Below are 56379 nucleotides of genomic sequence, written 5' to 3'. Positions count from 1 at the left end.
GAAGCCGGAAGCCGGGAAGGCCGCGGGAAAACCGAAGGTCAGCAGCGAGGGGAGATCGCGATGGGCACGTTCGAGGTGCCGCTGGACGACGAACGCACCCAACTCGACGCGTTCGTCGAGGAGTACCGGAGCGCTGTCGAGGCAACCCTTGACGGTCTCACCGAGGAGCAGGCGCGCCGTCGGCTCGTCCCCTCGGCGACGACCTTGCTCGGGCTGCTCAAGCACGTCACCTGGATGCAGCGCATCTGGTTCGAGGAGTGCGTCGGCGGTACGCCCCGGCGGGAGCTCGGCCTGGTGCAGACCCCGGACGAGTCCTTCCGGCTCGTCGACGACGACACCGTGGCCTCTGTCACGGCAGCCCATCGGGAGGCCTGTGCGGCGGCCCGCGCGGTGGTCGCCGAGCTGCCGCTGGACGCCGTCGTGACCGGCCACCGGACCGGTCCGCGCACGCTGCGCTGGGTCTATCTGCAGGTCCTGCGCGAGCTGGCCCACCACTGCGGGCACGCCGACATCCTGCGTGAGCAGGTACGCGCCGGGTGAGCCCTGACACCAGGCCCGCAAGGTGGTCGGCACGCTTCCCTGTCTGTTCAGTCGCCGCCGTGCAAACGAACTGGACTTGCGCTTCCCCGGTCAATACGCGTCGGACTCGAAAACGGTGCACCGGCATCGCCTCGCCGGGCCTACGGTCCCTTCCCGAACCGACACCCAAAGGGGAGGCGCCGCTATGGCGAGTGTGGAAGTGTCACTGAAGGAAATGATGACCGGGACCGAGGGGGCGCTGGGAGCGGCCGTCGTCGACTACACGAGCGGCATGGCTCTGGGGACGCTGGGGGGTGGCAAGGACCTCGATCTGACCATCGCCGCGGCGGGGAACACGGACGTGATCCGCGCCAAGGTGCGCACGATGAGTGAGCTGGGGCTGAAGAGCCGGATCGAGGACATCCTGATCACGCTGGAGAGCCAGTACCACCTCATCCGCCTCATCACCGGCCGCAGTGGCAACGGGCTGTTCCTGTACCTGGTTCTCGACAAGGAGCGCTCGAACCTGGCCATGGCCCGTCACCAGCTCAGGCGGGTCGAGGAACAACTCGAGGTCTAGACGTGCCACAGGGCCCGGGACTTCGTGCGCCCATGATGTGAAGACTTCTTCAAGTGACCACATCAGCATGATCCCAATTCGTGCCTGCACAGGGCCGTGAACGGCGAGGATCGGCCGTACAAGGTCGACGCGGCGGTGCCGCACGGCACCGCCGCACTGCCCGGCGACCCCACTCCACGTCATCCGACCGGCAGAGAGCGAATGGTCATGAAAGTCCCCCTCTATCAGGCCAAAGCGGAGTTCTTCCGTATGCTCGGGCATCCCGTCCGGATCAGGGTCCTGGAACTGCTCCAGCACGGGCCCGTTCCGGTACGGGACTTGCTCGCCGACATCGAGATCGAGCCGTCCAGCCTCTCGCAGCAGTTGGCCGTCCTGCGCCGGTCCGGCATCGTGGTGTCCATCCGGGAGGGTTCCACCGTCCGCTACGCATTGGCCGGCGGCGACGTCGCCGACCTGCTGCGCGCGGCCCGCCGCATCCTCACCGAACTCCTCGACGGGCAGAACGTCCTCCTCGCCGAACTCCGGGAGGCCGAGGCCTCCACCGAGCCCGTCCCCGCGCACGATCGCGGCTGACCGAGGGTGCGCGCGACGCCGACGGACGACGGATCACGCCGTACTCACCCCACCGTCGGACTCGGCGACACCGTGCTGTTCGCCGGCGGCGTGAGGACGACCTGCGGCAGGCCCGGGGCCGCGGGCGGTGGGGTCAGGTCCTGGGCGGCGAGGTCGGGCGAGGTGGTCTGCTGGACGAGAACCTGGCCGAAGTCGACAAGACCGGTCTTCTCGACCGCTGTGATGTGGTCGAGCACGGTGTCGTTGGCCTGGTCGGCCAGCGCGCGGACCAGCGAGTTCCTGGTGGTGGTGCGGACACCGGCGATCGTGGTGAGGAACTGGCCGTTCGTCGCGCGCACGGTGGTGGCCAGGTCCGTGTCGAACTGCTTGCCGCTCTCCGCCTTCAGCCGGTCCGCGAACCCCTGCTGCTGAGGTGACGGCTGGTCGGGCAGCGCGATGCCCAACTGCCCGGCTGCGGTGCGACAGGCGGCGTCCAACGCGGCGACCCCGTCGACCAGATGCTGCCCAGCGCTGCGCACCGCCGCCGTCGACCCCTTCCGCAACGCCTTTTCGCCGACGGGGTACTCCCACAGCCCCGCCGAGCGCACCTTGACCACGAAGTCCCGGTCGGCTTCCGTCAGCGGGCCGGTCGCCGGGTGGGCGATGATCCGTGCGGGTGCGCTGCTGACCTTCTGCACTCCCAGGAGGGAGGGGTAGAGGAGAGAGCCGAGGGTGATGCTGATCGCACCGCCAAGAAAGAGAGTTCCCGCCGCCTTCTGTGAAACGAGCACCGCGTCTCCTGATCCGGTTCATCGGATCCCGCACGCAGGGACCTACGGATGTGAAAGGTCCGCAGAACCTTTTGGGCTCGTCATGAATGGGCAAAGCAATCGGTGGTCGACGGCGACATGACGTGCCGTCAGTTCACTGCCCCTCCGTCAGCGGCGCGAAGTAGGGCCGTTCGGCCCTGTCCGCGCCGCGGACAGGGCCGAACGGCCCTATCGGGGCCGGGTGCCTGGTGGCCGACCATGTACCGGCGGCCGGGAAGGGCCAGGTCCAATCCCGCACACTTCTGGTCCTTCCCGGCCCGGTACGTCAGAGACTGTGGGTGAGGCGGTCGGTCAGGAGGCGGGTGAAGCGGGCGGGGTCGGGCAGGTCGCCGCCTTCGGCGAGCAGCGCGCTGCCGTAGATGAGTTCCGCGGTCTGGACGAGTGCCGGGTCGTCGGCGTTCGCGGCATGCGCCTGGCGCAGGTTGGCGATGAGCGGGTGCGTGGGATTGAGTTCCAGGATCCTCTTGAACGGGGGCAGTTCCTGGCCCATCGCCCGGTACATCTTCTCCAGGGTCGGTGTGATGTCGTGGGTGTCGCCGACGATGCACGCGGCCGAGGTGGTCAGCCGGGTGGAGAGACGGACCTGCTTGACGTGTTCGGACAGGGTCGTTTCGAGCCACGGCAGCAGGTCGGCGAAGTCCTTCTCGCGCTGCGCCTTGTCGGCCTGGGCCTGCGCATCGCCGTCGTCCGTCGGGTCGAGGTCGACCTGGCCCTTGGCGATGGACTGGAACCGGTGACCGTCGAAGGCGGGCACCTGGGCGGCCCAGATCTCGTCCACCGGGTCGGTGAGGATGAGGACTTCGTATCCCTTGGCGGTGAAGGCCTCCATGTGGGGGGAGTTCTCCACCACGGCGCGGTTCTCGCCCGTCAGATAGTAGATCGCCTCCTGGCCGTCCTTCATCCGGGCGACGTACTCGCGCAGGGTGGTGGTCTTCTCCGGGTCGTTGGTGGAAGCCGCCGAGACCAGCTCCAGCAGGGCGTCGGTGTTGTCGCGGTCCTCGATCAGCCCTTCCTTCAGCACCCTGCCGAACTGGCCCCAGAACGCCTCGTAGCCCTCGGAGTTGCTCGTCTGCATGTCCTTGACGGCACGCAGCACCTTCTTGACCAGGTGCCGGCGCACACCCTGGATCTGACGGTCGTGCTGCAGGATCTCGCGGGAGATGTTCAGCGAGAGGTCGTGGGCGTCGACGACCCCCTTGACGAAACGCAGGTAGTTCGGCATCAGCGCGTCGCAGTCGTCCATGATGAACACGCGCTTCACGTAGAGCTGCACGCCCGGTTTGGCGCCGGGGGAGTACAGGTCGAGCGGCGCCTGGGCGGGGAGGAACAGCAGTGCCTCGTACTCGAACGTGCCCTCGGCGCGCATGTGGATGGTCTCGGCCGGCGCCTGCCAGTCGTGGCTGATCTGCTGGTAGAACTCGCTGTACTCGTCCTTCGACACCTCGTTGCGGGGCCGTGCCCACAGTGCCTTCATCGAGTTCAGCGTCTCCGGCTCGCCCGCCGTGTCCTCGCCGTCCCCGGCAGCCTGCTCCCTCTCCATGCGGATGGGCCAGCGGATGAAGTCCGAGTACTGCTTGACGATCTGGCGGATCTTCCAGCCTGCCAGGTAGTCGGCGAGGCCGTCCTCACTGTCGGACGGCCGCAGATGCAGGGTGACCGAGGTCCCGACGGGCAGACCCTCGACCGCCCGCACCGTGTAGGTACCCTCTCCCTGCGACTCCCACAGGGTGCCTTCGTCGGTGCCGGCACGGCGGGTGCGCAGGGTCACTCGGTCGGCCACCATGAACGCCGAGTAGAAGCCGACGCCGAACTGGCCGATCAGGCTCTGCGCCGCGGCCGCGTCCTTGGATTCCTTGATCTTCTCCAGCAGCCCGGCCGTACCGGACTTGGCGACCGTGCCGATCAGCTCCACGACCTCGTCGCGGGTCATGCCGATGCCGTTGTCGCGCACGGTCAGCGTGCGCTGTTCCTGGTCGGCCTCCAGGGCGATGTGCAGGTCGGAGGTGTCGACGTCGAGCGTGGAGTCCGTGAGCGATTCCAGTCGGAGCTTGTCGAGTGCGTCAGAGGCGTTCGAAATCAGTTCACGCAGGAAGATGTCCTTGTTCGAGTAGATCGAATGAATCACCAGCTGTAGCAACTGGCGGGTCTCCGCCTGGAATTCGAGCGTCTCGGTACCGCTGCTCACTGGGGGTTTCTCCTTTGGGGAATCCGACGAGGGACAGGGGGTGGTGGTGCGATCCGGTCGCGCCGTCGCTCAGCTCTCCCGGCTACGGCCGCTACGGCGACGGCGGCCGCTGTCCGCGCGCAACTGCTCGGCGCGAGCACCGATCCGCCCGATCCGGTCGGCGATGCCCGGGTGATCGGCCTCAAGGTGCGGACGGACTTTCCCGAGCGGTTCGAGGAGCCGGGCCGGGTCGTCCTCGCCGAGAGCGTCCAGCAGGTGCTCGACGGCCGGGGCGGCGCCGCTGCCGAGATCGTCCATGGCGGTGATCTGTCCGGCGAGGCGGCGCAGATCGGTGGCGTGCCGGCGGGCCCAGGTGACGACGGCACGGTCGGCGGCGCGTTGGTCGCGCGTCGCCCGCACCCGCTCCTCCTTGGTGCTCCCGGTGACCGTGCCGTCCGAGGTGTCCGGGCGCAGCCGCAGATAACGGCGCTCGGCCGCCTGCCGGCTCGCCACCCCGAGGGGCTCCGCCAGATCGGCCCAGGTGGCCCCGGCGCCGCGCGCGGTCTCGATCAGACCGCTCTCCCAGGTCGCGAGCTCTTCGCGCAGGTGGCGCAGCAAGATCAGAGCCGCGAGTGCTTGCCCTGGGTCGTTCTGGCCGGTGTCGTCCGGTGGCGTGTGGCGGGCGGTGCGGACGGCGGCGTCCATCATGCCCAATGCTGCCGACGCGGCGAGAAATGACGCAGGGCCGACGGCCGCGGAGCGCGCACGGTCATCTTCGTGCACAGCCTGAACCCCTTCACTCGTGCTGAGGATGTCATCGTAACGACGACATCTCCGACCCGGCAACCGGACCCTGCGGCCGTACTCGTCACCGGACCGACGACGCCCCGCCCCGGGATCAGGCCTCGAGACGACGTGCGAGGCGGAGCAGATCCGACCCCGGACACGAGGCCTGCGGTCAGCCGGACGGACCGCGGCGTGTGCGCAGCGCCTGGGCCAGGCAGACCGTGGTGGTGGCGATGGCGAGGGAGGCGGGCAGACGTGCCCATGAGGTGCCTGCGACCGGCGCCTGGGCGGTGAGCAGTACCACCGCGGTCGCGGCGGCGGACGCCAGCGCGGGTGTCGCCTTCGGGTGGTCGGGCGGGGCGGTGACACCGGCTGTCCACGGGTCCGTCACGAGCAGGTAGGCAGGCAGCAGGGCGGCGATGCAGACGACCAGCCAGACCGGGGGACCGCTGACCGCGGCGACCGCGATCGCCGCCGCCGGCAACAGGGTGGTCCTGCGGCGGGCCGCCAGGGTCCGCCAGCGCGCGGAGGCCAGGACGGGGCGGGCGTCGACCATCGGAGCGGCCCACCACGCCGCCGTCGCCGCCCCGAGGACCAGCACCTTGACCAGTACTGATGCGTGCAGGGCGGCCGGCGGGTCGCAGGCGGCGACGGCAAGGGCCGTTCCGAGCAGGCGGTCGGTGACACGGGAGGTGAGACGTGCGAAGAGCAGGGCGGCTCGGCTGTCGGCCGGACCCGGGCCCGGCCGGGCCGCCCGGGCGGAGGGCGTGGTCATCGGGTCCCCCCGTGGATACGGGTGCGCAGCAGCGGCGCGAGGGCGAGGTCGAGAGTCTCGCCCGGCCGGTGGGCGACGACCGCGATGCCGCGTTCCATGAGGGCGAAGCGCATGGCGTCGCGGTCCGCCCGCCACAGCCGCAGCGCGAGTTCACCTTCGGTGTCGCCGGGTTCCAGGACCGGCTCGCCGGTGGGGATCTCGACCACGACCATCGGGTTGGCCCGTCCGCGCACCTGGTGCAGGATGTCGAGAATCCGCTGGTCGGTCAGCGGCGTGATGACGTACACCAGCGCTCCTTCGGGCAACGCGGGCGGTGGCAGCGGGCTCAGTCCCTCCGTGCGGTACGCGCGGTCCTTGCGGACCTCCAGCACACTGTCGACGATGCGGTAGAAGTACCCCTGGCCGCTGCCCGGTTGCAGCCAGCGGGTCACGCCACCGACCGACACGACGCCGACCCGGTCGTGGGTGCCCAGGTAGGCACGGACCAGGCCGGCAGCGGTTCGGAAGGTCTCGTCGAGCGAGGACGCGCCGGTGACCGGGTCGACCACGTCGGTGAGCACGTCCAGCAGCACCACGGTGTCGGCGGTGCGCTCCGCGGCGAACTGGTGGACCTGAAGGGTGCCGCGGCGGGTGGTGGCCGGCCAGTGGATCCGCCGCTGCCGTTCGCCGCGCACATACGGGTGTACGCCGGTGACCTCGACGCCCTCGCCGCGCTGCACGGCGGTGTGCTCCCCGAGCCGTTGCGGCAGCCGGACCGGTACGGGCGTGAGACCGGCGTGTCCGGGCAGGGGGAAGACGGCGATCTCACCGAGTTCGACCCGTACGGTACGCCGGGCCAGCCCGCCGCGGTCGTAGACGTCGACGTCGACCGTGCCGAGCGTCCAGCGACCCCAACGCTGCGCGGTCAGAAGCAGATCCACGCGGTACGGGCCGACCGCCAGGTGGTCGAGCCGAACCCCGTGGCCGAGGGTGACGCCGGGGTCCAGGCGGCCGGTCTCACCGTCGTAGGACACCCTGATCCGCACTGCCACCTGCTCGCCTTCGAAGCACCGCCGCGGCTCCACCTCCGGCTCGGCCGTCACCGCCTGCGGGTGCGGCCCGCTCGGCGGGGCGAGAGCGAGCAGTACCAGCGGCGCGGCGGCCAGCGCGACCACCCACGCGCGCCCGGTGACCAGCGCGGCGGCCAGCGCGACTGCGGCCAACGTGCCGAGTCGCAGGGCGCGTTCACCGGCGCGCGGGCCGGGCGGGGGCGGTGGCGGGGGGTCGGCGGTCACATCGTGACGGCCGACCAGGGCCCGTCGGACCGCGGCGGCCGCTCGTCGGGCCGGCACGTGCTCGGTCATGACGCGACGACCGGTGTGCGCGGCAAGGTCTCCGGTGCGGTCACGGACTGCACGATCTCACGCAGCACGTCGTCGCCGTCGATCTGCCGGACCCACAGCTCCGGCTTGAGGGTGACGCGATGCGCGAGGGCCGGCACCGCCACCGACTTGACGTCCTCCGGTGTCACGTAGTCCCGCAGGTCCAGGACGGCACGGGCACGGGCGAGCTGTACCAGGGCCAGACCGCCGCGCGGAGAGGCGCCGACCTGGACGTGCGGGTGGGCGCGGGTGGCGCGGACCAGCGACACGACGTACTCCAGCAGGTCGTCGGCCACCTCGACGCGTTCGACGGCGGCCCGCATGGCCAGCACCTCGCCCGGACCGCTGAGCGTGCGCAGCACGGCCTCGGATGCCGCCCGGTCGACACGCGCGCGCAGCATGCCCGTCTCCTCGGGCGCCGTCAGATAGCCCATGCGGACCCGCAGCAGGAACCGGTCGAGCTGGGCCTCGGGCAGGGTGTACGTGCCCTCGTACTCGATGGGATTGGCGGTGGCGACGACCACGAACGGCTCCGGCAGCGACCGGGTGCTTCCGTCGATGGAGACCTGGGACTCGGCCATCGCCTCCAGCAGCGCGGCCTGGGTCTTGGGCGGGGTGCGGTTGATCTCGTCGGCGAGCAGCAGGTGGGTGAAGACCGGGCCGGGGCGGAAGACCATGTCGGCGGTGCGCTGGTCGTAGAACGGAGCTCCGGTGACGTCGGAGGGCAGCAGGTCCGGGGTGAACTGGATGCGGCGGAAGTCCAGACCGAGCGTGGTGGCGAAGGAGCGGGCCAGCAGCGTCTTGCCGAGTCCCGGCAGGTCCTCGATGAGGACATGGCCCCCGGCGAGGATGCCGAGCATCACCAGCGCCAGCGGTTCGGCCTTGCCGACCACGGCCCTGCCGATCTCGTCGAGCACGGCCGCCGCCCTCTCACCCGCCTGCCGGGGCGTCAGGGCGTCGTGGTCCGGGATGGGCTGCGGGCTGGTCACGGTCGATTCCTCACCAGACGGGGTCGGGATGCGCGGGCTGCGGGGACGACCGCAGCGGCGCCGGTCACAGGTCTTCCAGACGGTCGAGCAGCAAGCGCAGGACGGGCTCGGGGAGGGTGGGCCCGGGAGCGGTCGCCGCGGGATCGATCCACGGCCACAGCTCGGGTCCGACCAGCGCCCGGGCCCGCTGGGGGTTGCGGTACATCGCCACGCCGTGCCGTTCGGCCAGCCGGGCGGCGAACAGCCGCTGCAACTGCGGACGCATGACCGTGGGGAAGTGCGCCTCGCCGTCGGCCGCGAGGGTCTTGGACACGACGTGCCGCCACCCGCCGAGCGCCGGGGTCCGGCTCGCCAGCAGGCGCACCGGCCTGCGGTAGCCGCTGTCCTCGGCGCCGCCGCCCGCGGCATACCGCCCCAGGGCCAGCGCGACCGCGGTGACGAGGGCGAGGCCGGTGGCGGCCGCGGCGGCACCGTCGGCCAGCGCGAGCAGCACGACGGCCGCGACCGCGGCGGTGCAGAGGAAGACCAGCGAGTGGCGTACGGAACCGGGTGCCGCCGGTACGGAGTTGACGAGGGCCCGGATCCGGGTGAACGCCTTCACGAGGCACCCGCCACGGCTCCCGACCCGGAGGCCCGCGAGCGCAGCCCGTCGGCGATCTCGGCGAGCGCCGCCGCGGCCCGGTCGCGGTGGCCGCCGTCCATCGGGTGTGTGGAGTAACGGGCCTCACGGAACAGCGCGGTGAGCGCTGCGGCGGCCGCCCTGCTGGGCAGGCCCCCGGCGACGGCCCGCTCCAGCAGGTCCTGCGGGCTGTCCGAGGCGCGCCGCGTCACGCCGGAGTCGGCGAGCGACTCCTCCATGGCGGCATAGCAGGCGATGACGGCCGCACGGGCGTCGGTTCCGTCCAGCAGGGCACGGCGCCCGGAGTCCACGGCCTGGGCCAGGCGTTCCCGCTCGTCGTCGAGCGTCGCGTACGTCTCCTGGACCTCGGGCGCCGGCGGGCGGGTCAGATGCCGCCACAGGTGCAGCCCGGCGATCAGGACGACCGCGACGAGCAGGGCGATGCCGAGGCCCAGCAGGATGCGCGTCAGTCCGAAGTGGATGCTGTGCCCTGCGTGCCCGGACGGCAGTCCGGTGGGCGCGCTGGGCGACGGTTCCTGCCGCGAGCTCGGCAGCGGTGACGGCTCGGGGGCGCCGCCGCGGCCGCTGCCCGAGGAGCCGAACCGGTGCAGGACCAGGACGAGCAGTGGGACGACCAGCGACGCGGCCATCAGGACGCGGCTCACGCCGTCGGCGAGCCGCTGTTCCACCGGGTTCAGGTCCCGGGCGGCGCCGACCTGGTCCCGGTACTTCGCACGCAGCGCCAGGCCGCCCAGGAACGACAGCAGGGCGAGGCCGATCACGAGGACGGGGTTGCCGCCGAGCGGCCCGCGGCCCTTGGCCAGCACTTCCGGGCCGGGGCGCAGCAGCAGTGCTCCGAGGGCCGCTCCGCCCACCACCAGCACTGCCGACGCCGCCTGTGCGGCACCGATCGTGCTGTGCCGTCGTGGCCCGCCCGCCGTACGCTCCCGCCCCACCGACCCGCCCTCCCTCGTGATCGCAGCTTCGCACACGGTTCGACGGTGTGTCAGCAGGGGGAGGTGGCGTCCGCTGCTCCTGGGCCTGCTCGGCCCGGCGGCGTACGACCTCCTCCAGCGGATCGCGGCGTGATTGATTCGATCGTTACTGCGCTTGATTCGATCGCGATGATCCGGCATCGTGCGTGTATCTGCTGTACCGGTGTGTGGTTCCCGTAGGGAGAGGTGCTTCATGGACGAGATCGACCGGGCCATCCTGCGGGAGCTGCAGGTCGACGGTCGTATTCCCTACGCCGACCTGGGACCCAAGGTGGGGCTGTCCCCTTCGGCCGCGAGGCTCCGGCTGCAACGGTTGATCGACACCAAGACGGTCCAGGTCGTCGGAGTGACCGACCCCATGACCCAGGGCCGGCAGGCGATGGCGCTCCTCGGCCTGCGCGTCGACGGCGACCCCCGGGCGGTGGCCGACGAGCTGGCCGGGCACGACGAAGTCGTGTACACGGTCCTGACCGCCGGGAGCTTCGATCTCTTCACCGAGGTCGTCTGCAAGGGGCCGCGCGACCTCTTGGACTTCATCAACGACGTCGTCAAGACCGTCGAGGGTGTCGCAGCCGTGGAGAACTTCCCCTACTTCTCGATCCACACCCACCGCTTCCTGTGGAACGCCGACTGAGGCACCCGAGCGCCCTGTTCCGCCCGCCCCGTCGACCGCCCGCCCCACCCCACGCTCCACGCCAAGCCGAGGACCCCGCATGCCGCACGCCGAACACCGCACGACCGACTTCTTCGCCGAAGGCGCCCTGCCCGCACCCCGGACGACGCCCGCCGAGGCCGAGCGCATAGCCGCCCGGTACCTCGGCATCACCGCGGCCGCGGAGGAACTGGGCAGCCAGCAGGATGCCAACTTCCTGCTGCGCGCCGAGGACGGGACGGTCCCGGCGATCCTGAAGATCGCCAACCCGGCCTTCGGCGCTGTGGAGATCGAGGCCCAGGACATGGCGGCCGACCTGATCGCCGCGGCCCATCCGGAACTGCGCGTCGCGACCGTCCTGCGCCGTGAGGACGGCTCCCCGCGCTGTGCGGTGGTGGACACCGGCAACGGCCCGGCGGTCGCCCGGCTGCTGCGCTACCTGCCCGGTGGTCCGCTGTCGGGACGCCGGCACCTGTCCCCGGGCACGGTGGCGGCCATGGGCACGATCGCCGGGAAGGCCGGCACCGTCCTGCGCGACTTCCGGCACCCGGGCCTGGAGCGCGTCCTCCAGTGGGACCTGCGGTACGCCGACCGGGTCGTCGCCAGGCTCGCCGGGCACGTCGGCGAACCCGACCGGCGCGCCGCCGTGCTGACCGCGACCGCCCAGGCCTGGGCCCGAGTGCAGGCGCTCGCGTCCGAGCTGCCGTTGCAGGCGGTGCACCTGGACCTCACCGACGACAACATGATCCGCCGCCCCGACAGCCGCCCGCCCGTGCCCGACGGCATCATCGACTTCGGTGACCTGACCACGAGCTGGGCGGTCGGCGAACTCGCCGTGTCACTCTCCTCGATGCTCCACCACGACGGCATCGAGCCCCATGCCGTGCTGCCCGCCGTCCGCGCCTTCCACGCGGTCCGGCCGCTCTCCCCGCAGGAGGCGGAGGCGCTGTGGCCGCTGGTCGTCCTGCGCGCCGCCGCCCTGGTCGTCAGCGGACGCCACCAGACCGCTGTCGACGGGGACAACGCGTACGCCGAGGCGGCGATCGAGCGCGAGTGGCGCATATTCGAACAGGCCACGCTCCCGCCCCTGTCGGTGATGACCCACCTCGTCAAGGACGCGGTCGGCCTCGGCGGCGTGCGGGCCGCGGCCGAGGCACCCGCGCACTGCCTGCTGCGCGGTCTCGCGGCCGCGGACATCACCACCCTCGACCTGTCCACCGGCGCCGACTCCATGGACCACGGGGCCTGGCTCGAAGCCGGCGTCGAGGACCGGCTGGCGGCCCGCGCGCTCGCGGACGGCGCGGTCGCCGTCACCACCCGGTACGCCGAGGCACGGCTCACCCGGACGCCGGCCCTCTCGGCCGTCTCCCGAGCCACGGTGCCCACCGGCATCGACCTGTGGCTCGGCCGGGACGCCGTGGTGCAGGCCCCCCTCGCGGGGCAGGTCCTCGCCGCCGGGCCCGGCCGGGTGGAGCTCACCCATGGCTCGCACGTGCTGACGCTGTCCCTTCCCCGAGCGGTCCGGCCCGCTGTCGCCCCCGGCGCGGTGGTCGAGGCGGGGGAGGAGGTCGCCCGTGTCCCCTCCGGATCCTCGCTCCACGTCGCGCTGCGCACGGCCGACAGCCCCGCCGTCCCCGACCTGGTCCGCCCCGAGTACGCGGCCGGCTGGCTCCCGCTCACCGCAGATCCCGCCCCGCTCCTCGGGCTCCCGGCCACCAGCCGTACGCAGGACGGGGACCTGCTCGACCGGCGCGAGGCCGTGTTCGCGACCGTGCAGGGGCACTACTACGCCGACCCGCCCCGCATCGAGCGGGGCTGGCGGCACCATCTCCTGTCCACCGAGGGCCGTGCGTACCTCGACATCGTGAACAACGTCACCCCGCTGGGCCACGCCCATCCCCGCGTCGAGCGCGCGGTCTCCCGGCAACTGCGGCGCCTCAACACCAACTCGCGCTTCCACTACGCCTCGGTGGTGGAGTTCACCGAACGCCTCGCCGCCCTGCTGCCGGCGCCACTGGACACGGTGTTCCTGGTCAACTCCGGTTCCGAGGCGGTGGATCTGGGTCTGCGGCTGGCCATCGGCGCCTCGGGCCAGCACGACGTCGTCGCGTTGCGCGAGGCGTACCACGGCTGGACCTACGCATCCGACGCGGTCTCCACCTCACTCCAGGACAACCCGAACGCCCTCACCACCCGCCCGAGTTGGGTGCACACCGTGGACTCGCCCAACTCCTACCGCGGTCGGCACCGGGGGGCGGACGCCGTGCGGTACGGGCCCGAGGCCGTCGCGGTGATCGACGCACTGGCCGCCTCCGGCCGCCCGGCGGGAGCGTTCGTCGGGGAGACCTTCTACGGAAACGCCGGGGGAGTGGCCCTGCCCGACGGCTATCTCGCCCAGGTGTACGCGGCGGTCCGCCGTCACGGTGGCCTGGCCGTCGCCGACGAGGTCCAGGTCGGGTACGGCCGCCTGGGGCACTGGTACTGGGGCTTCGAGCAACAGCGGGTGGTCCCCGATGTCGTCTGCGTGGCCAAGGCGATGGGCAACGGCCACCCCCTCGGCGCCGTCATCACGTCGAAGGCGGTCGCGGACCGGTACCGGGACCAGGGCTACTTCTTCTCCTCGACCGGGGGCAGCCCGGTCTCCAGTGTCGTGGGCCTCACCGTCCTCGACGTCATGCGGGACGAGGACCTCCAGGGGAACGCCGTGCGCGTGGGCGGTCATCTGAAGCGCCGCCTGGAAGCACTGGCCGACCGCTACGACGTCGTCGGCGCCGTGCACGGCTCGGGTCTCTACCTCGGCCTCGAGCTCGTCCGGGACCGCGTCGGCCTGGAGCCCGCCACGGAGGAGACCGCCGAACTGTGCGACCGCATGCTCGACCTCGGGGTGGTCGTCCAGCCCACCGGGGACCATCTCAACATCCTCAAGATCAAGCCGCCGCTCTGCATCGACCTCGTCGCGGCCGACTTCTTCGTCGACATGCTGGACCACGCCCTCGCCGATCTCGCGCACTGCTGACGCAGTCGCCCTTCAGGGTGCACAGGGAGCGTCGAGGGGCATACGGACCGGGCCGCCGGGAAGACGAGGAAGGGCCCGCAGCACCCGTACGACGCTCCCCCCACACGCATTGGCGACTCATGGCAGCCTTTTTCACGCTTTCCCGGACGCGCCCGCTCACGCTCCTGTCCGCCACCGATCTCGCGGTCGAGAACGAGCGGCTGGAAGCCGAGTGCGGACAGCTCCAGCGGGCCGTCACCTCGCACGCCACCATCGACCAGGCCATCGGCGTCGTCATGGTCCTGGGCAGGTTCCCTCCGGAGGAAGCCTGGAAGGTCCTGCGAGACGTCTCCCAGCGCACCAACACGAAACTCAGCACGATCGCCCAGCACATCCTCGCCTTCGCCCAGGGCGGCGACCTCCCCCCACCGGAACGGAGCGAACTGCGCCGGGCCCTCGGTCGCCATCGGGATGCGTGCGAGGTGCTCCGGCCTTCGGGCCGGGAGTGCAGCGAACCTCGTGGTGGTGACGCGGAGCGTCGCGGTGTCGTTCCGGCGGCGCCGGGCGGCGCCGGAGGCCGGTGACAGCTCGCGCACCTCGAGACGCCGAGTTCGTCGTCCCGGGCCCGGATCAGCTCGTCCGCTGCCTGTCCGTCCTCGGTGAAGCCCGTCATCAGCTGCGGAATGCCGTAGGGGAAGTCGTCGCGGTCGTACTGCCACGTGTGGGACGTCTTCCCGCACGTGGTCACCAGGTCCTCGAAAGAGGCGTGTTCGGCCATGTCGGGGATGCCGGGCGCGGTGAGGATGCCGGACTTCACCTCGTAGTGGTGGCTGTGCCTCAACCGCTTCTCGTCCTCCGGCAAGCCGCGGAAGCGTGGCCTCCACCTGACGGCCCATGGCGTCGGCGTACATGTGGAAGCCGTTGAGACACGTGCTCATCGCCTCCCTGCGGAAACCTCCGCTGCACGGCGCCGGCCGCCAGGTCGAGCGCCCGGTGCTTGAGCGGGTGTCCCTTGCCGACCTTGCTGACGGTGGCCACCTTGCGGCCGAACAGGAGACCGGCTGCGGCCGTCAGGCCCGCCGCGGCACCGATGCCGACGGTGGCGGCCGTTCCCCGCCCGGACCCGCGCGAGCCTGCCACCGAACCCGGCCCCGGAGCTCGTCAGTCCGCCGGGCTCAGCTCGGTGTGCACCAGATTCACCAGGTCGACGGCCTCGGGGGTCCGGGAGTCCCGAGGGACCCGGTAGTAGCCGCCCAGAGTGGCGATCACATCGATGCAGGAGTCGTCGTACTCGTGGCCGTCGCCCTGCCACCACCAGACCGTGTCCCGGATCTCGTCCTTCGACGGGCGCCCGGACAGGACGATGTCCCGGCCCTGGACCTTCCCCGTGATCCTGGCGGAGTTCGCGTCCGCTGCCATGTGCCAGGTCTCCCTTCCCTCACGGCTGCGGATACCCGCCGGACGAGGGCTCAGTCGGCCCGCCCGCCGACCGGGATGCCGAGCCGGTCGGCCACCGTGGTCAGGGCCGCTCCCAGCGGAAGGGCGACCCGGGTGAGGGCGTGCGGGTCGCCCCGGGTGGGGTCCCGGTTGACGATCAGCACCGGCTTGCCCTCCTGCGCCGCCTGACGGACGAACCGCAGCCCCGACATCACCGTCAGCGACGAGCCGAGGACCAGCAGTGAGGTGGCCTCGCGGACCAGGCGCCGGCAGTGCTCGACGCGCTGCGGCGGCACCGCCTCGCCGAAGAACACCACGTCCGGCTTGAGGACGCCCCCGCAGCCGGCGCACGGCACGACGCGGAAGTCCCCGACCTGAGCGTCGGTGAGGTCGGCGTCACCGTCCGGATTGACCCCCGCGGCCACCGGGTCGAAGCCCGGGTTCTCGGTCTCCAGCCGCCGGGCGAGCTCGCGGCGCGGACTGAAGGCGCGGCAGGAGAGGCAGACGACCCGGTCCAGGCTGCCGTGCAGCTCCACGACGTCCTCGCTGCCGGCGGCCTGGTGCAGACCGTCGACGTTCTGGGTGATCACACCCGAGAGACGGGCGTCCCGGGCGAAGGCGGCCACCGCCAGGTGCCCCGCGTTCGGGCGGGCCCGCCCGAAGGTGCGCCACCCCAGGTGGCTGCGCGCCCAGTACCGGCGGCGCGCCTGGGCGCTCCCGGTGAAGTCCTGGTAGGTCATCGGGGTGTGCCGGCTCAGGCTCCCGCCCTCGCCCCGGTAGTCGGGAATCCCCGACTCCGTGGAGATGCCCGCCCCGCTGAGCACCAGCACCCCGCCGGCGCTCAGGGCGTCGACGACGGGCCGGGGATCGGTGGTGCCCGGCGGCAGCTCCGCGGCGGGGGTCCAGCTCAGGGTGGGGCGCATGCGCATGCCGCCAGGGTAAGGAATCGGCGGCACTCCGCGGCGGGCACGGCCCCGAGATCTGGTTCCAAGGCGCCGGTCGCGTGGGCTTCAGCCTGGCGGCGTCGGCCGCGTAGTACCGGACACCGTGCCGACGCTCGTGGCCTTCCCCGGTGGCCGTCTCATGCCGCCAGGGTCGAGTTCTTCTGCCTGGTGGCGTCGCGGTCCGCGCGGTAGCGCTGCAGGAGCGCGTCCGCGGCGGGCAGCGCCTGTTCGACGGTGCGGGCTCCGGTCAGCGCGCACAAGGTGTAGGTGGCGTCTTCGAGTGCCCTGCTGGTGCGACCGGTCGGACGAACATCGTGCTCGATACGGGCCTGGGCGAACTTGGCCAGTACGGCGCGCAGTTCCTTCTCCGCCGGAAGGATCATGGGGGGTTCCTTTCACACAGGCACAGCTCGCAAGGCACCGGGGCGCCACCGCGAAGAACGGGTTCGATCGACGGCCTTCCGCTGCCTGCGGCACCGGGGGACGTCGAGCAAGTGATCAAGTGCCCCGCCCTGCGGGATCTACGCAGACCCTCGCCGTCCGGCCGCGGTGCCCCGCCGACGCGCCGTTCCTCCGAGATCGAATCAGCGCCACGGGTGCCGGTGGTCGTACCCGCTTCTCAGATGTGGATGAGAAAGGTCGGTGTGAGACTGGCAGGGAAGGGGTGATCTCCGTGCCCGACCCATCGCACGCCGGGGCCGATTCCGCCCCGGCCCCGGACGAGAGCCGACTGGAACGGCTGATCATCGAGGCACAGACGGCCCTGCCGGTCGAACTGCCCGCCCTGGCCGACAGGTGCGCAGCGGCTCTCGGCCTGGGCACCGCGCTGATCTACCTCGCCGACCTGCAGCAACGGCTCCTCGTCCCACTCGACGAGGCCCTGGTGTCGCTGCCGGTGGAGGGGTCGACGGCCGGCTGGGCGTACCGGACGATCTCCTCACGGGTGGCCGACGCGGGTGACGGCCTGGTCGTCTGGATACCGCTGGTCGACGGCGCGGAGCGGCTGGGCGTGCTGGGTGTGCGCACCGCCTCGCTGGACGGACTGCTGATGCGCCGCGCGCGGATGCTGGCCCACCTGCTGGCCATGCTGATCACCTCCAAGCGTGCCTACAGCGACTGGCTCGCCGCCCGCACCCGTACCGCACCCATGCGGCTGCCCACCGAGATGCTGCGGGCCTTCCTGCCGCCGCGCACCATCGGCACCACCAGGTGCGTCTCGACCGCGGTCCTCGAACCGGCGTACGACATCGCAGGCGACGCTTTCGACCACTCGGTGATCAAGCACATCCTGAACACGATGATCCTCGACGGCATGGGCCACGATCTGACCGCCGGCCTCACCACGTCGGTCGCCATGGCCGCGGCCCGCAACACGCGCCGCGGCGGGGGCGACCTGGCCGACGTCGTCGGCTCCGTCGACCGGGCGGTCGCCCAGTGGCTGCCCGACCATTTCTGCACGGGTGTGCTGTGCCGGCTCGACACGAAGACCGGGGTGCTGCAGTGGGTGAACTGCGGCCACCCCCCACCGCTGCTGATCCGTGACGAGCGCGTGCTCGCCGGAGCGCTGGACAGCGCTCCGCAGCCGCCGCTCGGCCTCGCCGGCCCACTCGCCCCGGCAGCCCGGCGGGTCCAGGAGACGAAACTGGAACCGGGTGACTGCGTCCTGCTGTACACCGACGGTGTCGTGGAGGCGCGGGACGCCGACGGCGCCGAGTTCGGTCTCGACCGGTTCACCGACTTCATCATCCGTTCCAAAGCCGCCGGTCAGCGTCCGGCCGAGGTGCTGCGGCTGCTCGTCCACGCCATCCTCGACTACCAGCGCAACCAGTTCCGGGACGACGCGACGATCCTGCTCTTCGAATGGCGCCCGCAGGGCGGCAACGTGGTATCGCGTTGACACGCGGTCGCGGCTCGACAGCCGGTACGAGTCGAGCGCCGGCTTCAACGCGATCTCTCCGAGCCATACTTGACCTGCGGGGAGCATCCCGTGACGGTAAGTGTCGGCGGGAGAGGGAGCTTTCGGTGAGCGGCGGCAGCAGCGAGGGGATCAAGAAGGCCGAGGTGCGGCTCAAGTGGGATCCGAGTCCCTTGCGTCAGTCGCCTCACCACCTCGACATCATCGCCACGACGTACTCGGCGGACGCGCCCTACGGGCGTCCCGTGTACGTCGTTCACTACGACAGCCGTTCACCGGACGGCACCATCAACATGAGCCGGCACAGCCGGACCGGCCTGGGCCTCGGCTACGTCGAGGCGATGACCCTCGAACTCGACCGCCTCGCGCCCTCGTTCGCACGGGTCGTCGTGGGAGTCGTGATTCACCAGGACAGTGGCCCCAAGACCTTCGGTGACCTGACGAACACCGGAGTCCTGGTCGTGCACGGGTACGTGGAGCTGCTGAAGGACGACTTCGCCCAGCTCGCCGGGTCCACGGCCGGCACCGTCGCGGAGTTCGTCAGGGACGCTTCGGGAGCATGGGAGTTCCACAGCATGATCCGGGGGTTCGACAGCGACCCGGTGACCTTCACCGGGGAAATGGGCGCTGCGCCGCAGCCCTGACCGAGCTGCTCTCCTCGTGCGGCCGGGCCGCGTGGTGGACCCCCGGGTCGGCGGTGGAGCGGCTCGGGTCGGCGGCACGCGTGATGGCGGACTCGACGGCGGAGACGGCGGCCGCAGCTGCCGCTCCCTGGGGCACCCGGCGGGCCGTGTTGCCGATCGGTATGCGGCCGAGGGCAGTGCGGAGAGCGGTGTCTGCGTCCCGGCGACGGCATCGCTGCGGAGCCTCACCCCGCGGTGGCGGAGGGGTGGGCGTGGGCGGCCTGGAGGAGTTTCGCGGCGCCGCGGACCGCGGCGGTGTGCGCGTGGAGCCGCTCGGTGAGGGAACCGGTGATGTCGGCCCGCAGTACGTCCCCGCCGACGAGAAGGACGCCCTGCCGGAGGGCCTGGCGCCACGGGAAGTACACGAATCCCGCCGCGACCATCGCTGCGATCGACACGGCCAGCGCGACCGCAAGGTGCTTGTGACGCACCGGGGTTCCCGACGCCCAGACGAGCGATTGCTGATAGCGCAGGTAACGGCTGTCCCAGTTGTTCGCCACGAACTGGTAGTTGCCGGTCCTGCCGGAGCCGTGCGGCGCAGACGCTATGGACACAGATGTGTCGGCCGTCCTAGATTCGTCCTGTGCGAGGTCGGCCAGGGGGAGCGGCGCTCATCGTCACGTAGCTGGGGGAGCATGAGATTCGGCTTACTGGGGCCGTTGCACGCCCAGATCGCCGGACGCGCGGTCCCGCTGAACGGGCCACGGCAGGCCAAGATGCTGGCAGCACTCCTGATCGACGCCAACAACACCGTGGCCATGGAACGGCTCGTCGCCGTGATGTGGGACAGGAACGCGCCCGCCACCGCGGTCCGTCAGGTCCAGGACGCCGTCTCCGGACTGCGCCGCAACCTCGGGGCCTGTGGAGCGCCCGCCTCCCTGATCAGCACCCGGCGCGGCGGCTACGAGATCCACCTGGACCAGGACCAGCTCGACCTGCTGGAGTTCGAGCACGAGCGTCACGTCTGCGAACAGCACACGGCCCCGGTCGAGAAGGCAGCCGCGCTGCGGCGGGCGCTCGCCTGCTGGCGCGGAAACGCCCTGGTCGACACGCCGAGCCAAGCCCTGGAGATCGATGCGGCGCGGCTGAACGAGCGACGCGCCGCCACGCAACGACAGTGCCTGGCCATCGAACTCGACCTGGGGCGTCATCGAGAGGTCATCGACGAACTGGCCGCCCTGCTCCGGGAGCACCCCTACGACGAGCAGGCCGCCGAACACCTGATGGTCGCCCTCTACCGGTGCCGACGACAAGGCGAGGCGCTGCAGGTGTACGAGCGCCTGCGCCGGACCCTGGCCGACGAACTCGGCGTCGACCCGGCCGCCCCGCTGCGGGAGCTGCACCAGCGCATCCTGACCGCTGATCCCGACCTGACGGCCACGATCCCCGCGCAGGTGCCCTCGCCCACCGCACCGCAGAGCCCCGCCCCGACGGTCACCGGGCCGGCGATGGCGCTGCCGGTGCGGCAACTGCCCCACGACGTACCCGACTTCGTGGGCCGTAGGGACGCGCTGGCGGAGATCGCCGGGTTGCTCGGCGGACCGGCGCCGAACCGGGCCCCGGTGGTCGTCGTCGTGGGCGGTCCCGGTGTCGGCAAGTCCTGCCTGGTGACGCATGCCGCGCGGCTGGCCGGCGCCGGCTTCCCGGACGGCCAGCTCTACCTCGACCTCGCGGCGACATCGGACCAGCCGCGGGACCCGGGCCTGATGCTGGCCGAAGCACTGCGTGCGCTCTCGATCACCGGCAGCGCGATACCGAACGGACTCTCCGAGCGAGCCGCGCTCTACCGGTCGCTGCTGGTGGACCGCCGCATGCTGGTGGTGCTGGACGATGCCGGCCACGCCGATCAGGTGCTGCCGTTGCTGCCCGGCGCCGAGGGCTGCGCGGTGCTGATCACCAGCCGCACCCTGCTGACCCAGCTTCCCGGTGCCCGCCACATCGACCTGGACGTGCTGAGCCGGGCGGAGGCACGGGAGTTGTTCACCGGAATCGTCGGCCGGCGGCGGGTCGAGCGGGAACCGGAGGAGGCCGACGCGATCCTCGACTGCTGCGGCAACCTGCCGCTGGCCATCCGGATCGCCAGCGGCAAGCTGACGGGCCGCCCCGCCTGGTCGCTGCGGGTACTGCGGGAACGCATCGAGGACGAGTCACGACGGCTGGCCGAGCTGAGGATCGGGGACCTCAGCGTACGCGCCAGCGTCGAGCTGAGCCTACGGCTGCTGCCGGCCGACGCGGTGCGCGCGCTGAGCCTCCTCGGTCTCCTCGGCCCCTCCACCCTGCCCGGCTGGGTGGTCGGCCCGTTGTTGGACCGCCCGGACGGCGACGAGGTGCTGGACACGCTCGTCGACGCCAGCCTGGTGCGGCTGACCGCCACCGATGCCCTCGGTGAGCCGCGCTACCGGCTGCACGACCTGATCAGGACCTGTGCCGTCGAGATCGCCGCCTCGCTGCCCGCGGAGGACAAGCGGGACGCGATCATCCGGGTGCTGTCCGTCTGGCTCGACTTGGTCGGGCGCGGCACCGATCGGCTGCCGCCGGCCGGGGTGCTGGCGGCAGCGCCGGGTACGGCACCGCGCCGGTCGCTGCCCGACGCGGTCGCCGGCCGGTTCACGGCCGACCCGCTCGGCTGGTTCGACGCGGAACGCGACAACCTCCTCGGCGCGGTGAAACTGGCCGTGGACTGGGGCCAGGACGAGCTGGCCTGGGAGCTGGCGGCCGGCGCGGCGACCTACTACGACCACCGGTGTCTCTACCAGGACTGGCAGCACGGGCACCGGCTCGCGCTCGAAGCGGTCGAGGCCGCGGGCAACGTGCACGGCGCATCGGTGCTGCTGCGCGGTCTCGGCCAGCTGTACATCTACCAGGACGAGTTCGATCGGGCCACCCGGGCCCTGGAGTCGTCCCTCGGGCTGTGCCAGGACGGTGGGGACAAACGCGGCGAGGCGCTGTCGGTCGCCATGCTCGCCACGGTCAGCCGGGTGCAGGGGCGGGACGACGAAGCCCTCGAACGCGTCGAGCACGCGCTGGCCATCGCGATCGGTGCGGGCGACCGGGTCGTCGAAGCGCAACTGTCCTGCTCCATGGGCGTCATGAAGCTCATGCAGGGCAAACTCGACGAGGCGCAGTCATGGTTCGACGGGGCCCTCGGCCAGGCCCGGGCGCTGGGCGACGACCACCGCGTGGCCGTGGTGCTGCGCCGGTACAGCCGGCTGCACGACCGGCGTGGTGATCCCGACGAGGCGCTGCGCTGTCTGGGGCAGGCGCTGACCACCTTCGAGGAACTGGCCGACGAGCGGTGCGCCGCGTACACGCTGCTGGAAGTCGGCCGCGTGTACGCGGGTCGGTACGACCGGGACCGGGCGAGCCCGGCGCTGGTGCGCGCGGCGGCCCTGTTCCACCGGCACGGCGACCGCCAGGACGAGGCCACCTGCTGGCAGCTGATCGGCGACCTCGACGCCGCCGCGGGCGCCCACCACCTCGCGCACCAGCACCGCGGTCGGGCGCAGCGGCTGTGGAACACGATCGGCGACCTCAACGCGACGAAGACGCCCGCACGACCGTCGTCGCCGTGAGGGCACCCGCCCGCTCACCGCAGGTCGCGCAGCCGCAGAAGGTACGCCGCGGTCAGCGCCACGGCACGGTCCCCGTCGTGCGACAGCTCCACCAAGGCACGTGACGCCGTGCTTCCGGGGATGTCCGCCAGCGCCTGGGTCAGCCGGCCGCGCGCGGCCGCGTCGGTGGTTGCGTGGGCGAGGCGGTCCACCAGGCCGGCCGCGATCTGGTCCGTCGTCACCGCGTCGATCGCCAGCATGCCCAGCGCGTCGGCCGCGTCCGTGTCGTTGCGCCCCGCCACGATCATGTCGATGAGCGTGGGTACCGCGTCGAACACGCCGCGTGTCCCGAGCGCCAGAGCCGCGTGTCCGCGGACCGTCACCTCGGGGTCCGCCAGGGCGTCGCGCAGCCGCGCGGTCGTCTCGTCACCGGGGATCTCGGCGAGAGACCGGACCGCGCGTTCCCGTACTGCGATCACCGGTGAGCCGAGGCCCCTCGCGAGCAGTGCCGGACCGGCGGCCTCGCCGGATCGCGCCAGCGCCCAGCGAAGGGCACCGGCGACGTTGGGCTCCGTCTCGCCGAGCACCGCCTCGACCAGGGCCCCCACCGGCGCCGGAACCTCGTCGGCGCAGGACAGTGCCGCGCGCTGGCGCACTCCCGCGCTCTGCGCCCCGAGCGCCTGGAGGAGCGCGACGGTCTGGAGGACGTCCTCCCAGCCCGCGGGCTCCGCGGCGTCGATGCGGCGGAGCCACGTGAGCAGCTCGGTCTCGGCCGTGATGCGGTCGCGCGCCTGCCGGATGAGGTCCGCGACGAGCGCCGCAGGCGTGAACCCGGGATCGTCGAGCGCCCGCCCGATCTCACGCAGTGACAGGCCCAGCGACCGCAGACTCTCGACGTGGAAGATCCGCCGGATGTCGTCGCCGGAGTACTCCCGGTAACCAGAGCCCGTACGGCCCGACGGCCGCACCAGACCCAGCGATTCGTAGTGCCGGAGCATGCGCGCACTGACCCCGGACCGTCGCGACATCTCACCGATCAACACAGGTGACATCATCCGCCCTGGGGCGCCCCGGTGAGAGCCACGATCCGCTTGGCCTCCTCGATCGCCGCCGCGAAGCCGGTGTCCGGGTCACGCAACAGCCGTCGCGTGGCGAGGGCGTGCGCCCGCACGCGCGGGTCGGAGCTCGCCGTCGCGTCCCGCAGAGCCGGCGCGATCACGCCGCCCAGGGCGACCAGCGCCTGACTGAGACTCAGCTGCGTCTCCTGCCCGCCGCGCCCGAGCTGCGTCGCCAGCACCGTGGCCAGGCCGGGTTCCTCGCCGTCCGGTACGAGGACGACCGCGGCCCGCCAGGCGCTCCTCGCCACCTCGTCGTCGGCGTCCGCCGACAGCGCCGGCGTGATCGCCGGCCAGACCTGCCGGTCCCCGATCTTGGACAGCGTGTGCAGCGCCTGGCTGCGTGCCTGGGCACGCTCCGAGCGGACCTCGCGGAGCAGCTCGGGGAGCGTCAGGGACACCGGGTGCGGGTCAGTGCCCAGGTGAGCATGTCACGGACGAAGAAGTCGGACTCGACCGCGCAGCGCTCGACCAGCGTGCGGACGAAGCACGGGTCGGGCGCCGAACCGGCCGCCAGAGCGGCCTGCAAGCGCACGGACGACCGACTGTCCTCCAGTGCCCGGAGCACTCGTGTCGCATCCGTGTCCTGTCTCGTCATGGCCATCGGGACCACCTCCTGGGGAGGCAGTGAAGACCTTGTCACCGTGTCAAGGTCAAACGGGGGGCCACGGCGCGGACTCACCCGGGGAAGCGCCCCGTGGAGCGCAGCTCCCAGCGCCGTTCGGCGTAGGCCAGATCGTCGCGCCACAGACGGCCCGCCGCGTAGCGCATGACGGGACGCAGCAGCGGGGCGGTCCGACGGGCCACGGCGAAGCCCGGGCGCTCGGAGGTGGCGATGACCGCCTCCACCACCGCGGTACGCGGCCTGCCCAGGCTGTCCGGGCCCAGCGGGCTGGCGTGGGTCTCCACGACGGAGCCCTCACCCTCGCCTCCGGTGATCCGCATGACGACCGTGCGCGGGCCCGGAGCGGTGAACACGGCCCGGACCGGGACGACGAGCCGGCCGGCGAGCTTGAAGGAGACGTCGACCGTGAACGCGTCCTCGCCGTCGTCCCGTCCAGGAGCGTCCACGACGGTGAGGTCGACGAAGGAGTACGGGTGGAACCAGGCCCCGTGCCAGGGGTCGAGGCGGTTCGCGACCACGTCCGCCGGTTCGCAGACGCCCTGCCCGGTGTACACCGCGGTCAGCGCGCCGGCCGCGGCGGGCCGTTCGGGCACCGGCGGCCGAGGCGTGGGCTCCTCGCCCCCGGCGCCGTCCAGCCGCACCCACAGCAGCACCCCGTCGTCGTACGCGGGCCAGGGCTCCCAGCCGCCGAACGGTCCGCCGTCCAGGGCCAGTCCGTGCCAGTGGCAGACGAGTGAGCCGCACCGCACCGGACTGTCCCGCAGCGGCGCCCCCAGGTGCGGGCAGACACCGGGGCCTGCGACGAGACGGCCTTCGGCGTCGCGCCACAGCACCACCTCCTGGCCCGCGACGGTGCGGGCCAGCGGGCGGTCCCCGGGGAGGTCGCGGGCGGCCCCGACGACGTACCAGTTGCCGCCGGGCCGCTGCTGCGCCCGCTTGAGGGCGTCGGCGATGAGCGCGGGCCGGGCCTCGCGCCAGGTCGGGCGCTGGCGTTCCCAGGCGACCGGGTCCCGGCGCAGTCGCAGGGGGAGCCGGGCTCGCCGGGGCGTACGGTCGGACGTCATGCGGCCTCCTCGCAGGGGGTGGGCGCGGCGGCGGGTTCGCGGCGGGCGGCCAGCCGGGCCGCGGCGACCCGGAGCAGGCCGTCGGCGGCGACCAGCGCGCGGCGTCTGCGGGGGACCACGGCGCGGCGGGTCAGTACCGCCCAGCCGTCGGTGGCGACGGCGTCCAGGATGCCGCCGTAGAGCACGAACGCCGTGCGGATGCAGGGCCGGGCGACGGGGTCGAGCATCGGCACGCCGGGCGCGGCACGCCGGTAGGCGGCGCGGGTGAGCTCGGCGAAGGCGCGCAGGGCCGCCGTGACCCTGCGGTCGGTGCGGCCTTCCTGCCGGCAGTGGCGCAGCAGTGCGGTGTCGGCCCCGTGCGCGGCGAGCAGGTCCTGCGGAAGGTAGACCCGGCCGCGGTCGAGGTCCTCGCCGACGTCCCGCAGGAAGTTCGTGAGCTGGAAGGCGACGCCCAGTTCGGCCGCGTACGGGGCGGCCTCCTCGCGCGGCACCACCGTGCCGAGGACGGGCAGCATCTGCAGGCCGATCACCGCCGCCGAGCCGTGCATGTACCCGCGCAGCGCCGCGTAGTCGGCGTACTCGGTGACCGTCAGGTCGCTGCGCATGGAGGCGAGGAAATCGGTGAAGTGGCTCCGCTCGATCGCGTAGCGGCTGCTGGTGTCGGCGAGGGCGGTGACCACCGGCGCGGTGTCCGGTACGCCCGTCCGGTCGCCCGCCGGGCCGCCCGCCAGACGCCGGGTCAGGTCGTCGGCCAGGCGGTCGAGAGCGGCAGCGCGCCGTGCCGTCTCGTCGCCGGTGGGGGCGCCGGGGCCGTCCTCGAGCGAGTCGACGATGTCGTCGGCCCAGCGGGCGAAGCCGTACAGGGCGTGCACCGCGGGGCGCCGCTCGGGGGGCAGCAACCGGGTGGCGAGGAAGTACGTGCGGCCGTGCCGGGCGTTCAGTTCTCGGCAGTGGGCGTAGGCGGCGCGCAGTGTCGGGTCGGTGATGCGAGCGGCGTCCAGCTCGCGAGCGGTCACGGTCGTACTCCTTCGGCGGTCGGCCGGGCTGCCCGGCGGGCAGTGGCGCGGGAGCGGGTGCCGCCGGTGACGCGGGCCGCGGCCAGCTTCCCCGACAGCAGGACGGGCGGTACGCCCACCCCGGGGGTGGTGCCGCAGCCGGCGAGGACGGCGTTGGCGGTGCCGCGCACCAGGTTGCGCGGACGGAACGGACCGGTCTGGGCGAAGGTGTGCGCGGCGGAGAAGGGGGTGCCCGCGGCGTGTCCCTGCGCGCTCCAGTCGGCCGGGGTCACCAGGCACTCCTCCTCGATGGCGGCCGCGATGCCCGCGAGGCCGCGCCGGTCGAGTTCGCGCAGCAGGCCGTCGCGGTAGCGGGCGCCGAGCGCCGTCCAGTCGGCGCTGCCCGGCCCGATGTCGGTGTTGGGGCACGGGGCGAGGACGTAGTGCAGGTGGCGGCCCGGCGGGGCCAGGCCGGGGTCGGTCGCGGTGGGCCGGGTGATCAGCAGCGAGGGGTCGCTCATCAGCTCGCCGGTGTGCGTGAGTTCGCGGAAGGTGCGCCGCCAGGCACCCCCGAAGGAGAGCGTGTGGTGCGCCAGTTCGGGCCAGGTGCGGTCGCAGCCGGCGTGCAGGACCACCGCCGACGGGGCGTGCCTGAGCCGCGCCGGGCGGCGCGGGGTCCGGCCCAGCAGCCCGTAGGCGACCGGAAGTTCGGGGGTCAGGACAACCGCGTCGCAGGGGATGCGCAGGTCGTCGGTCACCACGGCGGTGACGCGGTCTCCGGCGCGTTCCAGACGGGTCACCCGCTGCCCGTAGTGGAACACCGCCCCCGCCTCGGTCGCGGCGTCGGCCATGGCCCGGGGCACGGCATGCATGCCGCCGCGCGGGAAGTACACCCCGGCGACGGTGTCCATGTAGGCGATCACCGCGTAGGCGGCCATCGCCCGCTCGGGCGGCACCCCGGCGTACAGGGCCTGGAAGGAGAAGACGCGCCGCAGCCGCTCGTCGCGCAGGTGCCGGGCGACCCGCGCCTCCCAGCGGCCGAAACCGCCGAGCGCGGCGAGCCGGACCAGGTCCGGGCCGAGCAGTTGCAGCGGCGAGTCGAAGTCGGCGTCCAGGAAGCGGCCGCGCTCGGCCTGGTACAGCTGCCCCAGCCAGTGCCGCAGCCTGCGGTAGCCGGCCGCTTCGGCGCCCCCGGCGAACCGTTCGATCTCCGCCTCCATGGCCTCGCCGTCGGTGTGCACGTCGAGGGTGCTGCCGTCGGCGAAGAGCGCCCGGTAGGCGGGGTGCAGCTCGATCAGCTCGACGCGTTCGCGCAGCGAGGTGCCGACCGCGGCGAACGCCTCGTCGGCGATCTCCGGCATGGTGAGCACGGTGGGGCCGGTGTCGATCCGGTAGCCGCCGAGCTCCATGCGGCCGGCCCGCCCGCCGGGCAGGGCGTCGCGTTCGACGACCGTGACCCGGCGGCCGGCGCCGAGCAGGTGCAGGGCGGCGGACAGACCGGCCAGTCCGGCGCCGACCACGACCACGTGGTCGGTGGGTCCCGCGATGGTCCGGGTCACCGGCCCGCCTCCGTTCCCGCGGCGGCGAGAGCGGCGGCGCGCGGGCCCGCGGCCGGTTCGGGCACCTGGCCGGCCGTGCCGGTGATCTCGGCCAGCAGGTCGCGCAGCCGTCCGGCCGCCTCCGGCTCCAGGGCGGCTTCGCCGAGGTGGCGCAGACAGCGCCGGTCGAGCCGCGCGATCCGCGCCTCCACGTGGTCGCGTGCCCCGGTGCCGGCGACCACTTCCCGCACGTCGGCCAGTTCGCCGTCGGTGAGGTCGGGCCGGCCCATCGCATGGTCGAGCACGCCGAGCGCGTGGTGGTCGCCGGCGGCGGTGGCGAAGGCCCGGGCCACGACCAGCGGATAGGTCGGGGTGCCCTCGCGCACATCGCCGCCGGACGGCTTGCCGGTGGCCCGGGGGTCGGCGAACAGGTCGTCGAGGTCGTCCCTGAGCTGGAAGGCGAGACCCGCGCAGCGTCCCGCGCGGCGCAGCGGCCCGGTGGTGGCGTCGTCGGCCCCGGCGAGCACCGCGCCCAGATGCAGGGGCCGTTCCACCGTGTACAGGGCACTCTTCAGGCACGCGGCCCGGATCGACCGGCCCGGGGTACCGGAGGACACGGCCTGGCCGCGCACGTCGAGGTACTGGCCCGCCACCATCTCGGTGCGCATCGCCCGCCACACCTCGTGCAGCCGGTACGCGGTGTCGCGTGCCAGCCCGGGCTCCAGCAGCAGTCCGGCCAGGGTGTCGTCCGCCCAGGCCAGGGCGAGGTCGCCGGCGAGCACCGCGGTGGACGCGCCGAGCCGTCGCGCGGCGGCGCCCGGGGCGGTGCCGGCGTACTGCTCCGTCACGTCGGCGTGCAGCGCCGGGCCGCCGCGGCGGGTGGCCGCCTGGTCCATCAGGTCGTCGTGGACGAGGGCGCAGGTCTGGAGCAGTTCCAGCGCCGCCGCCGTCCGCAGTGCCACGCGCACCTGGGCCGGGTCCCCGCCGCCGCAGGCCCGCAGCGACCACCACAGCAGCCGGGGCCGGATGCGACGGCCGCCGCGCCGGGTGAAGCCGGCGGTCCGCTCGGCCACGTCCCGTGCGAACACCGGGTCCAGACCGTGGCAGGCGGCGAGGCGGTCGGCGAGGAGGTCGCGCAGTTCCCGGCCGACGGCGCCCGGCACGTCCTCGTCCACGGCGTACGCCCCGCCGGAGACGGCCGGTTCCCCGGTGCCGCGGGAGCCGGTCACGGCGGGGGGCCTGCGCGGCGGACCTGCCGTGAGACGGCCGATCGCCTGGGTGGAACGCATTGCGGATCCTCTCGCCGGTCGGTGATCCGGCCCGCCTGTCGGCCGGCCGGAGTGGTCGCGCTGTCCGTTGAGACACATTCCGCGCGGACCACTCCGCCGGATGCACCATTCGGTGGACATGCCGACGCCCTGGGCACCCACCCGCACGACACGCTCCCCGGTGCATCCGCCACGGCCGCCGCGCACGAAGACTGTTCGTGCCGCCGCCGGTCCGGAAGACGGATTCGCCGTCGGTCCGGGAGACGCGTGCGCCGTCGGTCCGGCAGAGGGAGCCGTCGTGGAAGGAGCCGCCGTGGAGGTGGAGTCGGACGTCGCCGTCGTGGGCGCCGGGGCCGCAGGCCTGTCGCTCGCGCTTCGGCTGGCCCGCCCGCCCGCGGGCGGGCGCCGGGTGACGGCGGTGCTGCTGGCGGCGCCGCCGGGGCCGCTGCGCGCACCGCGCCGCACCTGGTGCTTCTGGGAAGCGGACGCGGGACCGTACGACAGTGCCCTGACGGCCTCCTGGCAGCGGCTGCGGGTGCGTTCCGGCGACGGACGGACGGTGGACGCCGGGATCGAGCCGCTGCGCTACAAGATGCTGCGTTCCGACGCGCTGGAGGACCTGGCCGGGCAGGTGCTCGCGGCCGCCCCGTGGGTGACGAGCGTGGAGGCCGTCGCCGACCGGGTGGAGTCCGTGCCCGGCGGGACGGTGGTGCACGCCCGCCGGGCCGACGGCGAGCGGGTGACGGTGCGCGCCCGCTGGGTGTTCGACTCACGGCCGCCCGAGCGGTTGCCCCCGGCGCGCACGACGCTGCTGCAGCACTTCCGCGGCTGGTTCGTACGCACCCGCCGGCCGGTGTTCGATCCCGCTGCCGTGGAGCTGATGGACTTCCGTACCCCGCAGCCCGCGCACGGTCTCTCCTTCGGTTACGTCCTGCCCACGGGCCCGTGCGAGGCACTGGTGGAGTACACCGAGTTCTCCCGCGGCCCGCTCGGCCGGGACGCCTACGACCGCGCGCTGCGGCACTACCTGCGTGAGGTCCTGGGCGCAGGCGAGCACGAGGTGCTGGAGTGCGAACAGGGTGTGATCCCGATGACGGACGCGGTCTTCCCGCGGCGGACCGCCGCGTCGGTGTTCCGGATCGGGGCCGCGGCCGGGGCCACTCGTCCGGCGACCGGCTACACCTTCAGCGCCGTGCAGCGACAGACCGGCGCGGTGGCCGCCGCGTTGCACGCGGGCCGCCGCCCCGTCCCACCGCGCGTCCACTCGGTCCGCTCGCTGTACATGGACGCGGTGCTGCTGCACGCCCTCGACCACGGCCGGGTGGACGGCCCGGCCTTCTTCACACGGCTGTTCACCCACGTGCCCACGCCCCGCCTGCTGCGCTTCCTGGACGGGCGCACCGGTCTGTTCGAGGACCTGTCCATCGGGCTGCACGTGCCCGTCCCCGCGATGCTCGGCTCGGCGCTGGCCCTGCCGTTCACCTCGCGCCGCAGCGCCTCCGCCACCCCCTCGCCCTCCACGGCCTGACCCCGCCCCCTTCCTCTCTCCCGCCCGCTTCCCCATCCGACGACCTCTTACGGAGATGGCATGCCCGTGTTGCGCGACGCCGAGCTGGCGACCGCGTTCGACCACGCCGCCCGGAGCTACGACACCCTCGTGGCGGCGAATCCCGGTTACCACGCCCACCTGCGCCGCTCCGCGCGGCGCCTCGGACTGGCCGGCCGCGGCCAGGCCCTCAGGGTGCTCGACCTCGGCTGCGGCACCGGCGCCTCGACAGCGGCCCTGGCCGACGTCCTGCCCGGCGCCGACATCACCGCCGTCGACGCGTCGGCAGGCATGCTGCGACGCGCGGCCCTGCGGCCCTGGCCGACGCCGGTGCGCTTCGTGCAGTCGCCGGTGGAGCGGCTGGCCGCGGCCGGCGTACGCGGACCGTTCGACGCGGTCTTCGCCGCCTACCTGCTGCGCAACACCGCCGATCCGGACGCGGTGCTCGCCCAGGCCCACCGGCTGCTCGCGCCGGGCGGCCGGCTGGCGGTGCACGAGTACGCGCTGAGCGGGCGGGCGGCGCACCGGGCGGTGTGGAACGTGGTGTGCGGCGGGTTCGTCCTGCCGGTCGCCACGCTGCTCGGCGACGGCACGCTCTACCGGCACCTGCGGCACAGCGTCCTCTCCTTCGACACGGCCGGACAGCTCGCCCGGCGGGTGGAGCGGGCGGGCTTCGAACGGGTACGGGTGCTGCCGCTGCCCGGCTGGCAGACCGGCATCACGCACACCGTCGTCGCCCGCCGCCCGTTCACCGCCGACGGGGAGACGGCACGATGACCGGACCGCGCCGTCCCTCCTCCCCGGCCGCCGCCCGCGGCCCCCGCCCCGGCCGGGACCGGCTGGCCCGGCTGCTCCCCGCACCGCCCGGCGCCGCCCGCGCACAGGAGTCCACCGCACCCCGCGTGGCGGTCGTGGGCGGTGGCATCGCCGGGCTGACGGCGGCCACCGCGCTCGCCGAGCGCGGGGTGCGCGTCACCGTCCTGGAGCGCGACGCGCAGCTCGGCGGCAGGCTGGCCGGATGGTCCACGCGGCTCACCGACGGCACGACGGTGACGATGAGCCGGGGCTTCCACGCGTTCTTCCGCCAGTACTACAACCTGCGGGCCCTGCTGCGCCGCACCGATCCGGTCCTGGACCGCCTCACCCGACTGCCCGACTACCCGCTGCGGCACGGCAGCGGCCGGCAGGACAGCTTCCGGCACGTGCCGCGCACACCTCCGCTGAGCGCGCTCGGGTTCGTGGCGCTGAGCGAGTCGTTCGGCATGCGCGACCTGGTCCGGATGCACCCGCGTGCGGCGCTGCCGCTGCTCGACGTGCGGGTGCCGGAGGTGTACGAGCGGCTCGACCACGTCAGCGCCTACGACTTCCTGGAGGAGATCCGCTTCCCGGCGGCCGCCCGGCACCTGGCCTTCGAGGTGTTCTCCCGGAGCTTCTTCGCCGATCCCCGGACGCTGTCGGCGGCGGAGATGGCGCTCATGTTCCACATCTACTTCCTCGGCTCGGCGGAGGGCCTGCTGTTCGACGTGCCCAGGGAACCGTTCCCGCAGGCGCTGTGGGACCCGATCGCCGCACGTCTGGAACGGCTCCGTGCGCGGGTGCGCACGAACACGCCGGTGGAGGGCGTCAGCGTCCTGCCGTCCGGCGGCTACGGCGTGACCACCGCGAGCGGCGAGGAGTCGTACGACGGGGTCGTGCTCGCCCTCGACCCGGCGGGGCTGCGTGCCCTGGTGGGACGTTGCGACGACCTCGGGGACGCCGAGTGGCGCGAGCGCGTGGCGCGGCTGCGTACCGCTCCGCCGTTCCTGGTGTCCCGCCTGTGGCTGGACCGGCCCGTGCGCGCGGACCGGCCGGGCTTCCTCGGCACCAGCGGCTACGGGGCGCTGGACAACGTCAGCGTGCTCAGCGCCTGGGAGGGCGAGGCGGCCCGGTGGGCGGCCCGCACCGGCGGCTCGGTCGTCGAGCTGCACGCCTACGCCGTGCCCGAGGACGTCGGTCCCGGCCGGGAGGCCACGGAGAAGGAGCTGCTCGGCCAGCTGCACCGGCTCTACCCCGAGACGGCCCGGTCGCGGGTGGTGGACGCCCGTCACGAGTGGCGGGCCGACTGCCCCCTGTTCGCGGTGGGCGGCCACGCGGACCGGCCCACGGTCACCACTCCCACCCCGGGCCTGGTCGTCGCGGGCGACACGGTCCGCACCGGCCTGCCGGTGGCCCTGATGGAACGGGCCGCCACCAGCGGTTTCCTCGCGGCCAACGAACTGCTGGGCCGGTGGGGCCTGCGTGGCCACGAGCTGTGGACCGTCCCCGGCCGGGGACGCCTCGGCGTCCTGCGCCGGGCAGCGGCCCTGGCGTAGGACGCCGGCCCGGTGCCGGAACGCTCCGGCGGACCTTCCCGACGGCTGCGTGGCCGGGTTCAGCCGCCCGGCCGCGGAGAGCCGGCCGGGAGACCGCCGGCAGCGTCCCGCACCGGGGTCAGGGCCGCCCGGGCCCGTTCCCGGCGCCGGGCGGCCAGGGACTCCCGCGCCGCCTGCCGCGGGTGGCGGCGGCGCCAGTACGGGTTGTCGTGCGCGAGGCCGCCCGTGACCCGGCCGTACATCCCGAAGGTGAGGATGAGCAGCCCCATGACGAACGTGAAGAGGACGTTGGTCATGCCGAAGTCGAGGACGTTGGCGCTCCGGTCCAGCACGAGGAGGTGGCCGAACCCGCTCAGCAGGAACAGGGTCCCGACGGCCATGTTCAGCGTGGAGGCGAAGTTCCCGCCGACCACGGCGCCGCCCACCAGCAGCAGCCCGAAGAGGACGGAGATCAGACTGAGCAGTCCGTTCGTCGACATGCCGGCGATACGGGCGCCGTCCGTGCCGAAGGGGCTGAGTTCGTCGGCGAAGCCGAGACAGCCGAACAGCAGCAGAACGGCGCCGCACAGCCCGGCGCCGTACCGGTAGACCGTGGCCAGCCGGTGATCCACCGGCCATTCGTCGCGAAGCCTCATGACACATCCCTTCCGATGCGTGCCAGGCCCCCCAGGGTTGGGCGGGCACCAGTCACCCACCCGCCCGTCTCACCGTCACTTCCGGCGGCGCCCCCGCGTCGGATGCACCCCACCGGCCCGCGGCCTCTCCCGCGCCCCGCGCGACACGCGCCGGTCGGCCGCATCCACCGGCTGCCCCCGCACGGAAGTGGGTGTGCGGGGCTTCACGCAGGGCGAAGCCCACGACCCACCCCCACCGGGAGGCGCCATGCACTCCACCGGCCGGAGCAGGCGTCTGCACACCGACCTGACCATCGAGCTGGTCATCAGCGACGCGGAAGCACTCCGGCTCGAGGTCCGCTTCAGCTACGACACGGCCGACCCGTTCGCCGTACGCCTGGACCTGCCCGGCGGCTCCGGGGCCGCCGCTCCCTGGCTGTTCTCCCGGGACCTGCTGTACGCGGGCCTGGGCGTGCCGGTCGGCGAGGGCAGCGTGCGGATCTGGCCGCCGTGCCCCTGCCACGGACCCACCTCGGTGCGCGTCCTGCTGCGCGGCATGGGCGCGGCCGCCGTGCTGTACATACCGGCCGGCCCGTTCGAAGACTGGCTGGCCGAGACGTTCCAGGCGGTGCCCGCGGGAACGGAAGGCTCGTACCTGGACTGGGACGCCGTCGTGGCAGAGCTGCTGCGCCGCGGCTGACCGGCGAGGCCGGGCGGGCGAGGCGTGAACCCTTCGGAGAGGACAACGGGTTGACCCGGCGTCACGTCTCCGGACCACGCGGCACCGGCGATGGAAGGCCGTGACCCGGATGAGACGTTTGTTCGGGCGTAATCGGTGCACACGATGAGCTGACACAGCCCTTATTCGAGGAAGCGAGACGCAACATGGGCATCATCGCGTGGATCATCATCGGCCTGCTCGCCGGCGCCATCGCCAAGGCCTTGATGCCGGGCAAGGACCCGGGCGGCATCATCGTCACCATGCTCATCGGCATCGTCGGCGGTCTTCTCGGCGGCTGGCTCGGCAAGGTGATCTTCGGTGTCGACTCCATCGACGGGTTCTTCGACCTGTCCACCTGGATAGCCGCCATCGTCGGCTCCCTCATCCTGCTGGTCCTTTACCGCCTCGTCACCGGTAACCGGCACTCGCACCGCCACGCGTAGCCCGTCGAAGGCATACGCCGACGCGACCTGGAAAGCTCCCTCCTTGTCTCACAGGGCGGGAGCTTTCGGCGTGTACGACCATTTCGATCGGCACCGGACGGCGAGCACTCGATGTCGGAGACCGTCGCGGCCGGCGCGGGGGCCTGGCGGGGGCCGGAGGCGGTGTGCTCGTCGAGCCCGCGGGCGGTGTGGATCCGCAGCAGTCCTTCGATGCCGCGCAGCAAGGTCTCGCCGGCGAGGACGGGATCACCGAGGCAGCAGCGCCGGCGCTCATGGCGCCGTCACGGAGCATGACGAAGTGCCGCCCGGCGTGCTCGGCCTGTGCGGCCGTGATCTCGCGGTGTGGCCGCCCTCCTGTGGGCGCTCGGCTCTGAACTCACCGTCGCGGCCCGGCTGCTGTTGTTCCTCTACCCCGCCTTCGACGTGGCCGCGGCCGTCGTCGACGCCAGGTCGGCGCGCGTCGCCGGGCCGGTCAAGGGGCTGTACGTCAACATGGCGGTCAGCGCGCTCGCCGCCGTCGGCGTAGCGGTCGCCGGCGCGTCGGGCGTCGCCGGGGTGCTGGGCGTCTGGGGCGCGTGGGCGGTCGTCTCCGGCCTCGTACAGCTCCTGGTGGGCGTCGCGCGCCGGTCGATGGGCGGCCAGTGGGCCGTGATCCTCAGCGGCGGCATCTCCGTGCTCGCGGGCGCGTCCTTCATCCGAAGCGCCACAGAGGACGCCCTTTCGCTGACCGCGCTCGCCGGCTACGCCACTCTCGGCGGGATCTTCTTCCTCGTCTCCGCGATCCGCCTGCCCCGTTCGGCCCCCAGCGACCGAGTGGCCCCTGGGGCCGCCGGCGAGGTGCCAACCTGACACCCCACCCGTGAGCCCTGCCACCCACCCGTGAGCGCCCCGAGCAGTGTCGTCCTGGAACATGCCGGGTGGGCGGCCGAAATCCCGTACCGCGGGCCCGGTCGCAGTCGGGTCAGGGGGCTGCCTGTCTGGAATCCGAGTGGCGACGCATCCGTGGCCCGCCAGCGGGAATCCGGGGTGGTGGACTGGGAGGTGCCTGTGCTGGACGGTGAGAGCCTGCCCCTGGATGAGGTGCTGCGGGCGGCGGAGGATGCCGCGCCGGTGGAATCGGTCGACGTGGTGGCCCGGAACCTGGAGAAGCGGTTCTCGGCGAGCGAGGTGTCGTTCTGGCTCGTGGACATGCTCGGGCAGGAAGCCGTCCGGCTGCCCAGGGCCGGCACCGCAGCGCAGACACGGGGCAGGACGGAGACCCTCGAACTGGCGGGCAGTGTCTACGACCGGGTGCTGCGCTCCCAGCGTCTGCTCCACGAGCCGGACGAGGAAGGCGGCTGTCGGCTGGTGGCCCCGGTGACCAACCGAGGCGACTGCATCGGCGTCCTGGACCTGACCGTACCCACGGCCGACGACACGGTGCGGGAGGCGGTGGCCCAAGCAGCCCATGCCCTGGCGTACATCGTGGTCACCGACCGCCGCTTCACCGACCTCTACCACTGGGGACGGCGCACCACCACCATGAGCCTGGCCGCGGAGATCCAACACCAGCTGCTGCCCACGGCGTCCTGCTGCGAGGCCGCCCAGTTCACCCTGGTCGGCGGCCTGGCCCCGGCCGACGACATCGGCGGCGACACCTACGACTACGCCCTCGACCAGGACGCCCTCTACCTGTCGATCACCGACGCGATGGGCCACGACACGGCCTCCGCGCTGCTGGCCACACTGACCGTGAACGCCCTGCGCGGCGCCCGCCGCGCCGGACGCGGCCTCCTCGACCAGGCCTACGCCGCCCACCAGGCGATCACCAGCCACGGCCGCGGCATGACCACCGGCCAGCTCCTGCGCGTCCAGTTGGAGAGCGGCGCCTGCGAGCTGGTCAACGCCGGCCACCCCTGGCCGCTGCGGCTGCGCGGCGAACGGGTGGAGGAGGTGCCCCTCACCGTGAACATGCCGTTCGGCGTGCCCGCCCCGGTGACCTACCAGGTGCAGCGGCTTGCCCTGGAGCCGGGTGATCGCGTGATCCTCCTCACCGACGGCATGCGCGAACGCGGCGCCGCCAGGGCCGACCTTCCTGCCCTCATCCACGCCACCCGGAAGGAACATCCCCGTGAAGTGGTCCGGGCCCTGACCTCCGCGGTGCACGAGAGCTGCGGAGGATCGTTGCGCGACGACGCCACCACGATGGTCCTCGACTGGCACGGCAGCCGTACCGGACAGCGCCGCACCAACGGCGGCTCCAACTCCTGACCCCGGCTCCCGACGAGTCTCTCCTCAGGCCCTTCCAGGAGGCCGGGCAGCGTTGCCTCCTTCAGTTGGGCGGCCCTCCGCATCCGGGTGGTGCGCAGGGGTGGCCGGGGCCGGGACGGTGAGCTTCCCGTCGTGGATCTCGGCGACGCGGTCGGCGGCGCCGAGGTGGGTGCGGTCGTGCGTGACCAGGACCGTCGCGGTGGCCTGCCGGCGTGTCAGACGGCTGATCAACTCGATGACGGCGGCGCCCCGTTCGTGGTCGAGGGCGCTGGTGGGTTCGTCGACCAGCAGGACCCCTGGGTCGTTCATCAGGGCGCGGACGACCTGCAGTTCGGCAGGGGCATGGGCGGGGCCGAAGCCACCGCCGCCATCACCGCACGCCCCGGCGCCCCACGTGTACTGATCGTCACCACCTACGACTCCGACGCCGACACCCTGCCCGCCATCGAGGCCGGTGCCACCGGCTACCTCCTCAAGGACGCTCCGCCCGAGGACCTGGCGGCCGCCGTCCGGACGGCCGCCGCAGGGCGCACCACTCTCGCCCCCGCGGTCGCGGAGAGGCTCATGAGCCGGCTGCGCACACCGGGCACCTCCCTGACCCCGCGGGAGACGGAAGTGCTCGCACTCGTCGCCCGGGGCTTGTCGAACCAGGCCGTCGCCGGGCGCCTCCACCTCACCGAGGGAACCGTCAAGTCCCATCTCGCCCGGGTCTACGCCAAACTCGGTGTCGACTCACGCACCGCGGCCGTCGCCGCCGCCACCGCCCTCGGGCTCATCCGCCGCTGACCGCCTGACTCCTCGCCCTCCCCACGGGCGGTTCCCTTCCGGCCCGCGTCCCTGTCACCGCGGCGGTCGGCCTGCCCCGGTGCGCGCCGACCGAACCAGTGGTCAGCACCCGTGGCAGCAGCGACCCCTTGCACCGGCAACCGGCCGATCATCGCCGACGAACCCACCAAAGGCCTGGCGCCCAAGGTGGCCACCGCGGCCGCCCAGGTGCTGGAGTGCGCCGCCGACGACCGGGGCGCCCAGTGGTGGCAGAGCACCTGCCGGCCGCGGCCGACGTGGCGACGACCGGGAGGGCCGACGGTGCGCGGGCGTACTGACCCGGGGCCTGCGCCGTCCCCCGTGCGCATCCGTGCGGGCGTCAGTCGCCCGACAGAAGGTGCAGGCGCAGGGCCAGTTGGAGTTCCAATGTCTGTTCGGGGGTGTTCCACTCCGGCCCGAGCAGCGCCTGGATCCGGTCCAGGCGCTGCACGACCGTGTTCACGTGCACGTGCAGCGCCTCCTTGGCCCGGGTCAGGCTCCCGCCGCAGTCGAAGTAGGCCCGCAGGGTGCTGATCAGTTGGGTGCCGCGCTGCGCGTCGTAGTCCAGCAGCGGTCCCAACGTTGCGGTGACGAACCCGTCCACGTCGTGGAGGTCACCCAACAGCACACCCAGAAAACCCAGTTCGGCGACGCTCGCGCCGTGCCCGTCGCGACCGAGCGCATGCAGGGCCCGCAGGCAGCGCACGGCCTCGGCGTGTCCGGCGGCGATGGCCCGCGGCCCGGCGGCCGGCCCCGCCCCGGCCACCGTGACCACGGCGCCGGTCAGCCGGCCGAGTTGCCCGGCCGCGCCGCGGGCCGCCTCCCCCGGACCGGTGCCGTCGCACGGAAGCAGCAGCACCACGGCGCCTTCGTGCTCGGCGCTGACGCCGCCGCCCCCGAACAGGTACTGCACAGCCGCGTCCGCGAGCCGTCCGCGGGCCGCGACGCCGGTACGGGCGACGAGCAGCAGGTGGGGGCGGTCGAGGTCGAAGCCGAGGCGACGGCCGCGGGTCACCAGGCCGGCGGGGTCGCGGTCGGGCGTGGTGAGCAGATCGGTGATCAGATCGCCGCGTACGCGGTTCTCGGTCTCCGCGACCGAGCGTCTCAACAGGAGGAGCAGCGAAGTCACGACGCTGCTGCGTTCGAACAGACGCCGGTCGGGGCCGTCGAGATCCGGCCGCCCGAACAGCACCAGACAGCCCAGCAGTTCCTGCCCCGCCAGCACCGCGCACACCCAGCGCCCGTCACGGAAGACCGCGTGGGCGGCCGTGCGTGAGTTCTCCGCCGCGGCGACCAGCGCCGCCTCCTCCTCCGTGCCACCGGCGTCCCCCGGCTCCCCGGCGAACGCGTCACCGTGCACGGCGACCGAGGTGAGTGGCCGTCCGGAGCCGTCGTGGACCGCGACGTCCCCCTTCAGCAGACCGGCCACGGCGGCGGCCACGTCCTGGAGTTCGCCGCCGCGCAGCACCAGATCGGTGAGTCGGTCATGCGATTCCTCGGCACGCTGCATCGCCACCGAATGCTCACGGATCACCGCGTTTGCCTCCGCGAGTTCGGCCATGGCGACCCGCGCGTCGGTCATCGACCTGGCGGTGTCGATGGCGATGGCGGCATGGTCGGCCAGCGAGCACAGCAGGGCGACCTCGTCCGGGGCGAACGTGCGGGGCGTGCGGTCCGCGGCGAACAGTGCGCCGATGACCTGGCCGCCGCTTCCCGACCCCAGCAGCAGCGGCACGCCGAGAATCGCCACCAGGCCCTCGTCCAGAACCCCGGCATCGATGCTGCCGGTGTGCAGGAAGCGGTCGTCGGTGCGGTAGTCGGGGGAGGCGTAGGGGCGCGCGGTCTGCGCCACCAGACCACCGAGGCCCTCCCCGAGTTCCAGGCGCAGGTTCTGGAACAGCTCCGACACCGAGCCGTCGGTGACGCGCATGTAGGTGTCACCGGCCTCCTCGTCGGGCAGCGTGAGGTACGCGGTGTCGGTGCCCAGGAGCATCCGGGCGCGCCGGACGATGGAGCGCAGCACGGCGTCGAGGTCGCGCAGCGCCGCGAGATCACCGGCGGTGTCGAAGAGCGCGGTCAGCTCCGCCTCCCGGCGCCGGTGCTGCCGCAGCGTGGTCTGCACGCGCAGCGCCGCCTCGGTGGCCCGCTCGACCTCCGCGAGATCCTCGGCCCCGGCCCCGCTGTCACGGGCCTGGACCGCGACGGCACCGAGGTCCTCGGCCGGGGCCCCGGCGGCGAGGAGTTCGAGCAGCCGACGCAGATGACGCGTGACGGAAGCGGGTTCATGCGGCATGGGTGGGCAACCCTTGCGTAGTGGGTGGGCCTGGGGGATCAGAGTAGGGGCGAGAAGGGAAGGTCGTGCCCACGAGGGCCGGGCAGGGACGACGGGCGTCAGGCGGACGCGGTCGTCTTCCGGTCCCCGGCGACCCCCGCCGCCGAGTCGTCCGGCTCGATCGCGGCCAGGTCCCGGCCCCGGGTCTCACGTGAGGCGACGACGGCCGTCACGGTGATCAGGGCGGCCAGCGCGACGTACACCGAGACGGGAGTGGAGTCGCCGTAGGAGCCGAGCAGGGCCGTCGCGATCAGCGGGGCCGGGGCGCCGGCCGCCACCGAGGACAGCTGGGCTCCGATGGAGGCGCCGGTGTAGCGCATCCGGGTGGCGAACAGCTCGGAGAAGAACGCCGCCTGGGGCGCGTACATGGCGCTGTGGAAGAAGAGCCCCACCGTGACGGCCAGGACCAGCGCGGGGAACGACCTGGTGTCGAGCAAGGCGAAGAAGGCCCACGACCACAGGCCCACGCCGACCGCACCCACGAGGTACACGGGCTTGCGCCCGACCCGGTCGGAGAGCGCGCCGAACAACGGGATGAGGCAGAACTGCACGGCCGAGCCGATCAGTACCGCGTTCAGCGACGTCTGCTTGTCGATGCCCAGGTGATCGACGCAGTAGGTGAGGACGAACGCGGTGATGACGTAGTACGAGATGTTCTCGGCCATGCGAGCGCCCATCGCGACCAGGATGTCCCGCCAGTGGTCGCGTACGACCGCGACGAACGGCAGCCGCTCGGCCCGTTGTTCCGCCTTGCGCCGCTCGGCCGTGGCCAGCGCCTCCTTGAACAACGGGGACTCGTCGACGGACAGCCGGATCCACAGACCGATCATGACCAGTACGGCGGAGAGCAGGAACGGTACCCGCCACCCCCATGAGTTGAACGCGTCGTCGCTGAGCACGGTGGTCATCAGGGAGAGCACTCCGACGGCGACGAGGTTGCCGGCCGGTGCGCCGCCCTGCGGCCAGGACGCCCAGAATCCGCGCCGCTTCGCATCGCCGTGTTCGGACACCAGCAGCACCGCGCCGCCCCACTCGCCGCCGAGGGCGAAGCCCTGGACGAGACGCAGGACGGTCAGCAGCACGGGAGCGGCGACGCCGATCGTGCCGTAGCCGGGGACGCAGCCGATGAGGGCAGTGGAAAGCCCCATCATCAGCAGGCTGATGACCAGCAGCTTCTTACGGCCGAGCCGGTCGCCGAAGTGACCGAAGACGACGGCGCCGATCGGACGGGCGGCGAAGCCGATGGCGTAGGTGAGGAAGGACAGCAGGGTGCCGGTCAGCGGGTCCGACTCGGGGAAGAAGACGCGGCCGAAGACCAGGGCGGCGGCCGAGCCGTAGAGGAAGTAGTCGTACCACTCGATGGTGGTGCCGATCAGGCTGGCGGCGACGACGCGGCGGAGATCGGACGGAGCGGGCGGGGAACTGGTCGGTGACGACATCGGCACCACTTCCTGGCGTTCGACGGGGACGGTTGCGTGTCGCCATACCGTAGGAAGGCGCAGGTCACAGGCGTATGTGGTGGGGCGCCACACTTCTGGGCCCGGGAGTGTGCGCGGCAACCATGGAAGTGGTGTCACGCTTCCAGGGCGGCCGTTCGGCCAGATCCTCAGCCGGGTCCGGCAGGCCTACGTCCACGACTACTACCGGGCCGCCCCGACGCGGGCGCCGCCCGTGGCTGGAGCTCACGGCGAGCCCACACGTGGCGCCGACCGCGGTGGTACCGGTGCCCTCGCGGGCGGCCGCCACGGGCGAACGGGGCTTCAGTGGGCCGTCCAGCCACCGTCCAGGGGGATCGAGCTGCCGGTGAGGTAGCCGCTGCGTTCGGTGCACAGCCACAGCGCGGCCTCGGCGACCTCGGCCGGCTCGATCAGCCGCTTGATCGCGGTGCGTTCCAGGAACACCTGGTCCATCACCTCCGCCGCGGGAATGCCGTGGGCGAGCGCCTGCTGGGCGATCTGCTCCTCGACCAGCGGCGTGCGGACGTAGCCGGGGTTGATGCAATTGCTGGTCACGCCATGGGCGGCGCCCTCCAGGGCGACCACCTTGCTCAGGCCCTCCAGCGCGTGCTTCGCCGTGACGTACGCCGACTTGTAGGCGCTGGCCCGCAGACCGTGCACCGAGGAGATGTTGACGACCCTGCCCCAGTGGTGCGCGTACATGTGGGGCAGCGTGCGGCGCAGGATGCGGAACGGAGCCTCCACCATGACGCGTTGCATCAGGGTGAAGCGCTCCGGGGGGAACTCGTTCACGGGGGCGACGTGTTGCAGACCCGCGTTGTTGACCACGATGTCGGCGTCGTCCGGCAGCGTGTCCACCGCCTCGGCCTGGGAGAGGTCGGCCACGACGGCGACACCGTCGATCGCTGCGGCCACCTCCTCGGCGGACTCGGCGGCCCGGTCCACCACGTAGACCTCGGCGCCGGCCGCGGCGAAGCCCTCGGCGCAGGCCCGGCCGATCCCGCTGGCCGCACCGGTGACCAGGACCTTGCGACCGGCGAGAAACCGGCTCGAGGCCAGACCGGGATGCTGGGGCGAGCCCTCGCGGGGGCCCTTGGTGCTGTCCATGGCCGAACATGGTAGGGAAGACCCACGTAGTGAAACATGTGGGTCGTCCATACATTTCAGGCCTCCGGGGTGGCCTCCACCATCATGTGTCACAGCGGCATCGCCGACACCATGGCTGCGCGTGCCATGCCCGGCTCCGCAGTCCTGGCACCCCCTCACATGTCGCCGGCCGGCCGGTCGGTCGTACTGTCCGCTTCCAGCAAGCCGGTACGACAGCGGGCCGGGTGCACCCAGTCGGCGAGTGACCAGCTCCTCGGACAGCGAGCAGTGCGCCGCCCTCCCCGCACCGGGGCCGTTCGGCCCTGTGGAGGGGACGGACAGCACCTGCCCGGCGGGGCGTGTCCCGCCCGACGCTGAAGGGGAGCCGAGGAGGGCCACGTCATGGTCCGATACGTGTACGACTTCCACGAGGGCCGCCGTGACATGGCGGACCTGCTGGGTGGCAAGGGCGCGAACCTCGCCGAAATGACCCGGCTCGGCCTGCCGGTCCCGCCGGGGTTCACCGTCACCACGGACGCCTGTCGCGTTTTCCTCGCCTCCGGCGAAGAGCCGGAGGGCATGGCGGCCGAGGTCTCCCGGCACCTGTCCGCGCTGGAGGACTCCGCCGGCCGCCGGCTCGGACAGCCGGACGATCCGCTGCTGGTGTCCGTCCGGTCCGGCGCCCGTTTCTCCATGCCCGGCATGATGGAGACCGTCCTGGACATCGGCCTCAATGACGACTCCGTCCTCGGCCTTGCCAAGGTCTCCGGCAGCGACCGCTTCGCCTGGGACTCCTACCGCCGCCTCGTCCAGATGTTCGGCAGCACGGTCATGGGCGTCGACGCCGCCCGCTTCGACGAGGCCATGGGCCGCTTGAAGGCGGCCCGCGACGCCCCCGACGACCTGCACCTGGACGCGAACGATCTCGCCGGGCTGGTGGAGACGTACAAGCAGCTGATCCTCGACGACACCGGCCGGGCGTTCCCCTCGTCCCCCGCCGAGCAACTGCGCCTCGCCGTCCTCGCCGTGTTCCGGTCCTGGAACGGCGAGCGCGCCCGGCTCTACCGCCGTCGCGAGCACATCCCCGACGATCTCGGGACGGCGGTCACCGTGCAGCGCATGGTGTACGGCAACCTGGGCGCCGACTCGGGCAGCGGAGTCGCCTTCACCCGCGACCCGGCCACCGGCCGGCCCGGGCTGTACGGCGACTACCTGGCCGACGCCCAGGGCGAGGACGTCGTGGCCGGCATCCGCAACACGGTGCCGCTTTCCGAACTGGCGCGGCTGGACCCGGTCTCGTACCGGCGGCTGCGCGACAACGCGGGCGTCCTGGAACGGCACTACCGCGACCTGTGCGACATCGAGTTCACCATCGAGCGCGGCACCCTGTGGATGCTCCAGACCCGGGTCGGCAAGCGCACCGCCGAGGCCGCCTTCGCCATAGCCGCCGAGTTGGTGGAGGAAGGACAGATCACGCCGGAGGAGGCACTGAACCGGGTCAGCGGGGACGGCCTGGCCCGCCTGATGTTCCCGCGGTTCGACACCGGCGCCGTCGGCCGGACGCTCGCCCACGGTCTTCCGGCCTCCCCGGGCGCCGCGGTCGGCGCGGCGGTGTTCGACTCCGCCGAGGCGGTACGGCGCGCCGCCGCCGGCGAGAAGGTCGTCCTCGTCCGCCAGGAGACCACCCCCGACGACCTGCCCGGCATGGTCGCCGCCGAGGCCGTGCTGACGAGCCGGGGCGGCAAGACCAGCCACGCGGCCGTCGTCGCCCGGGGGATGGGCACGGTGTGCGTCTGCGGTGCGGAGGAGGTCACCGTGGACACCGCGGCCCGGCACTTCACCACCCGCGACGGAACCCTCGTCGAGGAGGGCACGGTCATCTCGGTGGACGGCTCCACGGGAGCCGTGTACGCCGGCGCGGTCCCGCTGGTCGCCTCCGCGGCGATGCGGTACCTGGAGACCGGCGAGCAGTCCGGCGGCCTGGTGGCCGCCGTGGCACGCGCCCTCGCACAGGCCGACGCGGTGCGGCGGTTGGAGGTGCGGGCCAATGCCGACACCCCCGAGGACGCCCGGCGGGCCCGACGGTTCGGCGCGCAGGGCATCGGGCTGTGCCGGACCGAGCACATGTTCCTCGGCGAGCGCCGCGAACTCATCGAGGAGATGATCCTGGCCGACGACGACACCGAACGCGCGCGGGCGCTGGCGGCCCTGCTGCCGCTCCAACGGCAGGACTTCATCGGCATCCTCGACGCGATGGACGGCCTGCCCGTGACGATCCGGCTGCTGGACCCGCCGCTGCACGAGTTCCTGCCCGACCGCACCCGGCTCGCGGTACGCGTCGCCGCCGCCGAGGCCCGGGGCGAGCGGCCGGATGCGCGCGAGGCCGCATTGCTCGCCGCGGTGCACCGCATGCACGAGGAGAACCCGATGCTCGGCCTGCGCGGCGTCCGTCTGGGTCTGGTCGTTCCCGGTCTCGTGGCCATGCAGGTGCGGGCGATCGCCGAAGCGGTCGTGGCGCGCACCAGGGCCGGGGGGTCGCCCATGGCGGAGATCATGGTGCCGCTCGTCGGCGCCGTCGAGGAACTGCGCATCGAGCGGGAGGAAGTGGAGCGGGTCCTCGCCGAGGTCTCCCGGGAGTCGGGCGTGCCCGTACGGTGCCCGGTGGGCACCATGATCGAGCTGCCCCGCGCCGCGCTCACCGCCGGCCGGATCGCCGAGGAGGCCGAGTTCTTCTCCTTCGGCACCAACGACCTCACCCAGACCACCTGGGGCTTCTCCCGCGACGACGTGGAGGCGGCCTTCTTCTCCGCCTACCTGGACAAGGGCGTCTTCGCCACGTCACCCTTCGAGACGATCGACCGGGACGGCGTGGGCCGCCTCGTCCGCATCGCCGTCGACGAGGGGCGCGCCGCACGTCCCGACCTGGCGATCGGCGTCTGCGGCGAACACGGCGGCGACCCCGCCTCCGTCCACTTCTTCCACGCCGTCGGACTCGACTACGTCTCCTGCTCGCCGTTCCGGGTCCCCGTGGCCCGGCTGGAGGCGGGCCGGGCCGCACTGGAGACGCAGACCTCCGGGGCGAGATCGGCGGGGGTGCGGTGAGCCGGGCCCCGTCAGCCGGCAGTTCCTGGATGCCGGCCCTGGCCTTCGCGCTCTCCTGGTGTGCGCGATGCCGACCGGAGACGGCCGCACATGTGCCCGGGCCGGGAGGCGGCACCTGCCGCGATGGTGCGGCCGCGTAGCGGGTTCACCGCCCGGCCGCCGGGGCGGGCACCCGGCAGAGCCGAGCGGGCGAACGACCCGTCTGCCGGGACTTTCGCCGTGGAACAGTGGAGGAGTGCGTGAACGGGTCCCGTGGGCGAAGGAGGACACGATGAGTCACCCCGTGCTGGCCGGTGTCGACGGGTCCGAGCCCAGCCTCGCCGCCGCCGAGTGGGCGGCACGGGAGGCAGGGCTGCGGGGTGTCGCCCTGCGCCTCGTGCACGCCACGCCGCCCCTCCCGGGCGACACGGTTCCCCGCCAGGCCGCGGAGACGCTGCGCCGCGTGGGCGAACGCATCGTCCAGGGGGCGATCGCCCACCTCGGTGCCCGCCACCCCGCTCTGCCCGTGCACGGCTCGCACAGCGGCGCAGCCCCGGCGGAGACTCTGCTGTCCGCGGCGCACCATGCCGGGCTGCTCGTGGTCGGGGCACGAGGCTCGGGCGGCTTCGACGGCCTCGCGGTCGGCTCGGTGGCCCTTCGGGTGGCGGCCGCGGCCGATCGACCTGTGGTCGTGGTGCCGGGACCTCGGCCCGGCGGCTTCGGCGACGGCGCACGCCCGGCGGGCGCCGTCCCTCAGGTGGTGGTGGGTTTCGACGCGTACCGCCCGGTCGACGAGGTGGTGGATTTCGCGTTCGTGGCGGCCCGGACGCGCGGGGCGACTCTCCGCGTGGTGCAGGCCTGGGCCTTTCCCGCGGAGTCGGTGTCGCCCCGGACGCTGTTCGTGACCGAGGAGGACCGTGCCACGTGGGAGGACCAGGAGGTCCTGCGGCTGTCCGATGCGCTGCGGACCTGGCAGGAGAAGTATCCGGAGGTGACGGTCCGCGCCGATGTCGTGCTCCTCCATCCTGGGCAGGCGCTCGTGAGCATGTCCCGGAGAGCCGGAGCCGACCTGCTGGTCGTGGGCCGGGGCGGCGGCGAGGGCCGGCTGGGGCCTGTCGCGCACGCCGTGCTGCACCACACCGACCGCCCGGTGGCGGTCGTACCGCACGCGGCCTGACGCCTCACCGGGACCGGTCGGGGGACCTCGTCGGAGTCAGCCGAAGAACACCCCGAACTCGTCGTACAGCGCCGGGTCGACCGTCCTGGTCTTCGCCTCGGCGCCCGGGAGGGGGACCCGTACGATCCGGGTGCCGCTCAGGGCGACCATGGTCCCGAAGGCGCCGTCCTTGACCGCGTCGACGGCGTGCAGTCCGAAGCGGGTGGCCAGCCACCGGTCGAAGGCGCTGGGCGTGCCGCCGCGCTGGACGTGCCCGAGCACCGTCGTGCGGGCGTCCGTGCCGGTGCGCTGAGAGATCTCCCGGGCCAGCCAGTCGCCGATACCGGACAGCCGCACATGGCCGTACTCGTCCAGCGACCGGTCCTTGAGGATCATCTGTCCCTCCTTGGGCACGGCTCCCTCGGCGGTGACGACGATCGGCGCGTAGTGGAACTCGAAGCGGTGCCTCACCCACGCGCACACCTGGTCGATGTCGAACGGCCGTTCCGGTATGAGGATCACATTGGCGCCACCCGCGACACCGGCGTGCAGGGCGATCCAGCCGGAGTGCCGTCCCATCACCTCCACCACCAGGGTGCGCATGTGCGACTCGGCGGTGGTGTGCAGCCGGTCGATGGCCTCGGTCGCGATGCCCACGGCGGTGTCGAAGCCGAAGGTGTAGTCGGTGCCGGGCACGTCGTTGTCGATCGTCTTGGGCACGCCGACGATCGGGATCCCCTGGCGGTCCAGCTCGGCGGCCACCCCGAGGGTGTCCTCACCGCCGATCGCGACGAGGGCGTCGATGCCGTGAGCGGCGAGCGTGTCCTGGATGCGGCGCACGCCGTCCTGGTGCTTGAACGGGTTGGTCCGGGACGAGCCGAGGATGGTCCCGCCGCGCGGCAGGATGCCCCGCACCTCGGGAATGCCCAGCGGCACCACGTTGCCCTGGAGCGCGCCGCGCCAGCCGTCCCGCAGACCGGCGAACTCGAATCCGTACGCCTGGACGCCCTTGCGGACGACGCTGCGGATCACGGCGTTGAGCCCGGGACAGTCACCGCCGCCGGTCAGTACTCCTACCTTCATGGTTCCCTCCCCACCTCCGTGCGCGGGTGAGGTTCTGCGTCGATCGTGAGATCCATTCTGAGCGACGGCGCCCACGTCGGCGACTCGCTCCGGGTCCGGCCGCCGGGAGACGTCCGGCCGGCGCCCTGCGGAGGGCCGGTCGGGCCCCGAACGGACCGTGTGGCCCCTGATGCGGCCGGCGCCGAGGCGGCACGCTGATGTCGGAATCCTCGCACCGGGAGGTGGGCACCATGTCCGGCACCGTCACCGTCGGCCTCGACGACTCGCCCGAAGGCAGGGCGGCAGCCGAGTGGGCGGCTCGCGAAGCGCTGCTGCGAGGCCTGCCGCTGAAGATCGTGCACGCCCAGGAGCCGACGCCCAGGTACCTGGCCCGATCCCCGTTGCTGGACCTCGACGGTTACCGGCACTGGGCTCAGCGGCTGACACAGGAGTCCGCGGAAGGCATCCGGCTGCGGCATCCGGGCATCGAGGTGATCACCGAGCAGCTCACGGGGACCGTGGCCGACGTCCTGTGCGAGGCGGCGGGCTTCGCCGAACTGCTGGTCCTGGGCTCCCGGGCGCTCGGCAGGGCGCGGGGTTTCATGGTCGGCTCGGTGAGTCTGGGCGTCGTGGCCCGTGCGGAGCGTCCGGTGGTGCTGGTGCGTGCGCACGAGCAGGCCGCCGACGAGCACATGATGGACCCGACGGGCGTGCCGTCCGCCGCGGCGCCCTTCCGGCCGGTCGTGCTCGGCCTCGACATCGAGCGTCCGGACGACACGCTGCTGGAATTCGCCTTCGACGCGGCCGCCCGCCGAAGAGCTGATCTACGGGCCGTCCACGCCTGGCCCGAACCGCCCACGTCCTTCCACCACTTCCCCGGCGACGTCGAACTCCAGGACACGCTCGCGCGCGGACAGGCCTCTCTTCTCAGCAAGGCACTGCGGCCCTGGCGGGAGAAGTTCCCGGACGTCGAGGTGATCGAGGCGAGTCGATGCGGCAGCGCCGCGCAGGTCCTCGTGAGCGACTCCCGTGACGCCTCCCTGGTCGTCGTCGGCCGGCGCATCCGCACCGGCTCGTTCGGCGCCCATATCGGCCATGTCGCGCACTGCGCCCTGCACCACATCGCCGCCCCTGTCGCGGTCGTCGCGCACGGCTGAGCCGACACGACCGGTTCCTGGTGACGCGGAAGCCGAGGGGGGCAGCGGACCGCGGAGCACGGCCGATGGGCCCGTCAGCACCGGGTACTCACCGTTCCGACGGCGAGGGGCCCGCTGCGGGCCGGCCGCGCACGCCGTCCGGGAGACCGGCCCCGTCGGTCCGCGGCCGGCGTGCCGCCGGATTCGCCGTCGACACGACATCCCGGGCGGTGTCAGCGACGAGCCCCCGCACCTGTGTTCAGCGTGCGGCCGAGCGCATGCGCCTCACGCAGCAGGAGCGCGCCCAGTTCGGGTCTGCGCTCGGCGCGGAACCGCGTCTCCACACCGGTCACGGTCAGCGCCCACCGGGGCTGTCCCGCGTGGTCGAACACCGCCGCCGCCATGCCCCAGCTGCCTTCCACGACGAGTCCGGGGTTCACGGCGTAGCCGTCGGTCCGGGTCTGCGCGATCCGCTCCCGCACCGCGTCCGCCGCGTGCGCGGGACCCCACCGGTCGACCAGGTCCCCGCCTGCCAGGTAGGCGTCGATCTCGGCGTCGTCGAGGAACGACAGCACCGCCAGCCCCGCGGACACGACCCCGAGCGGGAAGCGGGCGCCCTCGTAGAGCACGAACGAGCGGATCGGGAAATCTCCGTCCTCGCGCAGCAGGCACACCGTCTCGTCACCCCGCCGGGCCGAGAAGAACGCGCTCTCCCCCGTCAGAGCAGCCAGCCGGTGCACGCTCTCGCGCGCGTGGCGAGTGATGTCGTAGCGACTGCCGGCCACCCCGCCGAGCAGATACAGCTCGGGGCCGAGGAACCAACGACCACTGCGCCGGTCGCGGTCGACGAACCCCTCGTCCGCCAGCGAGACCAGGAGCCGATGCACCGTCGGCCTCGGCAGGCGCGTCGCCCTCGCCAGTTCAGCGGTGCCCGCACCGGCCTCGTTGACCGTCGACAGCGCGCGCAGAAGCACGCCCACCCTGGCGACGAGGTGGGCTCCCGGGGTGGTGTCCATAGCCTCATCGTACGTTCACTCAGTGAACGCCGTACGCGGTCCCCGCTCACCCGGCAACCGGTTCCCCCCGTCCGACGCCATACTTCTTGCTCACCGAGGGTGCGGCAGCGTTGACTCGGACGCTCAGACAGTGAACGCCCCAGGCGGGAGGTGGACGAGTTGAGCAAGCTGCGCGCGACGGCGGAAGAGGCCTTGGCGGGAGTACTGACCGACGGGATGACGATCGCGGTCGGCGGGTTCGGTCTCTGCGGCGTCCCGTACGACCTCATCGACGTCGTACGGAACAGCGGGGTCACCGGGCTGACGGTCGTGTCCAACAACATGGGGGTCGACGGCAAGGGCCTCGGCCTGCTGCTGGAGAACCGTCAGGTGACCAAAGTGATCGCGTCGTACGTCGGCGAGAACAAGCTGTTCGCCCAGCAGTTCCTGGACCAGGTTCTCGACGTGGAGTTCTCCCCGCAGGGCACGCTCGCCGAACGCATGCGCGCCGGCGGAGCCGGCATAGCGGCCTTCTACACGAGGACCGGTGTGGGCACGCCGATCGCCGAGGGCAAGCCGTACGCCGAGTTCGACGGCCACGTCCATGTCCAGGAGCGCGCGATCGTCGCCGACCTCGCACTCGTGCACGCCCACACCGCCGACCGGGCGGGCAACCTGACGTACCGCGCCGCCGCGCGCAACTTCAACCCCCTCGTGGCCACCTGCGGCCGGGTGACGGTCGCCGAGACCGAGCAACTCTCCGAGGAGTTCGTCGACCCCGAATCGGTCACCACCCCCGGCATCTACGTGAGCCGTCTGGTGGTCGCGCACCAACGGGCCAAGGAAATCGAACAGCGTACGGTCCGTTCCCGCGTGACCGTCGAAGCATAGGAGCGACGGATCGTGCCCCGGACACGCGACGAGATGGCCGCGATCGCGGCCGCCGAACTCAACGACGGCGACTACGTGAATCTCGGCATCGGCATCCCCACCCTCGTGGCCAACCACATACCCGACGGCGTCCAGGTGACCTTGCAGAGCGAGAACGGCATCCTCGGCCTCGGCCCGTTCCCCTGGGAGGGCGAAGAGGACGCCGACGTCATCAACGCGGGCAAGCAGACGGTCACCGTCAACCCCGGCGCGAGCTTCTTCGACTCCGCGACGTCCTTCGGCATGATCCGCGGCGGCCACATCGACATCGCGATCCTGGGTGCCCTGCAGGTGAGCGCCAAGGGCGACCTCGCGAACTGGACCATACCCGGCGCCCTGGTGAAGGGTATGGGCGGCGCCATGGACCTCGTCGTCGGCGCCCGCCGCATCGTGGTGCTCACCGACCACGTCGCCAAGGACGGAAGCCCGAAGATCGTCGACGACTGCACGCTGCCACTGACCGCCGCCGGCGTGGTCGACCGCATCGTCACCGACCTCGCCACCATCGATGTGAGCAGGGACGGCCTGCATCTGAGGGCACTTGCTCCCGGCGTCACCGAGGAGGAGGTCCGGGCGAAGACCGGTGCCACGCTGCGACCGACGCCACGATGAGTCGACGGGCCGGTGGGCCGGGGGCGATGCACCGTGAACAGAGTGCCGCCGACGTCGGTGCCCGTCGCCCGGTACGCCCGCGGCTTTCAGCGCCCGTCGTACTCCGCGCAGAGGGGCGTGATGATCTCTTCGACGAGCCAGTGTGCGACATGTGCGGGGTAGGGGCTTCGCAGGCTGAGCACGATGTGCGTCAGGCCGGCGCCTATGAGATCCCGGATGGCCTTGCGGTCACCGGCTGGGTCGTCGTAGGAGACGATGTACTGCACGGAGCGGGTGATCGTCCGTGGGTCCCGACCGGCAGCCACGTAGTGGGCGTCCAGGACGCGGCTGCGTTGGATGATGTAGTCGAGGGTGTTGTGCGGCGGGCCGGGGATGTTCCAGATGTCCGCGTGTTCGGCGACCAGGCGAAGGGTCCTGGTTCCCCAGCCACCGATCAGCAGGGGCGGCCCTGGTCGCTGGACGGGCCTGGGTTCGTTGCGATTGGCCTTGAGTGTGTAGGAGCGGCCGTGGAAGTCGAGGACATCCTCCGTCCACATGCGCTTGAGGATGGTGATGGTCTCGGCCAGGCGGGCGATGCCTTCGGCCCGGGGGACCAGGGTCAGGCCGTAGGCGTCGTACTCCGCGACGGCGGGGTTCCCGCCGGTGATGCCACCGGCGTCGGGTGGCTGGTGGGTGCCGCCCACACCGAGGCCCATGACCAGGCGGCCACCGGAGATCACGTCCGGCGTCGTCGCGATCTTGCCCAGGACAGCGGGCTGGCGGATGCGACAGCGGCCAGGCGGGGGCCGGGGCGCCGCCGGGCTCGGCTGCTCGGGGCGCCAGCACCGGGCACGACATCGACCGGCGACGTCACACGCGGATTATTGATCCGATGTTTCCATCTCCCGGCATTGACGTCTCGTCGCCGTGCTTCTACTTTTCCCGCATGTTTCCAAGAAGTCGACAGGTGCGCTTCGTGCGGCCCACCCGTGCGTTCCGCTTATTCATCGGACCTTACAGGGTCGGTGCGGCCCTCCTGTGCACGCTGCTGGCCGCCGGGGCGCTCACCCTGCCCGCCCGCGCGGCGAGCGCGGTCACCTACTACGTCTCGCCCAACGGCAGCGACAACAACCCGGGGACCAGCGCCGATGCTCCCTTCCGGACGCTGACCAAGGCCCAGACGGTGGTCCGGGCGATCGACAAGTCGACGTCCGGACCGATCACCGTGACTTTGGCCGGTGGCGTCTACAGGCTGGCCAAGACACTCACCTTCACCGCTGCGGACTCCGGAGGCGGTACGGCCGGCACCGTCTGGTGGAAGGCGGCGTCCGGACAGTCCCCGGTCGTCAGCGGCGGTGTCCAGATCACCGGCTGGGCCCGGACCGGCGCGGGCAGCGGCATCTGGTCCGCCCCGGCCCCCACCGGCCTGGACACCCGGCAGCTGTACGTGGACGGCGTGCGCGCCCAGCGTGCGACCGGCGCGCTGCCGGTGTCGGTGAAACAGACGGCGACCGGATACACCACGGCGTCCGGTGACCCGATGGCGGGCTGGCGCGATCCCTCGGCGTTGGAGTTCGTCTACCGGGGCGGACTCGGGTTGTGGACCGAGCCGCGCTGCCCGGTCGCCTCGGTCACCGGTACCGCCATCACCATGGCCCAGCCCTGCTGGAACAACTCCACGCAGCGCGTCATGCGTACCGACGACTCGGGCCGCACCTACAACCTGGTCGGCCGCAAGTCGATCACCGAGGCGCCGACGGCGGTGGAGAACGCCTACGAACTCCTCGACAAGCCAGGTGAGTTCTACCTGGACAAGAACGCGCACCGGTTCTACTACATCCCCCGTCCCGGACAGGACCTGACCACCGCGGACGTCGAGGCACCCTCGCTCGACACTCTGGTGGCGACCTCCGGCAGCGCCTCCGACGAGCCCGACCACATCGGCTTCCAGGGCATCCAGTTCAGCTACGCGAACTACACGACCTCCAGCACCGGCACCGGCTTCTCCGAGATCCAGGCGACGTACCAGGTCACCGGTGCCACCGGCTACGCCATCCAGGGGCTGTGCCAGTTCGTGTCAGGGGGCACCTGCCCCTACGGCAACTGGACGAAGATGCCCGGCGCGCTGCGGTTCACCTACGACAAGAGCATTCACTTCGACCACGACTACTTCGTCCACCTCGGCGCGGCCGGACTGGACCTCGGTGACGGCTCGCAGAACGACACGGTCACCGCCTGCGTGTTCACCGACATCTCCGGCAACGGTCTCGACCTGGGAGGCGTGGACATCCCGCAGCCGACCGGCTCGGCACAGCACACCAGCGGGATCACCGTGAAAGACAGCCACTTCTACGACACCGCCGCCGAGTACCACGGCGGGGTGGCCATCGACGCCGGATACATCGAGACGTCGACCATCACCCACAACCAGATCGACCACGTGCCCTACACGGCGATCTCCATCGGCTGGGGCGGCTGGCCCGACAAGGTGAGCCTGCCCGCGCAGCCGAACTACTCGAACAACAACACGATCTCGAACAACCTCATCTACGATCACATGTCCCTGCTCGGCGACGGCGGTGCCGTCTACACCAACGGCATCACGGGCACCTCGATGGCGAGTGGCGAGAAGGTCACCGGCAACGTGGTCCACGACCAGCTCAACACCTCCGGCGGCCATGTCCTGTACACCGACAACGGTGCCACCTACGTGTCGGTCCTCGGCAACGCGGTGTGGAACATCGACGTCTCGCCGTGGGGCAGCAAACACGTGAACTACACCGCCGGAGACGGTACGTACGACCCCACGGACATCGAGGGCAACTACTGGCCGAACGGCCCGTCCGACTACGACAACAAGAAAGTCCTGATACAGGACAATCACGCCATCACGGGAGCTGCCCAGGTTCCGTCGACCATCATCGCGGCGGCCGGCGTCGAGTCGCAGTACCAGGCGATCCTCTCCTGGCAGCCGGCCTGACACGGGAGATGCGCACCCGGCGTCGGACGGCGGAGCGGTCTTGACCGGTGTGCTTGACCGGTGTGGCGGGCGGCCCCGTCAGGACGAGGCCGCCCGCCGTCCCTCGCGCGCGTCGGCAGCCCGGTTGTTGCGGTCGATCTCCGGCATGTGCGTCTCGGCCCAGAGCCGCAGGACGGAGAGCGGCTCTTCGAGGGACAGGCCCAGTTCGGTGAGACGGTAGTGCACGGCAGGGGGCACGGTGGGTTCCACGCGGCGCGCCACCAGGCCGTCGCGTACTGAGCCACCTGCCAAACCCACGCGTTGACGCTGAGCAGTCGTCAGCGCACCGGACGGTAGGTCGCGATGATCACTCCGCTGCTGGTCGGCTGGGCGCTCACCAGTTCCAACCTCTTGAGGGCGGCATCGTCGGCGAACAGCTTCTTGCGGCCCTCGCCGGCCACTACCGGGTGGATCAGCAGTACCAGTTCGTCCAGCAGGTCCTGCTCCAGCAGCGAACGTACCAGCGTCGGGCTGCCCGCGACGGTGATGTCCTTGCCCTCTCCCGCCTTGAGCTCCTCGATCGCGGCCGCCGGATCGCCGTTGACGAGCGTGCTGTTCGCCCAGTCCTCGACGCTGTCCAGGGTGGAGGAGACGACGTACTTGGGCGAATCGTTGATCCACTTGGCGAATCCGGCGTCCTCGCCGCTGGTCACCGTCGGCCAGTATCCGGCCCACTCGGTGAAGGTCACCCGGCCCAGCAGAATGGTGTCGGCCGTCTCCAGCACCTTCCCCAGGGCCGCGCCCATCTCCTCGTCGAAAGCGAACTGCCACTCGTTCGGCGACTGGACGACGCCGTCGAGCGAGACGAACAGACCCGAAACGACCTTGCGCATGATTCCTCCGTGATGAGATCCCGTGGGCTACGTCAGGAAAACTACGCGGGCGTCGTGTCCGAGGTCTTGTACAGAAGCGACAGGGGCTCCGTCCTGTCCGGAGAGTTCAGTTGAGTGGCGGTACGGCCGATGTACCGCGCCAAGGACCGCGCCAGATGCGGCTGGTCGAAGTAGCCCAGCCGGTGCACGACATCCTGGGCCGACGTACCGTCCTGGATCAGCAGCGCCGCCTCACGGGCGCGGTGGATCTGCCGGACGGCGCCCCGCGTGAGGCCCGTGGCCGCGACGAAGCGGCGCTGAAGGGTGCGTTCCGAGACATCGGGGGCAGCACCGTCGAGCACGGCGGAGACGATCGGGTCGCAGTCCACGACGCCCTCACGCACCATGCGCCGCACGAACGCCTCCGCGTTGTCGTAATCGGGCGGATGCCAAGCTGAGCCCTTCAGCCAGACGGAGCGCCGCGTCACGTCGGGTATCTTCGCGCTACCGCCCACGAGCCGGCTGATCGGGACGTGGGGCATCGAGGTGCCGAGGGCGAAGCTGATGCCGAAGAACGTGGCGTTCTCGGGTACGGGGGCCAGGCATGCCTCGGGTTCTGGACCCAGTACGGCCGCATGGACCTGGCCGTGGTGCTCCCAGAAGACGAGCTCCCAGTGCGATGTCGCGATCGACGTCATCCGACCCACTTCGTCGCTGCGACTGCGCCATACCCGCTCGATGTACGGCAGCTCCGACGCCCTGCTCTCGATCTCCAGACCCAACCGGACGCCCCCCGTTCACCGCTGCCTGAGCCGCCAGTGTGCCACGCCGTCCGGACGGCCAGAGTCTCACCCGAATCCGCGCTCCCGTGAGCGAACGTCGCGTGTCGAGCGGCCGTCGGTCGGTGTTGCCGTCGGGTGCCACTCACGGCGCAGAAGACCGAAGACCCAGGAGTCGGAGACGTCGCCGTTGACCACGCAGTTCTCGCGGAGGGTGCCCTCGTGGACGAAGCCGAGCTTCTCCAGGACCCGGGCGGAGGAA

The 56379-nt window shown here is 72.3% G+C and carries 51 protein-coding genes and 3 pseudogenes (1 of these 54 only partly in view); 23 read left to right on the top strand and 31 right to left on the bottom strand.

The window, feature by feature from the left end; translation table 11 throughout:
• Window positions 1-60 precede the first annotated feature (60 nt).
• The 3 genes from ACZ3KP_RS22255 to ACZ3KP_RS22245 all read left to right on the top strand — a co-directional run bounded on the left by ACZ3KP_RS22255 (window position 61) and on the right by ACZ3KP_RS22245 (window position 1672).
• Window positions 61-540: a DinB family protein gene (locus ACZ3KP_RS22255; RefSeq protein WP_467501397.1), complete on the top strand. Its 480-nt coding sequence runs from the start codon at window positions 61-63 to the stop codon at window positions 538-540.
• Between the two features lie 184 nt (window positions 541-724).
• Window positions 725-1099, top strand: coding sequence for a roadblock/LC7 domain-containing protein (locus tag ACZ3KP_RS22250; protein WP_358982003.1), 375 nt, complete (start codon window positions 725-727; stop codon window positions 1097-1099).
• A 207-nt stretch (window positions 1100-1306) separates the two neighbouring features.
• Entirely contained in the window at window positions 1307-1672 is a 366-nt protein-coding gene (locus tag ACZ3KP_RS22245) for an ArsR/SmtB family transcription factor (protein ID WP_132891055.1), read from the top strand.
• Between the two features lie 44 nt (window positions 1673-1716).
• Here ACZ3KP_RS22245 and ACZ3KP_RS22240 read toward each other — a convergent pair whose 3' ends face one another.
• From ACZ3KP_RS22240 to ACZ3KP_RS22205, 8 genes are all read right to left on the bottom strand, one after another.
• Window positions 1717-2442, bottom strand: a complete 726-nt coding sequence (locus tag ACZ3KP_RS22240; protein ID WP_360565826.1) for a DUF4142 domain-containing protein — start codon at window positions 2440-2442, stop codon at window positions 1717-1719.
• 304 nt (window positions 2443-2746) lie between these two features.
• On the bottom strand, window positions 2747-4666 hold the full coding sequence (gene htpG, locus ACZ3KP_RS22235; protein ID WP_467501396.1) for a molecular chaperone HtpG: 1920 nt from the start codon (window positions 4664-4666) through the stop codon (window positions 2747-2749).
• A gap of 69 nt (window positions 4667-4735) precedes the next feature.
• The gene (locus tag ACZ3KP_RS22230) at window positions 4736-5353 is read right to left on the bottom strand and encodes a type III effector protein (protein ID WP_467501395.1); all 618 of its coding nucleotides are present in this window, start codon (window positions 5351-5353) and stop codon (window positions 4736-4738) included.
• A 250-nt stretch (window positions 5354-5603) separates the two neighbouring features.
• Entirely contained in the window at window positions 5604-6206 is a 603-nt protein-coding gene (locus ACZ3KP_RS22225) for a hypothetical protein (RefSeq protein ID WP_467501394.1), read from the bottom strand.
• Window positions 6203-7549, bottom strand: coding sequence for a DUF58 domain-containing protein (locus tag ACZ3KP_RS22220; RefSeq protein WP_467501393.1), 1347 nt, complete (start codon window positions 7547-7549; stop codon window positions 6203-6205). The genes ACZ3KP_RS22225 and ACZ3KP_RS22220 overlap by 4 nt, the downstream gene beginning before the upstream one ends.
• On the bottom strand, window positions 7546-8556 hold the full coding sequence (locus ACZ3KP_RS22215) for an AAA family ATPase (RefSeq protein WP_467501392.1): 1011 nt from the start codon (window positions 8554-8556) through the stop codon (window positions 7546-7548). Before ACZ3KP_RS22215 ends, ACZ3KP_RS22220 begins: the two co-directional genes overlap by 4 nt.
• 64 nt (window positions 8557-8620) lie before the next feature.
• A complete protein-coding gene (locus ACZ3KP_RS22210; RefSeq protein WP_467501391.1) occupies window positions 8621-9157 on the bottom strand; it encodes a hypothetical protein in 537 nt (178 codons plus the stop codon).
• Window positions 9154-10131 carry a DUF4129 domain-containing protein gene (locus tag ACZ3KP_RS22205; protein ID WP_467501390.1) on the bottom strand — a complete coding sequence of 326 codons (978 nt, stop codon included), beginning with the start codon at window positions 10129-10131 and terminating at the stop codon, window positions 9154-9156. Before ACZ3KP_RS22205 ends, ACZ3KP_RS22210 begins: the two co-directional genes overlap by 4 nt.
• A 232-nt stretch (window positions 10132-10363) precedes the next feature.
• Here ACZ3KP_RS22205 and ACZ3KP_RS22200 point away from each other — a divergent pair, with 232 nt between their 5' ends.
• The 3 genes from ACZ3KP_RS22200 (at window position 10364) to ACZ3KP_RS22190 (ending at window position 14401) form a co-directional block, all read left to right on the top strand.
• On the top strand, window positions 10364-10804 hold the full coding sequence (locus tag ACZ3KP_RS22200) for an Lrp/AsnC family transcriptional regulator (RefSeq protein ID WP_467501389.1): 441 nt from the start codon (window positions 10364-10366) through the stop codon (window positions 10802-10804).
• A gap of 79 nt (window positions 10805-10883) precedes the next feature.
• Complete coding sequence (locus ACZ3KP_RS22195) at window positions 10884-13838, top strand: aminotransferase (RefSeq protein ID WP_467501388.1); 2955 nt, start codon at window positions 10884-10886, stop codon at window positions 13836-13838.
• A gap of 119 nt (window positions 13839-13957) precedes the next feature.
• Complete coding sequence (locus ACZ3KP_RS22190; RefSeq protein WP_467501387.1) at window positions 13958-14401, top strand: ANTAR domain-containing protein; 444 nt, start codon at window positions 13958-13960, stop codon at window positions 14399-14401.
• A 71-nt stretch (window positions 14402-14472) separates the two neighbouring features.
• Here the strand turns inward: ACZ3KP_RS22190 and ACZ3KP_RS22185 are convergent.
• The 4 genes and pseudogenes from ACZ3KP_RS22185 to ACZ3KP_RS22170 form a co-directional block, all read right to left on the bottom strand.
• A pseudogene (locus ACZ3KP_RS22185) lies at window positions 14473-14634 on the bottom strand (DUF1264 domain-containing protein); the annotation flags it as partial.
• 344 nt (window positions 14635-14978) lie between these two features.
• Entirely contained in the window at window positions 14979-15236 is a 258-nt protein-coding gene (locus ACZ3KP_RS22180) for a hypothetical protein (RefSeq protein WP_467501386.1), read from the bottom strand.
• A gap of 50 nt (window positions 15237-15286) precedes the next feature.
• Entirely contained in the window at window positions 15287-16183 is an 897-nt protein-coding gene (locus tag ACZ3KP_RS22175; protein WP_467501385.1) for an NAD-dependent protein deacetylase, read from the bottom strand.
• A 152-nt stretch (window positions 16184-16335) separates the two neighbouring features.
• Entirely contained in the window at window positions 16336-16581 is a 246-nt protein-coding gene (locus tag ACZ3KP_RS22170) for a DUF5133 domain-containing protein (RefSeq protein ID WP_467501384.1), read from the bottom strand.
• Window positions 16582-16871: 290 nt separating this feature from the next.
• Here ACZ3KP_RS22170 and ACZ3KP_RS22165 point away from each other — a divergent pair, with 290 nt between their 5' ends.
• Both ACZ3KP_RS22165 and ACZ3KP_RS22160 read left to right on the top strand, forming a co-directional pair.
• Window positions 16872-18095 carry a PP2C family protein-serine/threonine phosphatase gene (locus ACZ3KP_RS22165; protein ID WP_467501383.1) on the top strand — a complete coding sequence of 408 codons (1224 nt, stop codon included), beginning with the start codon at window positions 16872-16874 and terminating at the stop codon, window positions 18093-18095.
• 125 nt (window positions 18096-18220) lie between these two features.
• On the top strand, window positions 18221-18757 hold the full coding sequence (locus tag ACZ3KP_RS22160) for a TerD family protein (RefSeq protein WP_467501382.1): 537 nt from the start codon (window positions 18221-18223) through the stop codon (window positions 18755-18757).
• A gap of 224 nt (window positions 18758-18981) precedes the next feature.
• Here ACZ3KP_RS22160 and ACZ3KP_RS22155 read toward each other — a convergent pair whose 3' ends face one another.
• Window positions 18982-19350, bottom strand: coding sequence for a hypothetical protein (locus ACZ3KP_RS22155; protein ID WP_467501543.1), 369 nt, complete (start codon window positions 19348-19350; stop codon window positions 18982-18984).
• 81 nt (window positions 19351-19431) lie between these two features.
• Here ACZ3KP_RS22155 and ACZ3KP_RS22150 point away from each other — a divergent pair, with 81 nt between their 5' ends.
• The gene (locus ACZ3KP_RS22150) at window positions 19432-22368 is read left to right on the top strand and encodes an AfsR/SARP family transcriptional regulator (protein ID WP_467501381.1); all 2937 of its coding nucleotides are present in this window, start codon (window positions 19432-19434) and stop codon (window positions 22366-22368) included.
• 14 nt (window positions 22369-22382) lie between these two features.
• Here the strand turns inward: ACZ3KP_RS22150 and ACZ3KP_RS22145 are convergent, their stop codons facing one another.
• The 6 genes and pseudogenes from ACZ3KP_RS22145 to ACZ3KP_RS22120 form a co-directional block, all read right to left on the bottom strand.
• Window positions 22383-23390, bottom strand: a complete 1008-nt coding sequence (locus ACZ3KP_RS22145; protein ID WP_467501380.1) for a MerR family transcriptional regulator — start codon at window positions 23388-23390, stop codon at window positions 22383-22385.
• Window positions 23391-23398: 8 nt separating this feature from the next.
• Window positions 23399-24066: pseudogene (locus ACZ3KP_RS22140) on the bottom strand (HEAT repeat domain-containing protein).
• A 74-nt stretch (window positions 24067-24140) separates the two neighbouring features.
• A complete protein-coding gene (locus ACZ3KP_RS22135; protein WP_467501379.1) occupies window positions 24141-25151 on the bottom strand; it encodes a DUF5914 domain-containing protein in 1011 nt (336 codons plus the stop codon).
• Entirely contained in the window at window positions 25148-26167 is a 1020-nt protein-coding gene (locus ACZ3KP_RS22130) for a phytoene/squalene synthase family protein (RefSeq protein ID WP_467501378.1), read from the bottom strand. Before ACZ3KP_RS22130 ends, ACZ3KP_RS22135 begins: the two co-directional genes overlap by 4 nt.
• Window positions 26164-27705: a phytoene desaturase family protein gene (gene crtI / locus ACZ3KP_RS22125; RefSeq protein ID WP_467501377.1), complete on the bottom strand. Its 1542-nt coding sequence runs from the start codon at window positions 27703-27705 to the stop codon at window positions 26164-26166. Before crtI ends, ACZ3KP_RS22130 begins: the two co-directional genes overlap by 4 nt.
• Complete coding sequence (locus ACZ3KP_RS22120; protein WP_467501376.1) at window positions 27702-28973, bottom strand: polyprenyl synthetase family protein; 1272 nt, start codon at window positions 28971-28973, stop codon at window positions 27702-27704. Before ACZ3KP_RS22120 ends, crtI begins: the two co-directional genes overlap by 4 nt.
• A gap of 277 nt (window positions 28974-29250) precedes the next feature.
• Here ACZ3KP_RS22120 and ACZ3KP_RS22115 point away from each other — a divergent pair, with 277 nt between their 5' ends.
• From ACZ3KP_RS22115 to ACZ3KP_RS22105, 3 genes are read left to right on the top strand one after another with little or no spacing between them, the layout of a single operon-like run.
• Window positions 29251-30480, top strand: a complete 1230-nt coding sequence (locus ACZ3KP_RS22115; RefSeq protein WP_467501375.1) for a lycopene cyclase family protein — start codon at window positions 29251-29253, stop codon at window positions 30478-30480.
• Window positions 30481-30540: 60 nt separating this feature from the next.
• Window positions 30541-31275, top strand: coding sequence for a methyltransferase domain-containing protein (locus tag ACZ3KP_RS22110; protein ID WP_467501374.1), 735 nt, complete (start codon window positions 30541-30543; stop codon window positions 31273-31275).
• Window positions 31272-32849, top strand: coding sequence for an FAD-dependent oxidoreductase (locus ACZ3KP_RS22105; RefSeq protein WP_467501373.1), 1578 nt, complete (start codon window positions 31272-31274; stop codon window positions 32847-32849). The genes ACZ3KP_RS22110 and ACZ3KP_RS22105 overlap by 4 nt, the downstream gene beginning before the upstream one ends.
• Window positions 32850-32908: 59 nt before the next feature.
• Here ACZ3KP_RS22105 and ACZ3KP_RS22100 read toward each other — a convergent pair whose 3' ends face one another.
• Entirely contained in the window at window positions 32909-33484 is a 576-nt protein-coding gene (locus tag ACZ3KP_RS22100; protein ID WP_467501372.1) for a DUF4383 domain-containing protein, read from the bottom strand.
• A 247-nt stretch (window positions 33485-33731) separates the two neighbouring features.
• Between ACZ3KP_RS22100 and ACZ3KP_RS22095 the strand changes: the two genes are divergently transcribed.
• The 4 genes from ACZ3KP_RS22095 (at window position 33732) to ACZ3KP_RS22080 (ending at window position 36877) form a co-directional block, all read left to right on the top strand.
• A complete protein-coding gene (locus tag ACZ3KP_RS22095; protein ID WP_467501371.1) occupies window positions 33732-34163 on the top strand; it encodes an SsgA family sporulation/cell division regulator in 432 nt (143 codons plus the stop codon).
• Window positions 34164-34348: 185 nt separating this feature from the next.
• Window positions 34349-34627, top strand: a complete 279-nt coding sequence (locus tag ACZ3KP_RS22090; RefSeq protein ID WP_046731373.1) for a GlsB/YeaQ/YmgE family stress response membrane protein — start codon at window positions 34349-34351, stop codon at window positions 34625-34627.
• Between the two features lie 342 nt (window positions 34628-34969).
• A complete protein-coding gene (locus ACZ3KP_RS22085) occupies window positions 34970-35476 on the top strand; it encodes a hypothetical protein (RefSeq protein WP_467501370.1) in 507 nt (168 codons plus the stop codon).
• 201 nt (window positions 35477-35677) lie between these two features.
• Entirely contained in the window at window positions 35678-36877 is a 1200-nt protein-coding gene (locus tag ACZ3KP_RS22080) for a PP2C family protein-serine/threonine phosphatase (protein WP_467501531.1), read from the top strand.
• Window positions 36878-36901: 24 nt separating this feature from the next.
• On the opposite strand, the gene ACZ3KP_RS22075 is transcribed toward ACZ3KP_RS22080, so the two are convergent.
• Window positions 36902-37186: a hypothetical protein gene (locus tag ACZ3KP_RS22075; protein WP_467501542.1), complete on the bottom strand. Its 285-nt coding sequence runs from the start codon at window positions 37184-37186 to the stop codon at window positions 36902-36904.
• On the opposite strand from ACZ3KP_RS22075, the gene ACZ3KP_RS22070 reads away from it, so the two are divergent.
• A complete protein-coding gene (locus tag ACZ3KP_RS22070) occupies window positions 37082-37663 on the top strand; it encodes a LuxR C-terminal-related transcriptional regulator (RefSeq protein WP_467501530.1) in 582 nt (193 codons plus the stop codon). The genes ACZ3KP_RS22075 and ACZ3KP_RS22070 overlap by 105 nt on opposite strands.
• A gap of 358 nt (window positions 37664-38021) precedes the next feature.
• Here ACZ3KP_RS22070 and ACZ3KP_RS22065 read toward each other — a convergent pair whose 3' ends face one another.
• The 3 genes from ACZ3KP_RS22065 to ACZ3KP_RS22055 all read right to left on the bottom strand — a co-directional run bounded on the left by ACZ3KP_RS22065 (window position 38022) and on the right by ACZ3KP_RS22055 (window position 42577).
• Entirely contained in the window at window positions 38022-39974 is a 1953-nt protein-coding gene (locus ACZ3KP_RS22065; protein WP_467501369.1) for a helix-turn-helix domain-containing protein, read from the bottom strand.
• 98 nt (window positions 39975-40072) lie between these two features.
• Window positions 40073-41452 carry an MFS transporter gene (locus ACZ3KP_RS22060; RefSeq protein WP_467501368.1) on the bottom strand — a complete coding sequence of 460 codons (1380 nt, stop codon included), beginning with the start codon at window positions 41450-41452 and terminating at the stop codon, window positions 40073-40075.
• A gap of 321 nt (window positions 41453-41773) precedes the next feature.
• Window positions 41774-42577 carry a 3-hydroxybutyrate dehydrogenase gene (locus tag ACZ3KP_RS22055; protein ID WP_467501367.1) on the bottom strand — a complete coding sequence of 268 codons (804 nt, stop codon included), beginning with the start codon at window positions 42575-42577 and terminating at the stop codon, window positions 41774-41776.
• A gap of 381 nt (window positions 42578-42958) precedes the next feature.
• Here ACZ3KP_RS22055 and ppdK point away from each other — a divergent pair, with 381 nt between their 5' ends.
• Complete coding sequence (ppdK, locus tag ACZ3KP_RS22050; protein WP_467501366.1) at window positions 42959-45658, top strand: pyruvate, phosphate dikinase; 2700 nt, start codon at window positions 42959-42961, stop codon at window positions 45656-45658.
• Window positions 45659-45929: 271 nt separating this feature from the next.
• Complete coding sequence (locus ACZ3KP_RS22045) at window positions 45930-46814, top strand: universal stress protein (RefSeq protein ID WP_467501365.1); 885 nt, start codon at window positions 45930-45932, stop codon at window positions 46812-46814.
• A gap of 36 nt (window positions 46815-46850) precedes the next feature.
• On the opposite strand, the gene ACZ3KP_RS22040 is transcribed toward ACZ3KP_RS22045, so the two are convergent.
• Window positions 46851-47876, bottom strand: coding sequence for a 6-phosphofructokinase (locus ACZ3KP_RS22040; RefSeq protein WP_467501364.1), 1026 nt, complete (start codon window positions 47874-47876; stop codon window positions 46851-46853).
• A gap of 230 nt (window positions 47877-48106) precedes the next feature.
• Between ACZ3KP_RS22040 and ACZ3KP_RS22035 the strand changes: the two genes are divergently transcribed.
• Window positions 48107-49012 (top strand): universal stress protein, encoded by a 906-nt coding sequence (locus tag ACZ3KP_RS22035; RefSeq protein WP_467501363.1) that lies wholly within the window; start codon window positions 48107-48109, stop codon window positions 49010-49012.
• A 212-nt stretch (window positions 49013-49224) separates the two neighbouring features.
• On the opposite strand, the gene ACZ3KP_RS22030 is transcribed toward ACZ3KP_RS22035, so the two are convergent.
• A complete protein-coding gene (locus tag ACZ3KP_RS22030; protein ID WP_467501362.1) occupies window positions 49225-50007 on the bottom strand; it encodes an IclR family transcriptional regulator in 783 nt (260 codons plus the stop codon).
• Window positions 50008-50166: 159 nt separating this feature from the next.
• Here ACZ3KP_RS22030 and ACZ3KP_RS22025 point away from each other — a divergent pair, with 159 nt between their 5' ends.
• Complete coding sequence (locus tag ACZ3KP_RS22025; RefSeq protein ID WP_467501361.1) at window positions 50167-50877, top strand: CoA transferase subunit A; 711 nt, start codon at window positions 50167-50169, stop codon at window positions 50875-50877.
• A gap of 33 nt (window positions 50878-50910) precedes the next feature.
• Complete coding sequence (locus ACZ3KP_RS22020) at window positions 50911-51528, top strand: 3-oxoacid CoA-transferase subunit B (RefSeq protein ID WP_467501529.1); 618 nt, start codon at window positions 50911-50913, stop codon at window positions 51526-51528.
• An 86-nt stretch (window positions 51529-51614) separates the two neighbouring features.
• On the opposite strand, the gene ACZ3KP_RS22015 is transcribed toward ACZ3KP_RS22020, so the two are convergent.
• Window positions 51615-52292 carry an LLM class flavin-dependent oxidoreductase gene (locus ACZ3KP_RS22015; protein WP_467501528.1) on the bottom strand — a complete coding sequence of 226 codons (678 nt, stop codon included), beginning with the start codon at window positions 52290-52292 and terminating at the stop codon, window positions 51615-51617.
• A 191-nt stretch (window positions 52293-52483) separates the two neighbouring features.
• Between ACZ3KP_RS22015 and ACZ3KP_RS22010 the strand changes: the two genes are divergently transcribed.
• On the top strand, window positions 52484-54487 hold the full coding sequence (locus ACZ3KP_RS22010) for a right-handed parallel beta-helix repeat-containing protein (RefSeq protein ID WP_467501360.1): 2004 nt from the start codon (window positions 52484-52486) through the stop codon (window positions 54485-54487).
• 78 nt (window positions 54488-54565) lie between these two features.
• Here the strand turns inward: ACZ3KP_RS22010 and ACZ3KP_RS22005 are convergent.
• The 4 genes and pseudogenes from ACZ3KP_RS22005 to ACZ3KP_RS21990 form a co-directional block, all read right to left on the bottom strand.
• A pseudogene (locus ACZ3KP_RS22005) lies at window positions 54566-54763 on the bottom strand (winged helix-turn-helix transcriptional regulator); the annotation flags it as partial.
• A gap of 41 nt (window positions 54764-54804) precedes the next feature.
• Entirely contained in the window at window positions 54805-55359 is a 555-nt protein-coding gene (locus tag ACZ3KP_RS22000; RefSeq protein ID WP_358982874.1) for a dihydrofolate reductase family protein, read from the bottom strand.
• A 41-nt stretch (window positions 55360-55400) separates the two neighbouring features.
• Window positions 55401-56120: a helix-turn-helix domain-containing protein gene (locus tag ACZ3KP_RS21995; RefSeq protein ID WP_467501359.1), complete on the bottom strand. Its 720-nt coding sequence runs from the start codon at window positions 56118-56120 to the stop codon at window positions 55401-55403.
• 66 nt (window positions 56121-56186) lie between these two features.
• Window positions 56187-56379, bottom strand: the 3' portion of a protein-coding gene (locus ACZ3KP_RS21990; RefSeq protein ID WP_358982870.1) for a GNAT family N-acetyltransferase. The gene runs 419 nt beyond the window's last position; the window shows 193 of its 612 coding nt (coding positions 420-612); its start codon lies beyond the right edge, outside the window; it ends in the stop codon at window positions 56187-56189.

The organism is Streptomyces sp. NPDC020958 (genome assembly GCF_055562175.1).
This window is presented reverse-complemented; position numbering and strand designations above follow the sequence as displayed.

Bases quoted from the DNA above. Each gene is read 5' to 3' on its own strand.
- ACZ3KP_RS22255 (WP_467501397.1), top strand. From the start codon at position 61: ATGGGCACGTTCGAGGTGCCGCTGGACGACGAACGCACCCAACTCGAC.
- ACZ3KP_RS22250 (WP_358982003.1), top strand. From the start codon at position 725: ATGGCGAGTGTGGAAGTGTCACTGAAGGAAATGATGACCGGGACCGAG.
- ACZ3KP_RS22245 (WP_132891055.1), top strand. From the start codon at position 1,307: ATGAAAGTCCCCCTCTATCAGGCCAAAGCGGAGTTCTTCCGTATGCTC.
- ACZ3KP_RS22230 (WP_467501395.1), bottom strand. From the start codon at position 5,353: ATGATGGACGCCGCCGTCCGCACCGCCCGCCACACGCCACCGGACGAC.
- ACZ3KP_RS22225 (WP_467501394.1), bottom strand. From the start codon at position 6,206: ATGACCACGCCCTCCGCCCGGGCGGCCCGGCCGGGCCCGGGTCCGGCC.
- ACZ3KP_RS22220 (WP_467501393.1), bottom strand. From the start codon at position 7,549: ATGACCGAGCACGTGCCGGCCCGACGAGCGGCCGCCGCGGTCCGACGG.
- ACZ3KP_RS22200 (WP_467501389.1), top strand. From the start codon at position 10,364: ATGGACGAGATCGACCGGGCCATCCTGCGGGAGCTGCAGGTCGACGGT.
- ACZ3KP_RS22195 (WP_467501388.1), top strand. From the start codon at position 10,884: ATGCCGCACGCCGAACACCGCACGACCGACTTCTTCGCCGAAGGCGCC.
- ACZ3KP_RS22190 (WP_467501387.1), top strand. From the start codon at position 13,958: ATGGCAGCCTTTTTCACGCTTTCCCGGACGCGCCCGCTCACGCTCCTG.
- ACZ3KP_RS22180 (WP_467501386.1), bottom strand. From the start codon at position 15,236: ATGGCAGCGGACGCGAACTCCGCCAGGATCACGGGGAAGGTCCAGGGC.
- ACZ3KP_RS22175 (WP_467501385.1), bottom strand. From the start codon at position 16,183: ATGCGCATGCGCCCCACCCTGAGCTGGACCCCCGCCGCGGAGCTGCCG.
- ACZ3KP_RS22170 (WP_467501384.1), bottom strand. From the start codon at position 16,581: ATGATCCTTCCGGCGGAGAAGGAACTGCGCGCCGTACTGGCCAAGTTC.
- ACZ3KP_RS22150 (WP_467501381.1), top strand. From the start codon at position 19,432: ATGAGATTCGGCTTACTGGGGCCGTTGCACGCCCAGATCGCCGGACGC.
- ACZ3KP_RS22135 (WP_467501379.1), bottom strand. From the start codon at position 25,151: ATGACGTCCGACCGTACGCCCCGGCGAGCCCGGCTCCCCCTGCGACTG.
- ACZ3KP_RS22120 (WP_467501376.1), bottom strand. From the start codon at position 28,973: ATGCGTTCCACCCAGGCGATCGGCCGTCTCACGGCAGGTCCGCCGCGC.
- ACZ3KP_RS22110 (WP_467501374.1), top strand. From the start codon at position 30,541: ATGCCCGTGTTGCGCGACGCCGAGCTGGCGACCGCGTTCGACCACGCC.
- ACZ3KP_RS22105 (WP_467501373.1), top strand. From the start codon at position 31,272: ATGACCGGACCGCGCCGTCCCTCCTCCCCGGCCGCCGCCCGCGGCCCC.
- ACZ3KP_RS22100 (WP_467501372.1), bottom strand. From the start codon at position 33,484: ATGAGGCTTCGCGACGAATGGCCGGTGGATCACCGGCTGGCCACGGTC.
- ACZ3KP_RS22095 (WP_467501371.1), top strand. From the start codon at position 33,732: ATGCACTCCACCGGCCGGAGCAGGCGTCTGCACACCGACCTGACCATC.
- ACZ3KP_RS22090 (WP_046731373.1), top strand. From the start codon at position 34,349: ATGGGCATCATCGCGTGGATCATCATCGGCCTGCTCGCCGGCGCCATC.
- ACZ3KP_RS22075 (WP_467501542.1), bottom strand. From the start codon at position 37,186: ATGAACGACCCAGGGGTCCTGCTGGTCGACGAACCCACCAGCGCCCTC.
- ACZ3KP_RS22065 (WP_467501369.1), bottom strand. From the start codon at position 39,974: ATGCCGCATGAACCCGCTTCCGTCACGCGTCATCTGCGTCGGCTGCTC.
- ACZ3KP_RS22060 (WP_467501368.1), bottom strand. From the start codon at position 41,452: ATGTCGTCACCGACCAGTTCCCCGCCCGCTCCGTCCGATCTCCGCCGC.
- ACZ3KP_RS22055 (WP_467501367.1), bottom strand. From the start codon at position 42,577: ATGGACAGCACCAAGGGCCCCCGCGAGGGCTCGCCCCAGCATCCCGGT.
- ppdK (WP_467501366.1), top strand. From the start codon at position 42,959: ATGGTCCGATACGTGTACGACTTCCACGAGGGCCGCCGTGACATGGCG.
- ACZ3KP_RS22045 (WP_467501365.1), top strand. From the start codon at position 45,930: ATGAGTCACCCCGTGCTGGCCGGTGTCGACGGGTCCGAGCCCAGCCTC.
- ACZ3KP_RS22040 (WP_467501364.1), bottom strand. From the start codon at position 47,876: ATGAAGGTAGGAGTACTGACCGGCGGCGGTGACTGTCCCGGGCTCAAC.
- ACZ3KP_RS22035 (WP_467501363.1), top strand. From the start codon at position 48,107: ATGTCCGGCACCGTCACCGTCGGCCTCGACGACTCGCCCGAAGGCAGG.
- ACZ3KP_RS22030 (WP_467501362.1), bottom strand. From the start codon at position 50,007: ATGGACACCACCCCGGGAGCCCACCTCGTCGCCAGGGTGGGCGTGCTT.
- ACZ3KP_RS22020 (WP_467501529.1), top strand. From the start codon at position 50,911: ATGGCCGCGATCGCGGCCGCCGAACTCAACGACGGCGACTACGTGAAT.
- ACZ3KP_RS22000 (WP_358982874.1), bottom strand. From the start codon at position 55,359: ATGCGCAAGGTCGTTTCGGGTCTGTTCGTCTCGCTCGACGGCGTCGTC.